Consider the following 57,235-nt stretch of genomic DNA (forward strand, 5'->3'; position numbering starts at 1 on the left):
CTGGCCGCCAGGGCGCCACCGCCAGTGCCTACGCCGTTCGCGCCACGACCCGCGGTGCCATTGGCATTACCGCCATAGCCGCCGCGGCCCGCCGTTGCGCTGCCGTTGTTGGCGTCGCCCGCGGTCGCATCGCCAATCGTCGCCAGGCCGCCGGCACCGCCGTTACCGCCGGCGCCACCATTGCCGCTGTTGCCGCCATTGCCGCCGGTTCCGCCCATGGCATTGCCGCCCGTGCCGGCGCCACCCGCGCCGCCGGCGCCGCCGCTCGCATTACCCAGCTGGCGGGCGACGTTGCCGATGTGGCTGACGGTCAGGCCGCTGACCGTGCCGTTCAGCCGCGTCATGGCGACCGCACGGCTCGTGTTGAAGGCATTGGAGAAGTTGGCGGTCGAGGTGGAGCCGTTGTTTGCCGCAGTCGTGCCAAGGCCCTCCGCCCATGCGCGCCCGCGGTTCTCCGAATTGGTCTTGGTCGTGGTGGTGGTGTCGTTGTCGGTGACATTGACATTCACCGCCACGGCATCGTCGGTTGCGGTCTGCGCCAAGGCGTGCCCTGTCACCCCGAGAGTCAGGGCGACGGCGGACGCGAGTAAGGTCTTTTTCATACATAGCTCCCAGGAGGATGTTCTCTGCGACTCAGCCCGGCGCCGCGCTCGTCAGACGGAAACGAAGCGGTAGCCGGGTCATGGTCCGGCATTGGCCAAACCGAAGCGCCCTGCGCATATTCAGTGCCAGCACCCCACCGAAGTACGGCATTCCCTTGTAAAACAAGGCCAAAATGGCCCTGTTGCGGTGCAAGATCCCACTTTCGGTGCGACACTGCGAGGGCGAATCCTGTGAACCGGAACAGACATGTCACATCGGTGTGACAGGGCGCAAAAAGCCTCGTCGGCCGGCAATTCCAGCGGCCCGAAAAAAATATGTTTATTGCCGGATAGTTAAGTCCGAATGCCGAAAAAACCGGCTCGCCCCGCTCGCGTTACGAAAATGAAACGAGGAATCGGACAGGGCGTGGGTGGTGTTTTTTTAAGCACGTCCTGCATTGGGGGGATGTTTCTGATGAACCGCATCGCGGATCATGGGCGGCCGCGTCAAATGGGGCGCTGCATTCGTCGCTTCCCGCAGCGGAAAATCAGACGGAAAAACGCTCGCGAGATTGCAACGAAAATGTATCGACATTGCGCCGACGTTGCTCCGACAAGGCCGGTCCGCCACGTGGCCCGCAAAAGCGCGATTTCACACGACGGCGCCTATTGCGTTGTCACTATGTTCATGTCTGATTTAAAGTACATTAAACTAATTGCCGACCCGTCGTCGACTCGCAAGGGAAGCCATGAGTGAAGCCGTCGTTCCCCTGTATCACCAGATTTACGTGGTGCTGCGCCAACAGATTGTGGAAGGCCGTTTTGGCCAGGGGCCTCTGCCGGGCGAGATCGACCTGGCCAAGCAATTCCATGCCTCGCGCGTGACCATGCGCCGGGTATTCGATCGCCTGGTGCAGGAAGGACTGGTGCGCCGCCATCGCGGGCTCGGCACCTTCGTCAATCCGCATCCAATCGCGCCGGCGGCCAGCGCGCCGCAGGCGGTCAGCCTGCTGGACAACCTGCTCGACATGGGGCAGAAGACCTCGGTCAAGGTGATCTCGATCGAGGAGGTGCATGCCACGCCGGACGTCGCCGAGTCGCTGTGCCTGCAGCCCGGCGACCCCGTGACCAAGGTGGTGCGGGTACGCCATTACCACGGCGAGCCGCTGTCCCATATCACCGTCTACGTGCCGGCCGACCTCGGCCGCCATCTGACCCGCAAGGATCTGGAGACCACGCCGATCCTGCGGCTGCTCGAGAACCGCGGCGGCCTGAAGCTGGGCCGCGCCACCCAGGTCCTGTCGGCCCGGCTGGCCGACGTGGTGGTGGCCCCGCTGCTCGAGGTGCCGGTCGGCGCCGCGTTGCTCGCCACCCGCCGGGTGGTGCAGGACAAGTCCGGCCGTCCGATCCAGCTGCTGCTGGGCCAGTACCGGCCCGACCGCTACGAATACCGGATGGAACTGTCGCCGGCCGGCGGCGACAGCGCCAACGTCTGGGTAGACAACGGGACCCGCACCAGCTTGCGCGACTGACGCAGGCGCGCCATGCTGCGCGCTTCGACGATCAGACAAGGAGACACGCGTCATGCCGCTGCAACGAGCCAGCCGTTCCCTTTCGCCATCGGCCCTCGCCGCTGGCGTCGTCAAGACCCGCCGCACCGCGCTCGGCCTGGGCGCGGCGACGCTGCTGGCACTGCTCGCGCCCGGCTTGGCCATCGGCGCGACCAACGGTAACAGCGGACCGTCGGGCACGTCGGGGACAGCGGCCCCGTCCGCCGCCCCCCTCGGCCAGATCGCCGGCGGCAAGCCGATCCGCATCCTGGTCGGCGCGCCCGCCGGCGGCACCACCGATACGCTGGCCCGCACCATCGCCACCGAGATGGGCAGGCTGCTGGACCAGTCCGTCGTGGTCGAGAACCGCCCGGGTGCCGGCGGCAATATCGCCGCCGAACTGGTGGCGCAGAGCGCGCCGGACGGCAGCACGCTGTTGATGAGTTTCACCAGCCATACCATCAACGCGACGCTGTACAAGAACCTGCCGTTCGATCCGGTCGCCGATTTCACGCCGATCACGCTGGTCGCCAGCGTGCCGAGCGTGCTGGTCGCCCATCCGTCGGTGCCGGCCAACAATGTCGCCGAGTTGATCCAGCTCGCCAAGTCCCGTCCCGGCAAGCTGAACTTCGGCATCGGCGCGGTCGGCTCGTCGGTGCATCTGGCCGGCGACATGTTCAAGATGATGACCGGCACGTACATCGTCAACATTCCGTACAAGGGGACGACGCCCGCCGTCACCGACCTGCTGTCGGGCCGCGTCGAGCTGATGTTCGCCAGCACGCTGAACGTGCTGCCGCATATCAAGGCCGGCAAGCTGAAGGCGCTCGGCGTCACCAGTCCGGCGCCGCTGCCGCAGCTGCCTGGCGTGCCGCCGATCTCGCAGACCGTCAAGGGCTTCGAGTCCAACGCCTGGTTCGGGCTGTTCGGGCCGGCGGGCCTGCCGCCGGAAGTCACGCGCACCCTGTATCAAGCCGCGCGACGAGGTCTGGAGACGCCCGCGGTGGCCAGGCGCCTGGAAAACGATGGCGCGCAGCCCGTCGCCAACACGCCGGAGGCCTTCAGCGCCTTCGTCAAGCAGGACATCAAGCGCTGGGCCACCGTGGTCCGCTATTCGGGAGCCAAGGTGGAATGAGCCGTGCCGGCGCCGGGTCCATCCCGGCGCAAACCCTCGCGCAGAAGCTGGTCGCCCGCGCAGCGGGCATGGACCACGTGACGCCAGGCACCGTGGTCACCTGCAAGGTCGATCTGGCGATGTCGCACGATTCCAGCGGACCGCGCCGCGTCGCGCCGCTGCTGCGCGAACTGGGCGCCAAGGTCTGGGACCCCGAACGTTTCGTCGTCGTGACCGACCACTTCGTGCCCGCCGCCGATGCCGAAGCCGAGGCGATCGTCCGCTTCACGCGCGACTGGGTCCGCGAACAGCGCCTGCCGCATTTGATCGACAACGAAGGCATCTGCCACGTGGTGCTGCCCGAGCGCGGCTACGTGCTGCCGGGCCAGTTCATCGTCGGCGGCGACAGCCACAGCCCGACCGGTGGCGCGTTCGGCGCCTATATGTTCGGCATCGGCGCCACAGAGATGGCGGGCGTGCTGGCCACCGGCGAGATCTGGCTGCGCGTGCCGCAGACCATCCGCATCGAATGGGACGGCACGCTGGCCGACGGCGTCTGCGCCAAGGACATCATGCTGTTCCTGTGCGCGAGTCTCGGGCTGGGCGGCGGCCGCTACGAGGCCATCGAATATGCCGGCACGGCCGTGACCGCACTGTCGATGCACGAACGGATGACGCTGACCAATATGAGCGCGGAGCTGGGCGCGCAGACCGGCCTCGTCGCACCCGACGCCACCACGCTGCAATGGCTCGAACAGGCCGGCGTGCCCGCGGCCACGCTGGGGCAGATCGACGTGCGGCATTGGCGCAGCGATGCCGATGCGCCGGTGCTGCAGGCCCTTCGCTTCGATGCGACCACGCTGGCCCCGCAGGTCGCCGCGCCCCACTCGCCGGCCAACGGCGCGCCGGTGACCGAGGTCCAGGGCGAAACGATCGACGTCGCCTATCTCGGCGCCTGCACCGGCGCCAAGCTCGACGACCTGCGCATGGCTGCGCGCATCCTGCGCGGACGCAAGGTCGCGCCGGGGGTGTCGCTGCAACTGGCGCCGGCCTCGCTGCGCGATCAGCAGCAGGCCGAGCGCGAAGGCACGCTGGCTGCGCTGCTCGATGCCGGCGCCCAATTGCTGCCCAATGCCTGCAACGCCTGCGCCGGCTACGGTCCCACGCGTTTTGCCGCCGGCACGCGTGCGATTGCTTCGACCGCGCGCAATTTCGCGGGTCGCATGGGCGATGCCGGCAGCGCGGTGTGGCTTGCCTCGCCGATGACCGTGGCGGCATCGGCGGTCACGGGCCGCATCACCGATCCGCGCACGCTGCTGTCATGACCTCGCTCCGCACGAACACACCCGGCAATACCGCCGCCGACCATCGCACCGCCGGCCGTATCTGGCGCTTCGGCGATAACGTCGATACCGATGCGATGGCGCCCGCCACGCAGATGAAAGGCGGCATCGAGCAGATCGCGCGCCATTGCCTGGCCGGATTGCGCCCCGAATTCCCTGCGACCGTGCGGCCGGGCGACCTCGTCGTCGGCGGACGGCACTTCGGCGTCGGCTCGTCGCGCGAACAGGCGCCGCAGGCGTTGCGCCATCTGGGTGTTGCCGCGGTGATCGCGCCCTCGTTCGCTGGCCTGTTCTATCGCAATGCGCTGAATCTCGGCCTGCCGGCGCTGGTCTGCACGCATACCGACGGACTGGTCGATGGAGCACGCGCAACGCTGGATCTGGACGGCGCCGCCATCGTGCTGGCCGATGGCAGCCGTGTGCCATGCGAGCCGATCCCGCCGTTCCTGCTCGACATGCTGCGCGCCGGCGGGCTGATTCCGCATCTGAAGCGGCGGCTGGCGCAGCAGCGCGCCTGACGATGCCTCGCCCTCACCCCCTTTCGGCGTTGCGAGCCTCGCGCAGCAACGCCATCACCTCATCGTCGGTGGTCTGCTCGAAATCTGCGTAATACGCGCCCACCGCGCCGAAATCTTCCGGCACCGACAGCGATACGCATTCGTCGGCCGCGTCCCGCAGCGACGCCAACCCTTCGACCGACGCGACCGGCACCGCGGCAATCACGCGAGCCGCCCCGGCGTGGCGCGCGCTCTCCAGCGCGGCGCGCATCGTCGCGCCCGTCGCCACGCCATCGTCGACCATGATCACGACCCGGTCGCGCATCGCCGCCACCGGCGCGCCGCCGCGATAACGCTGCTGGCGCCGGGCGATCTCCCCTAACTGCCGGCCGCGCTCCAGTTCGAATGCGCCGCTGTCGACTGCGCGGCGCGTCCATGCATCGTCGTTGGCGACGGTATGCGGCGGCGAGCCGGTGGCATCGCCCTCGACCACCGCGCCCAGCGCCAGCTCGGGATAGCCGGGCGCGCCGATCTTGCGCACCAGCAGGATGTCGAGCGTGGCGCCCAACGCGCGGGCCACCTCGAAGGCGACCGGCACGCCGCCGCGTGGCAGCGCCAGCACCAGCGGCGGCTCTCCGTCCCGCTTCGCATGGCCAAGTTCGCTCAGGCGGCGCGCCAGATGGACGCCGGCGTCGCGGCGATCGGCGAAATACGGCGGCAGCGGCATCGCGGCCCTCCTGTCCTGTTGGTGCTCCCCGGGCGGTTCCGGCGTGCGCACGGGTGCATTAACCCTGTGGCGCGGTCACCCTTTTATGTCCGGCTCGACACATGCCGTTACAATGCGAAGGTTAACAAGAACGATTCGCATTTATCGTTCGTCCACTGGGCCTTCGACCCGCAGGACCGACGTCACGGTCCGCGCTGCCGCACCGCGGCGGCATTGCGCGGGCGTTCTGAAAAAATATAGACGGATCCGACCATGCCACAGCGCGCAACCCAACGCCGTGGCCGCCACCGCGGCCATGCCCTTCGCCTGACGACTCTCGCCCTGGGCCTGCAAGCCGCCGGCATGGTATGGGCCCAGCAGTCCGCGCCTGTCGACGCTTCGGCGCCGGCTGCCGCGCCTGCCGCTCCTGCCTCCGCCACCGCTGGTGCCACCGCCGGTGCCACGGCCGCCGCCGAATTGCCGGCGGTCACCGTGCGCGCCACCAGCGACAACGAAACCGCCACGGGCCCGGTCTTCGGCTTCGTCGCCAAACGCAGCGCCACCGCGACCAAGACCGACACCCCGGTCATGGAAACGCCGCAGTCGATCACCGTGATCACGCGCGACCGCATCGAGGCGCAGGGCGCGCAATCGGTGCAGCAGGCGATCGGCTATACCGCGGGCGTCCACGCCGGCCTGTACGGCAACGACAATCGCGGCGACTGGGGACGCTTCCGCGGCACCGATTTCACGCAATACCAGGACGGGCTGCTCAATGCGGTCGGCTTCTACAACAATGTCCGCCCCGACGTGTACGCGCTGGAGCGGATCGACGTCCTGCGCGGCCCATCGTCGATGCTGTTCGGCCAGGGCGCGGTTGGCGGCATCCTGAACCTCGTCAGCAAGCGCCCGCAAGCGGAAGCCGCCCGCGAGATCGGCGTGCAGTTCGGCAACAACAACCGCAAGCAGGTCCAGGCCGACCTGACCGGGCCGCTCGATGCGGACGGCAAATGGCTGTATCGGCTGGTTGCGCTGGCGCGCGACAGCGACACGCATGTCGACTTCGCCCAGGACAATCGCTATCTGATCGCGCCGTCGCTGACGTATCGGCCGAACAGCGATACCTCGTTCACGCTGCTGGCGAATTTCCAGCGCGATGACAGCAATACGACCGCGGGGTTCTTCCCCTGGCAGGGAATGCTGTATCCGAATCCCGGCGGCCTGAAGATCCGCGACAGCTTCTTCGTCAGCGAGCCCGGCTTCGATCGCTTCAAGGCCGAACAGGCGGCCATTGGTTATCAGTTCGAGCACAAGGCGAACGAGGTCTTCACGTTCCGCCAGAACCTGCGGTATTCGTACAGCACGGTGGATTACCGCAGCATCTACGCGCGTTTCAACGATCGCGAGAGCCCGTGGGTGGCAGGCAGTGACCGGCTGTTGAAACGCACTGTCTATTGGGACAACCCGCGGCTCCGATCCTTCCTGGTCGACACCCAGGCCCAGGCAAACTTCCGCACCGGCAGCGTGGGCCATACCCTGCTGAGCGGCATCGATTATCAGCACGCCGATGTCGATGGCCGACGCGGCGCCACCGGAACCGGCAGCGCGGCGCCGATCGACATCGTCAATCCGGTCTACGGCAATTACGTCGCACCGACGCTGGGCCACGTCAATCCCACCAAGCAGATCCAGACTGGCATCTATATGCAGGACCAGATGTCGTGGAATCAGTGGCTGCTGATGGTCGGCCTGCGCTATGACTGGTCGCGCGCCTCGCAAGTGAACACGCCGGCCGGTTCGCGCGACGACAATGAGCTGACCAAGCGCTTCGGCCTGATGTACCAGACCGACTTCGGCCTGAATCCGTACATCAGCTATTCGGAGTCCTTCGTGGGTGTGCCGGGCAATAACCGCGCAGGTCCGCTGAAGCCGCTGCGCGGCAAGCAATGGGAAGCGGGCATCAAATACCAGCCGCCCGGCAAGAACGCGATGGTCACGATGGCCGTGTTCGACATGCGCGAGAAGAACCGCCGCGCATCCGGCATCGTCAACGGCATGCCCGACACCGTGCAGATCGGCGAGGCACGCACGCGCGGCTTCGAGATCGAAGCCCTCGCGTCGCTGCGCAATCGGGTCGACCTGATCGCCAACTACACCTACCTCGACACCCGCATCCTCGCCGGCAATCCCGTCGAAGTCGGCAAGCGCATCGCCAGCATTCCGAAGCATATGGCTTCGCTGTGGGGCACCTACAAGTTCAACCTGTTCGACAAGCCCGGCTTCTCGGCCGGCGCCGGCGTGCGGTACTTCAGCGCCAGCTATGACGGCACCGACCGCAACAAGGTGGGCAGCGCCACGCTCGTCGATGCCGTGCTGGCCTACGACCACGGCCCGGTCCGCGTCGCGCTGAACGTCAACAACCTGTTCGACAAGGAATACCTGACGACCTGCCTCGCCCGCGGCGACTGCTACTTCGGCGCACGGCGGACGGTGGTGGGGAGCGTTACCTACCGCTTCTGATCAGAGCTGGGAAAGATGATCGACACTTGGGCTAATGGACGAAGCCTGATTGCGCCGCCTTTGGGCGGCGTTTTTTTTGGTCCCTCGCGGTGGCATGAAGCTCGGCCACCCCCTTGATGAGCCTAAAGCGTCACGTTATTGAATTCGCATGTCCTACTCACTAATATCTTGACTTCTTGCGTTTGTAGCGCAAAATTCGGCTTTATTTTTATGCCGATTTGGTGGGCGATATGCTTGTCGAATTCCGCGTCAAGAACTTCCGGAGCCTGCGGGACGAACAGGTCCTCACCCTCGTCGCTTCGAAGGACAGCTCCCTTGCCGACACCAATACGGTCGAAACGGGCCTGAAGGCTGCCCCCCGCCTGTTGAGCAGCGCCGTAGTCTATGGCGCCAACGCGAGCGGCAAATCCAATCTGATCAAGGCGTTGCAATACATGCGCGGCGTGGTCGTCGAATCCGCCACGGTCGTACAACCGGGGCAGACATACGCCGTCCAACCGTTCCGCCTCGACGCCGTTTCGGCGGAAGAGCCGACCGAGTTCGAGGTGACCGTCATCCTGGCCGGCGTGCGGCACCAGTACGGCTTCGCCATGACGCAGCAACGCATCGTCAGCGAATATCTTCTCGTCTACAAAGCGTTCAAGCCGCAGCGCTGGTTCGAACGGCACTACGATGCGCATTCGGGCAAGGACGTCTACGAGTTCGGCACCGGGCTCAAGGGCTCGAAGGCGCTGTGGGAAAACGCCACGCGACCCAATGCGCTTTTCCTGTCGATGGCCGCTCAGCTCAACAGCGAGGCACTGCGTCCGCTGTTCGACTGGTTTGCCAGCAGTCTCGTCGTCTTCAACGAGCAGGCGCGGCTCAACCCGCAGGTATCGATCGAGATGCTGAAGCAGCCCGGAGGACGCAAGCGGATCTGCGATTTCCTGACTTCCGCTGACATCAGCATTGCGGACATCGAAGTCGTGACGCGCAAAGTGCCAGGGCAGACTCTGCATTTCGATGTCGCCGCCGGAAAATCCGAGCTGCGCTCCGAGGAAGTTGAAGAGCATCAGTTGCGGTTTTCCCATAGCACCGATCACGGCACAGCCGTGTTCGATCTGATGGACGAATCGAACGGAACACGCAACCTGTTGTTCCTCGCTGGGCCTGTGCTGGATATCCTCGAGAAGGGCCAGACACTGGTGATCGATGAACTCGACACCAGTCTTCATACGCTTCTGGTGCGCGAACTGGTCAGGCTGTTCCATCGCCCCGACGTCAATACCGGTCACGCGCAGTTGATATTTACGACCCACGATACGTCGCTGCTCGATGCGCCGGATCTCCTCCGGCGCGACCAGATTTGGCTCGTCGAGAAAGACAACGAACAAGCGACGAACCTGATCGCGCTCGCGGAATTCAGCCCTCGCAAGAATGAAGCGCTGGAGCGGGGATATCTGATGGGCCGATATGGCGGCATCCCGTTCGTACGCAGCGATCTCGGAAGACGTCACTGATGGCTCGCGATGATTGTCCCAAGGTCCGTCAGCGGGACCAGTTGGCGCGCAGGATTAGCCAGCGCGCCAGTTACGACCGCATCCTGATTGTGTCCGAAGGCGCGAAAACCGAGCCGAACTACTTCTGCGAAATCCGGGCCGCCTATCGTTTGCACACCACCAATGTGGAAGTCCGCCACTGTGAGACCGGGACATCGCCAATCCAGGTGGTGCAGTACGCCGAATCGCTATTCCGAAACGGCGACCGCCACAAGCGCATCCAGCCCCGTGCATTCGAACAGGTCTACGCGGTGTTCGACCGGGACGATCACGACAGCTACTTCGATGCCTTGCGATACGCTGCCGAATTGGATGGCCAGCTGAAAAACGATACCAGACAAAGCGTCGCCTTCCACGCGGTCGCTTCTGTACCAAATTTCGAGCTCTGGCTACTGCTGCACTACGCGCAGGTCCACGCGCCCGTGCATCGCGACGAGGTGATTCAGCGATTGAAGCAACATGTCCCGCAGTACAGGAAAGGCATGCGGAACGCATTTGCAATCACCAGACCGAATCTCGACGCCGCGAGACAGCGAGCAATGGAACTGAGCCGGCGGTTCACTGCGGAGATGGCGCCGGAACCGTACACGGGAGTGGGAAAATTGGTGACACGGCTGACGACCTTGCGAGCCCAACATTAATTCCATTGACCTGGTCAGCAGGCATCCAGCGACAGCGAGGTGCCGGCCACGTCAGGCAAGAATCTGCCGACCTCCGTCACAAATTCCTCACGGAGCTCCACATTTGACATATGCACCGCCGGCAGCAACACCAGCTTCGCGCCCGGAATCGCGGCCGCGATCTCTTCGCTGTGCTCGGCCCGGGTCACCGTATCGAACTTGCCGCCGAGCACCAGCGTCGGTCGTGAAATCAGCGTGATGGTGCGTCGCAGGTCCATGTCACGCACCGCGGCGAGCGCGCCGGCGATGCCATGGGGTTTGGTCTCGAGCAGGGCCTTGCGAAACGGCTCGAGCGCGGGGTCGTTCTTCTCGCGCATCTCGGCGGGAAACCAGTTCGCTAGAAACGCGTCGGCCGTCTCGTTCGGCGTCGCGGTCAGGATCGTTTGAATGCGCGGCTCCCAATCCGCGGCCGGGCCGAGGTAGGCGGCGGTATGCGCGAGCACGAGGCGGTCGATTCGCTCGGGGGCGTGGATGGCAAGCCATTGCGCGACCATGCCGCCCAGCGATAGGCCGAGGAAATGGACGCGCTCGAGCTCCAGCGCATCCATCAGTTCGAGCGCGTCGCGCCCGAGCCGGTCCAGCGAATAGGCGCCGGCCGGTACGTCGGAGGCGCCGTGGCCGCGCATGTCGTAGCGCAGCACGCGGAAACGCTGCAGCAATTGCGGCATCACGCCGTCCCACATCGACATATCGGTCGCGATCGAATTGGACAGCATCAGCACAGGGCGGCCCGCCTCGCCTTCGAGCCGGTAGGCAATCCGCTGGGCATCGCTGGTGGTAAAGGTCGATATCGCGGACATCTGGGTTCTCCTGAAAGTTTTGAGGAAGGCCCGTCGCCGATCGGCGTCCCCAGGCCAGCACGGAAGCCATCGTAGTCGCGCAGCGAATTTGAGAAAATTACAAAGTTCTCACACTCTCTGTCAGGAAACCGAACAATGTCCCGCTTCACGTTGCAAGACCTGCAGTGCTTCGACGCCGTCGTCCGCGAAGGAGGCTTCCAGGCAGCCGCGGCAGTCTTGCATCGAACCCATCCTGCGGTATTCGCGGCCGTGGCAAGGCTGGAGCGGCAGCTCGGATTGGCGTTGCTCGATCGCAGCGGGTACCGGGTCACCCCGACCGAGGCGGGGCGTGCCTTTCATCGGCACGCGCAGTCACTGTTGCGCGAGATGCATGCGCTGCAGCTTCATGCCGAGCAATTGGCGATGGGAGCGGAAAGCGAACTGCGCGTGGTGATCGGCGACCTGTGTCCGCCGTCACAGACGCTGGGGCTGCTGAGCCCGTTCTTCGCGGAACATCCAGCGACGCGGCTGGACCTGCATGTCGAAGCGGTGACCGGGCCGTGGGAGCGCCTGTTCGACGGCGAGGCCGATCTGATCGTGCATCGGATCGACAAGAGCGACACGCGGGTCGAATGGCTGGACCTGTGCAGGATCGAGTTGATTCCCGTTGTGGCGCCCGGTTTCCTGCCATTCCCGATCTCGCGCGCGATCCGCCCGGAGCAATTGCGCGCGCTGACGCAATGCGTGATCCGCGACAGCGCCCGCCGTCCGCTGGCTCAGGAGCATTTCGTCGTCGCAGGCGCGCCGCAGTGTACGGTGCCCGATCCGATGATGAAGAAGGAGATCATCGTGCAGGGCATGGCGTGGGGCCATCTGCCCCGCTTCCTGATCGAACGGGAATTGGCCGAAGGAAGGCTGCTGTCGATCGCGGGCCGCTATCTACCGGGGCGCATCGAGGAGCTGGTTGCCGCCCGCCGGCGCGACCGGCCGCATGGGCCTGTCGCGAACCGGCTGTGGGAGCATCTGGGCAAGGCGGCGCCGCGATTTCGCGCGGCGCTGCGCCGCAGCCGTTGAATGGCCGCCAGGCGCGTAACGCGCAAGCCGACTACTGGGCCGCCGGCGCAGACACCGTCGTGGCCGCGCTCTTCGCGGGCTCGACGGGCATCGGCTCGTACTTGGCGAAGTTCGGATCCTGCTCGGTCGCCTCGGCAATCGACACGATCTTGCGGTCGAAGATATTGACGCCGGTGAATACAATCACGTCACCGAGCCGAGGGGTGAACGCAATGTAGTCCGGCTCGTCGACAACGACGGTGCCCTTGACCTTCAGCGGTTCCTTGACGAAGGCATATTGCCCACTGACGTAGGTCCACTTCGTCGCGTCGCGCAGCGTCTTGCCGGCGATATCGCGCAGCATCACGTCGATGCTTCGCTTCAGCGACTGGTCGAGCGCCGCGCGGAGCGACTTCGCATTATCGGCAAACCAGCCGCTCTCACCCGCGAATGGCTTGGCTTCCGCGCTGGCGGAGATATAGCGCGTGCTCCAGAGCTGCTTGCCCGACGCGTCCTTCAGCGCGGTTCGGACCACGACATACGGCCGAACGTCCTTGTCGTTGATGTAACTGAGCACGCCGAACGGGGTCAGCGTCAGTTGCGAGGCGCCAGCGGCGGCCGGGCCGTAAGTCAGCGTGGCGGCGCCGTCGGCTGCAAGTCCTTCCTTGAGCAGCTTCTCGGTGACCGCGACCATATCGTGGTCGGCGATCGCCTTGTCATCGCCGAGCAGCGACTTCGCGCGCTCCGCATTGATCGCGCTGCCGACCAGCACGCCGAGCGGGCCAAACAGCATGGCGGCGCCGGAACCGGTCTGATGGCCGCTGACCAGCAGGCGGGTATTCGGCACGGCATAGACACCGGTCGGCATTTCCGACCACGTCGACGGCATCTCCTTGCTGATATCCACCGCCACTTGCTTCTGTTCCTTGGGAAAGGGCTCGGAATTGTTGAACGTGGCACAGCCGGCCAGCGTGGCGATACATAGCGCGACCGGAATGACCCTGTAGATGGCTGCCTTGAGCATGTTGTTTGTTTCGGTATAGGCGTTCGATAGCGTCGGGACCGCCGACGATCCACACACCGGTGCGGATCATTCGGATATCGGCACGAGGGCGAAGTTGTTGAGCCTCGCGTTCGTCGCCGTGTGACGGCAGCACTGCGTCCCACAACCGGCCGCCCTCCTCGTTTTCCCTAGCCGGGGGACCGTACTCGGCGGCTCCCCCGCCTGCGCACCGCGCCGCGGCCATGCTGCGCTCCTTCCCGCAAACCCTTGCCGCCGTTGGCCGGCAAGCCCGTGCCGAGGCACGGAATCGGTGCACCGCACCAATATCCGGCATGCATACGCACCACTTTCGACAAACAATTTTCGTCTTGATTGTATGGCGGTTATTGGACTACTGTACGGGGCAGTGAGACGCCATGCGAGGGCCGTGCCGACGGCACGGATGCGGCAGTCCCACCCACTACGCCAACATGCCGACCGCCGACAGGCGGCCCCTCCGGAGGAGAACGCATCATGCAAGCAGTCAGTGTCGACGCAGCCGCGCGTACCGCGCAGGACCGTCCCCAATCGGTCGCGCGGGTCGCCGGTGCCAGCGTGGCGGGGACCACGCTGGAGTTCTACGACCACTTCATTTACGGATCGGCCGCCGCGCTGGTCTTTCCGAAGCTGTTCTTCCCGCAGAGCGATCCGCTGACGGCGACGTTGCTGTCCTTCGCCAGCTACGGCGTCGCGTTTGTCGCGCGGCCGCTGGGCGCGGCGATCTTCGGCCACTTCGGCGACAAGTTCGGCCGCAAGTCCGTGTTGATCGTCACGCTGCTGATGATGGGCCTGGCGACCTTCGGCATCGGGCTGCTGCCGACCTACGGCAGCGTCGGCATGCTGGCGCCGTTGCTGCTCGTGCTGCTGCGCGTGATCCAGGGTCTTGCACTGGGCGGGGAGTGGGGCGGTGCCGCGATCATGGTCAACGAACTCGACCCCGAAGGCCGGCGGCGCGGACTGCTGGGCAGCCTGGTGCAGCTGGCGGCGCCGATCGGGCTGCTGCTCGCCAACGGTGTCTTCGCGCTGGTGACGTGGATGGTGTCGGAGGAAGCGTTCCTGAGCTGGGGATGGCGTGTGCCGTTCCTGCTGAGCGCCCTGCTGGTCGCGGTAGGCATGTACATCCGCGCCAATGTGCGCGAGTCCGCCGTGTTCGAGAAGGCCGAGGCCCAGCACGCCGAAGCCCGCGCGCCGATCGCCGAAGTGCTGCGCCACTACAAGAAGCAGCTGCTGATCGCCTTCGGCGCGCGCCTGGGCGGCGATATCGCCTTCTACGTCTTCACGCTGTTCCTGCTGTACTACGTGCCGACCAAGCTGGGCCTGCCCAAGAGCATCGCGCTCAATGCCGTATTGCTCGGGGCCGTCGCGCAGATTCTGTTCATCCCCGTGGCCGGCGTGCTGGCCGACCGCATCGGCCGGCGCCCCGTGCTGATGATCGGCGGCATCGGTGGCGCGCTGTGGGCCTTCGGCTTCTTCGCGCTGGTGCATACGCTGAGCCCGGCGCTGATCATGCTGGCCTCGTTCATCGGCATGGTGCTGGTGTCCTTCATGTTCTCGCCGCTCGCTTCCTTCCTGCCGGAGCTGTTCGCCACGCAGGTGCGCGTCACCGGCGCCTCGCTGGGCTTCCAGTTCGCCGGCGTGTTCGGCGGCGCGCTGGCCCCGTTGATCGCGGTGGGCCTGCTGGACCGCTTCGGCAGCAGCACGCCGGTCGCCATCTACCTGGCCGTGGTCTGCGTGCTGATTGCCGTCGCCGCCGGCGTCGCACGCGAAACGGCACGGGCGCGCCTGTCCGACCTCGGCAATGAGGCCGCGCGCTGAACGCGCGGGGCGACCCGCGCCAGAACAACAACCGTCATGAGATTCCTGTGAAACAGTTCGACCTTCTGATCCGCAACGGCACGGTGGTGACCGCCAGCGACACCGTCCAATGCGACATCGCGATCGCCGGCGGCCGCATCGTGCAACTCGGCCACGACCTGGGCAGTGCCCGCGACGAGATCGATGCAAGCGGCAAGCTGGTACTGCCCGGCGGTGTCGATGCGCATTGCCATCTCGACCAGCCGATGCCCGATGGCCTGAAGATGGCGGACGACTTCGAGTCGGGCACGATCTCGGCCGCATGCGGCGGCACCACCACCGTCATTCCGTTCGCCGCCCAGGAAAAAGGCCAGTCGCTGCGCGCGGCCGTGACCGACTACCATCGCCGTGCCGAAGGACGCGCCGTGGTGGACTACGCCTTCCACCTGATCGTGTCCGACCCGACCGAGACGGTTCTGCGCGAGGAGCTGCCCGGCCTGATCCGCAAGGGCTACACGTCGTTCAAGGTCTACATGACCTACGACGACCTGAAGCTGGGCGACCGCGAGATCCTCGAGGTATTGACGGTGGCACGCCAGGAAGGCGCACTCGTGATGATCCACGCCGAGAACTCCGACTGCATCGCCTGGCTGACCGACCGGCTGGAGGCCGAGCAGAAGACCGCGCCACGCTTTCATGCGATCGCGCGGCCGATGGCGATCGAGCGCGAGGCCACGCACCGCGCCATCACCTTCTCGGAGCTGGTCGACGTGCCGATCCTGATCGTCCATGTATCCGGGCGCGAAGCGGTCGAGCAGATCCGCTGGAGCCGAGCGCGCGGCATGAAGATCTTCGCCGAGACGTGTCCGCAGTACCTGTTCCTGACCGCCTCGGATCTCGATCAGCCCGGCTACCACGGCGCCAAATGCGTCTGCAGCCCGCCCCCGCGCGACCGCGCCAACCAGGAGGTGATCTGGGACGGCCTGGCCGATGGCCTGTTCACGATCTTCTCGTCGGATCATGCGCCGTTCCGCTACGACGATCCGCAGGGCAAGCACCCGGGCGGCGAGCAGGTGCCGTTCCGCTATATTCCGAATGGCATCCCCGGGCTCGAGACGCGGCTGCCGCTGCTGTTCTCCGAGGGTGTCGGAGGCGGACGCATTTCGCTGAACCAGTTCGTCGCGTTGACCTCGACCAACCCGGCCAAGCTCTACGGCCTGCATCCACGCAAGGGCACGATCGCAATCGGCGCGGACGCCGATCTGGCGATCTGGGATCCGGCGCGCGAGGTCGTCATCCGCAACGCGGACCTGCACCATGCGGTCGACTACACGCCGTACGAGGGCACGCGCGTCAAGGGTTGGCCCGTCACGACGCTGGTGCGCGGCAAGGTGGTCGCGCACGAAGGCAGGCTGATGGCGACGGCGGGGCACGGCGAGTTCCTGGCCTGCGCGCTGCCGGAGATGGCAAAGCCGCGCTATCGTACTTCGGGAGGAAGCCTTTGATGCCCCATCCGAATCGCACCGAGCACGAAACGCGCTGCGACAACGCACCGCCCTATCCGAACGCTGCCGGCATCGCCGCCCAGGTCAACGCCGGCGAACTCGATCCCGGCGCCGTGGTGTCGGCATTTCAAGCACGGATCGACGCGCGCAATGGTGAGCTCAATGCGGTGTTCGAGGAGCGCCGCGACCTGGTCGACGCCGACGTCGCGCAACTGCGCGAGCGCCTGGCCGCGGGCGAACGGCCGCCGCTTGCCGGCGTGCCGGTGATCGTCAAGGACGTCGTGTGGGTGCGCGGGCGCCGCGTGACGCAGGGTTCCTTGCTGTACCGCGACTTCGTCGCGCCGGCTGATGCCATTGCGGTAGAACGGCTGCGCGCGGCGGGCGCCATCGTCCTTGGCATGGGCAACACCTCGGAGTTCGCCTGCAAGGGCCTGACCACCAACAAGGTCTATGGCCTGACGCGGCATCCGCAAGACACCGCGCTGACGGCCGGCGGCTCGTCGGGCGGCTGCGCGGTGGCGGTGGCCGCCGGCATGGCGCCGCTGGCGCTGGGCACGGACGGCGGTGGCTCCAGCCGACGGCCACCGGCCCATGCCGGAGTGGTCGGCTTCAAGCCGTCCTTTGGCGCCATTCCCGATGCGGCCGGCTTCCCGCACGCGTTTCCCGGCATCCAGGTGATGGCGCCGATCGCGCGCACCGTCGACGATGCCGCGCTGATGTTCCGCGTGCTGTGCGGGCCCGATCCGCGCGACCCCGATTCGGCCGGCTTTCGGTGTGCCCCTGCCGGACCGCTGGATGGGCTTCGCATCGCCGTCAGTCCCCGCCTGGGTCTCGACACGCCGGTGGACGACGACGTGGCCGAGGCGTTCGAGGCGGCGGTGGCAAGACTGCGTGCGGCGGGCGTGCCGGGCCTTCGCGTGGCGCGGCAGGATCCGGTCTGGCCCGACGGGGCCGGCGAAGCGGCATTGATGCCGCTGCAGCATGTCGGCCTGGCCAATCTCCATGGCGACGCGTGGCGACGCGATCCGGATCGCTTCGATCCCGACATCGCGCGGCAGATCGAGCGCGGCTTCACCTGGAGCGGCGCCGAGGTTGCGCGCGCACGCGAAGCCAGCCGCCGCATCGGCCTGGCGCTGGCGGCATTCTTCACCGAACACGACTTGCTGCTGTGTCCGACCACGCCTTGCGTGGCATGGCCCAACGACCGCCTTGGTCCCGAGCGGATCGGCGGCGTCGCGGTCGAGCCGCGGGCGCATGCCGTCTTCACGCCGTTCTTCAATCACGCCCAGGCACCCGCGATTTCGGTGCCGTGCGGCACGGGACGCGACGGCCTGCCGGTCGGACTGCAGATTGCCGGTCCGCGCGGCGCCGACTGGCGCGTGCTGGCAGCGGCGCGGCTGATCGAACAATTGTTGGCGGCCGGCTGACACGGCCGCCGGGACCGAGCTGACGAACCCACGATTCCATCCCAAGACACCATGCGCATCCTTGTCCTGAACCCCAATACCAGCGAAGGCATCACGGCACGACTGATGGCCGCGGGCAGCGACGCCGCCGCCCCCGGTACCGAACTGGTGCCGTTGACCGCCCCGCGCGGCGTGCCCTATATCGCCACCCGTGCCGAGGCGCAGATCGGCGGCGCCATCGCGCTGGAGATGCTCGCCGAACACCATGTGAACGTCGATGCCGCGATCATCGCGGCGTTTGGCGACCCGGGCCTGCTTGGCGCGCGCGAACTGTTCGACCTGCCGGTCGTCGGCATGGCGGAGGCCGCGATGCTGAGCGCCTGCATGCTCGGGCGGCGCTTTGCCATCGTCACCTTCGCCCGCGCGCTGGGCCCGTGGTACGAGGAGTGCGTCGACATGCATGGGCTGCGCGGCCGGCTGGCCGGCATCCGCATGCTCGACGACGCCTTCGCGTCGGTATCGGATGTGCAGGACGAGAAGGAAGCGTTGCTCGTGGCGCTGGCCAATCGCGCGGTCACCGAGGACGAGGCCGATGTGGTGATCCTCGCCGGCGCGCCGCTGGCCGGGCTGGCGGCGCGGGTGCGCGACCGCATCCCGGTGCCCGTGGTCGATCAGATGGCGGCCGCCGTCAAGCAGGCCGAGGGACTGGTTGCATTGAACACGCGCAAGGCGACCGCCGGTACGTTCCGCCGTCCCGATGCCAAGCCCACGTTGAGGCTCCCCGATGCGCTGGCGGCCCGCATCGAGCATCGCTAGACGTTAGCCGTCGGGGCGTTCGGTCGTAGGGCCGTTGGTCCGCGGAACGCGGCCGCGGCCGCGTCAGACGGAGGCGAAGACCGCCTCCAGATCGACCTCCTCGTCGGCCGGCGCGTCCAGATGCAGCGTGCTTTCGACATGCGCCAGATGCTCGGTCATCAGCGTCGCCGCACGTTCGCCGTCTCCCGCTTCCAGCGCATCGAGAATGTCGTCGTGCTCGTGATGCGGGCACGACGGGACGCCCGGCGCATCGTACAGCGCGATGATCAGGCAGGTCAGCGAGCACAGCTCGCGCAGATATTTCGCCAGGTACTGGTTCTCGGACAGGTCGGCGAGCCGCGCATGGAATTCGCCGGACAGGCGGATGATGGTGCGGCGGTCATTCTTGCGCCGCGCCTGCGCCTCCTCGCGCGTGATCGCGCGCAGCGGCCGCAGGCGCTCCCGCGTCATGCCGGCCGCGAGGTCGCGCGCCAGTTCCGGCTCGATCAGCCGCCGCGCATGCAGGACCTGGCGGGCCTCCTGCACGCTGGGGCTGGAGACGAAGGTGCCGCGATTCGGATACACCGTCACCACGCCCTCGTGGGCGAGCTTGGTGAAGGCGAGCCTCACCTTGGTCCGGCTGACGCCGAACACGCTGGCCAGTTTCTCCTCGACCAGCTTGGTCCCCGGCGGCAGGCGGTGCTCCCAGATCGCGACCAGGACGCGCTCGGCGATCTCGTCCACCTGGATGCCAGACACGGTCTTGCCGTCGTCCAGCGGTTCGGCAGGGCTGTCGGTGTCGAGGCGCGCGGCTTTCGCTCGAGGCATGGTCAATCCGGATGCGGGCTGTGGAGCGACTATTGTACGGCGGCGGCGCGAGGAGTGTATATCGGCAGCGCAAACAATCCGCCCGCCCTCTCACCACTGCACGCCGCGCATTCCCTGTTCGATCGCCGCCGCCAGCGACATCAGCGGCCCCGCCAGGGCTGACTGCGCAGCCGCCGTGTCCTGCTGCCCGGAAACGCTGACGTTCAGCACATGGACCGCGTAGCCGTCGAACCGCATCGGCGTGGCCAGGGCCACCACCTGGGGCTGCCACGAGGCCGCGCAGTAGCCGTGCCGATGCACCCAGTCCACCGCCGCCTCGATTTCCTTGCGCAGCTCGCGCCAGCCGCGGCCGCCGCCTTTGCTCGCGAACGACGCCATCATCCGGGCGAAATCGTCGGGGCTCAGCGTCGACAGATGGGCGCGGCCCAGCGATGTCAGCGCCATCGGAATGCGCTGGCCCGTCACGACGGTACGCAGCGATTGCCTGCGGTTGTAGCGGAACGATTCGAGGTAGACCATCTCGTCGCCATCGGCGACGGCCAGGCCGACATTGATGCGGTGGCGCATCGCGACGTCCACCATCATCGGCGTGGCCACCTTGAGAACCTGGGAGCTGTCCCGCATCGCATGCGCCATGCTGAGCACCGGCACGCCAAGGCGATACGCACGGGCCTGCGGGATGTAGTCGAGCATGCCGGTCTCGACCAGCGTCTGGGTCAGCCGGCTGACGGTCGAGCGCGACAGCCCGGTGCGCTCGGCGATCTCGCTGTTGCCGAGCATCGACGAACCGGCGCGGAACGCGCGCAGGATCGCCACGCCCCGCTCCAGGGACCGGTTCGGCGTCGCCTTGCCCTGACCGGGCAGGGTGCGCGCGAGCTGGGGGCGGCTGTTCGGCATGATCAACGTCGGGGCATCGCAGAGGCTGCCAATGATAGCGGCCGCCGCGTCATCCATGCCGATGCCGCTCAGCGGTTGTCGCCGTCGGCCAGTACCGCCACGCCGTCCGCCGCGACCACGCCCCGCCCTTGCGGCAGCACGAACAGTGGATTGATCTCGGCCTCCACCAGCCTGTCGCCCAGCGTGGCCACCATGCGCGAGAACGCCACGATGGCATCGGCCAGCGCATCGAGGTCGGCGGTCGGCCGGCCACGAAAGCCCTGCAGCAACGGGGCGGTTTTGAGGCGCTGCACCATCTGCAACGCAGCGGCGCGCGTCAGTCCACCGTTGCCCGGCAGCAACCGCAACGTGGTGTCGCTGAACAGCTCCGCCGTCACGCCGCCCATGCCGAGCAGGATGGCCGTGCCCAGCGCATCGCGGTGCATGCCGACAATGACTTCGACCCCATCCCTGACCAATTCCTGCACCAGAAAGCGCTTCGGCGCGCTGCCGGTCGCGCCGCGGACATCGGCGGCCATGCGTTCGAGCCGGGCGGCGATGTCCTCGGGCGGAACATTGACCGCGACCCCGCCGATATCGCTCTTGTGCGTGACCTCGGCGGACAGCATCTTCAGCACGACGTTGCCGCCGAAGGACTGCGCCGCGGCGGCCGCCTCGTCGCCATTGCGGACCACGACCTCGCGAGCGACCGGCACGCCAAAGGCGGCGAACAGCCCCTTTGCGGCCGCTTCGTCGAGCGAACCCGTGCCGAAGCGATCCAGTTGCGGTACCGGCGGCGCCGGGGTACCGGCGTCCTCGTCGGCTGGGAGCCGTGCCGCGCGCAGCATCGCATCGAACGCAACGGTACAGCCCTCCGGGTCGGCAAAGGCCGGCACGCCGTTGCGGTTCAGCAGCGCAAGCGCCTGCGGCGCATGCGGACTGACGTAGGCGACCACCGGCTTGTCGGTCTCGGCCAGGCAATCGCCGATCGCATTGGCCATCAGGTCCGGCATGGCCACGCCCGACGAACCGACGATGACGGTCACCGCGTCGTAACCCTTGCTGTCGAGCAGCGTGCGAATCGCCGCGCGCAGCAGATCGGGCTGCAGCCCCGCCAGCGTGACATCGATCGGATTGCGGTCGAGCGCGGCATGGTCGCCCTTCTGCAACGCGCGCAGCTTCGGCGCGGTGTCCTCGTCCGGCGGCGGCGTGTCGAATCCGGCCAGGCCGAGGCTGTCGGATACCAGCGTTCCCGCGCCGCCGGTCGAAGTCAGGATCGCGATGCGCTTGCCCTCGAGCTTGCGGCCTGTGGCCAGTGCCGCGGGGATGTCCAGCAGGTCGGAGAACGACTGCGCGCGAATCACGCCCAGCTGCTCGAACAGTGCGTCGTACATGCGGTCCGCGCCGGCGAGCGCACCGGTATGCGACACCGCGGCGCGCGCGCCGCTCTCCGATCGGCCGATCTTGAAGGCGACCACTGGCTTGCCGGCACGGGCGCACTTCAGCGCGGCGCGGCGAAACGCCTCGGGATTGCGCACGCTTTCGATGTAGAGCGCCACCACACGCGTCGCATCGTCGTCAGCCAGGTAGTCCATGAAGTCGGCCAGGTCCAGGTCCACCTCGTTGCTGGTGGAGATCAGCTTGGAAAGACCGATGCCCCGTGCCGCCGCGCGCGACAGCAACGCGCCAAGGATGCCGCCGCTTTGCGATACCACGCCGATATTGCCGGCGGGAAACGCGTCCATTTCCAGCGCGCCGCTGGCCGACAGCGGGATGTTGTCGGTCAGATTGACCAGGCCGATCGTGTTGGGGCCAAGCAGGCGCATGCTGCCGGCCGCCTCGATCAGTTGCGCCTGGCGCCGCGCGCCTTCGGCACCGGTCTCGGTATAGCCGCTCGCCAGCACGATGGCGGCGCCCGCTCCCTTGTCGGCCAGTTCGCGCACCGCCAGATGCGCGCGCTCGGCGCCGAGCAGCACGATGCCGACGTCCGGCACCTCCGGCAGCGACGCGATATCGGGATAGCAGCGCAAGCCGTCGATCGATTCGACCTTCGGGTTGACCGGATAGATCGCGCCGCCGAAGCCGTGCTTGCGCAGGTAGGACACCGGACGGCCGGCCGTCTTGGCGGGATCGGCCGATGCACCGATCACCGCGACGCTGCGCGGACTGACGAGTCGTTGGATGGCATTCATGAATCAGCCCTTGCTGGCAGTCTTGTTCAGGAAGGCCAGCACGGCTTCGCGATGCTCGGTGCTGGTGTAGCAGATGCCCTGCGCCTGGCTGCCCTGCGCAAAGACCTGGTCGGCCGGCAGTTCGAACGACTGGTTGATGATGCTCTTGCCCAGTGCGATCGCGGTGGCCGAGCCCTGGCTGAGTTCCTTCGCCCAGGCCAGCGCGTCGGCGATCAGCGTCTCCGGTTGGCTCAGGCGGTCGGCGATACCCAGCGCCTTCGCCTCCTGCGCATCGACCTTGCGGCCGTTGAACACCAGTTCCTTCGCCTTCGACAATCCCACGCGGCGCGGCAGGAAGTACATGCCGCCGCCGTCCGGAATCAGTCCGCGGTTGATATAGGACCAGGAGAACGACGCGGCCTCGGAGGCCAGCACGAAGTCGCAGCACAGCGCGGTATCGGCGCCGAGGCCGGCCGCGGCGCCGTTGACCGCGGCAATCGTCGGCTTCGGCATCGTGTGCAGCAGCTTGACGGTGTGGTGCACGCGCTGCTGGCGGCTCCAGCCGTTGAAGGCCACTTCGCCTTGCGGCGCTTCCATGCGGCGCTGCATGCCGGCGACGTCTCCACCGGCGCAGAAGCCCTTGCCATTGCCGGTGAGCACCAGCGCCCGGATCGTCTTGTCGGCCGCCACGCGTTCGAGGGCGTCGATGAACTCGGCGCGCATGTCGTCGCTCATCGCGTTGCGCTTGTCCGGGCGGTTGAAGGTGATCAGCGCGATGCCTGATTCCACCCGCAGCTCGATAAGGGAATATGGGTCCATGATCCTGTTCTGGTTGTCTGGTTGTCTCGTTGTCTCGTTATCTGGTTGTCCGGCCGCGCTCAGTCGACCGTGATGTTGGCTTGCTTGACGACCTTGCTCCAGCGCTGGCTTTCGCCCTTGACGTAGCGGCCGAACTCTTCCGGCGTGCCGCCGCCGATGTTCAGGCCTTCCTGCTCGGCCCGCTTGCGGAACGACTCCGTCTGCACCGCCTTCTTCGCCGCCTCGTTCAACCGTGCAATCACCGCCGGCGGCGTACCGGCGGGGGCGAACAGCCCATACCAGCTGTCGGCGGCGTAGTTCGGCACCCCGCTCTCGGCAATTGTCGGCACCTTGCTCAGGCCCGGGGCCTGCGAACGCTGCGCCGTCGTCACCGCGACCGCGCGCAGCTTGCCGCTCTCCAGGTGCGGCGCCACCGCGGCCGCCGTGGCAAACATCATGTCGACCTGGCCGCCGAGCAGATCGGTGATCGCCGGGCCGGCACCGCGATAGGGGATATGGATCAGGTCGACCTTCGCCATGCTCTTGAACAGCTCGCCGGCCAGGTGGGCAGAGGTTCCCGCGCCCTGCGACGCATAGTTGAGCTTGCCGGGCTTCGCTCGCGCGGCGGCGATCAGGTCCTGCACCGTCTTGATCGGGCTGTCCGGCTTGACCACCAGCACATTGGGCGAGCGGCCCACCAGCATCACCGGCGTGAATGCCTTGTCGGTGTCGAACGGCAGCTTGCGGTGCAGGCTCGGATTGACGGCATGGGCAATGGTGGCCATCACCAGCGTGTAGCCATCGGGCGCGCTCTTGGCGACCGCCTCGGTGCCGATGATGGTGCCGCCGCCGGGCTTGTTGTCGATGATCACCGGCTGGCCAAGGTCCTCGCTCATCGTGACGCCCATGGCACGCGCGATCAGGTCGGTGCCGCCGCCGGGCGCAAACGGCACGACCATGCGGATCGGCTTGTCGGGGTAAGCCGCCAACGACGGCGCGGCGGCGGCCATCGTCAACGAGATGGCGGCGGCCGCCATGGCAACACGTCGGAAGAATCCGGTGCGGGTGCAATGCATGTCTGTCTCCTGAAGATGGGAGCGCCTTGGCAGCCGGAACGACCGCAGCGGCGCGCTTTCTTGTTGGTGACAGCTTAGGGCCTGCGACGCTGGCTCACACCCCCGCAATTCCACTGCATGGAATGATCCGCCGGCCCACGACGGACATCGGCGGACGTAAAAAAGCCCGGCGAAGGCGAGGACCTTCACCGGGCCGCGGCCGGGCAATGGGGCCGAGCACGCCGCAGCGCCCCGGCCAACATTGCCGCGCGCCTATCGATTGACCGTCTTCGCCGGCATCGCCAGCACCAGCAGGCAGCTCCCCAGCAGGCACACCGCGAACAGGATCAGGCCGGCGCTCGGACTGTGGAACGTGTCTTTCATCCACCCCAGCAGATAGGTCGCCGCAAACCCGCCGAGGTTGGCGATCGAGCAGGCCAGCGCAATGCCGGCGGCCGCCGCGGTACCGCTGAGGAAGGTCGAAGGCAGGCACCAGAACACCGGGAACGTTGCCACGATGCCGACGTTGGCCAGCGTCAGCAGCGCCAGCGTCGCGCCGGTATGGCCGGTGACGAAGGTACTGGCGACGAGCCCGACGGCGCCGAACAGCACCGGCACCACGATATGCCAGCGGCGTTCGCGGGTCCGGTCCGAGTGTGCGCCGTTGATCAGCATGGCGACCACCGCCACGGCATGCGGAATCGCGGTCAGCAGGCCGATATGCAGCGGGCTGGCAACGCCGGAATCGCGGATGATGGTCGGCATCCAGAAGCCGATCGAGTACGTCCCCATCAGCAGGCACATGTCGATCACGCCGAGCATCCAGACGCGGCGATCGGTGAAGGCTGCCTTCAGCGAATGCTGGTTCTCGACCAGCACGTCGGCTTCGAGATTGCGTTGCAGCGTGCGTTTCTCGCCGGCATCGAGCCATTTCGCCGAGTCGATATTGTTCGGCAGATAGAAGAACACCATCACGCCGAGCAGCACCGAGGGCAGCGCCTCGAGGAAGAACAGCCATTGCCAGCCGGCATAGCCGTAGACGCCGGCAAACGCCGTCATGATCCAGCCCGAGATCGGGCTGCCGATCATGCTGGCCAGCGGCAGCCCGATCATGAACAGCGCGATGATCTTGCTGCGGCGATGCGTGGGATACCAGTAGGTCAGATACAGCAGCACGCCGGGCAGGAAGCCTGCTTCCGCCGCACCCAACAGGAATCGCACGATATAGAACTGCGTCGGCGTGGTGACGAACATGGTCGCGCCCGACAGCAGGCCCCAGGTCACCATGATGCGGGCGATCCAGATGCGTGCCCCGACCTTCTGCAGCACCAGGTTGCTCGGCACCTCGAACAGGATATAGCCGACGAAAAACAGGCCGGCGCCCAGGCCGTAGACGGTCTCGCTGAACTTCAGGTCGTCGAGCATCTGCAGCTTGGCCAGGCCGACGTTGATCCGATCCAGATAGGCGGCCAGATAGCACAGACAGAAGAACGGAATCAGACGCCATGTCACCTTGCGGTAGACATCCGGTTCCGTCGTTGGGGCCAGCACGCCGGCCGTTCCTTGAGGGTACTGATACGACATCTTCGCTCCTTGCTTGGTCTACCTTCGGGTGCTGGCGTCAACACCGTCCCCGCCTCGGCGTCGATGACGCAAGGTGCGGAGTCGGCGTGACTGGGGTCCGATGCAGTGCGTGCCGCATCGTGATCGGGAATGTCTTCGGAAGCGCTGGCGGGTGGCGGCGACCTCGTCGAACTTATTGCGCGCCGTGGCCGGCGGCGGACGCGCTGCCGCGTATTCGCGCCACCGCCTGGTCGACGCCCTGCCAGGCCGGCTTGTCCGGCGCAAAGCGGGCGCGCAGGTAGTGCACCAGTTCGGCGACCTGCTTGTCATCGAAGCTGTCGGCAAAGCCGGGCATTTCGCCCAGCGCATTCGATGGCGGCGCCGGAATGCCCTTCAGCACGGCCTGGATCACGTTGTCCGGCTTGTCGCCATGCAGATTGGTATTCAGTGCCAGCGACGGCTTGACGCCGAACATCGGCACGCCCTGGTCGGACTGGTGGCAGACCGCGCAGGCGCTCTGGTAGAGCCGGTCGGCGGGTCCGGTCATCGTGCGGGCCAGTGTCGCGCTGCGCTGCTCCAGCGCGCGCGCCTGCCGGTCCAGCGCGGCGGCATCCGGCGGCGGCGCGTTGAACGATGCGACGTAGTGCGCGATCGCGCGGACGTCGCTCTCGGGCAATTGCGCGAGTTCTTCGACGACCGGCGCCATCGGCCCGGCCGCCGCGCCATGGCGCGCGGAGTAGCCCGTGCGCAAATACTGGAACAGGTCTTCCTCGGTCCAGGGAATCGGCGAGCGCGACAGCGCGGTCAATGCCGGTGCTTCCCATCCTTCGGCCTCGCCGCCGGTCAGGTAGGCGCGGCCGCCCTTTTCCGCGCCAAACGCATTGCGCGGCGAATGGCATGCGCTGCAGTGTCCCAACCCTTCGGCCAGATACGCGCCGCGATTCCATTGCAACGAGCGCGACGGGTCGGGCTGGAACGGCTCGTTGCGATGGAACAGCAGGTTCCAGCCCGCCATCAGCGGCCGCAGGTTGAAGGGGAACGCGAGCGCGGTCTCCGGCGCCTGCGACAGCACCGGTTCGGCCGACATCAGATAGGCGTACAGCGCACGCATGTCGCCGTCGCTGATCTTCGCGAACGCGGTGTAGGGGAAGGCCGGATACAGCCGGCGTCCATCGCGATGGATGCCTTCGCGCATCGCGCGCTCGAACGCGGCATACGACCAGTTGCCGATGCCGGTGTCGACATCGGGCGTGATATTGGTGCTGTAGATCGTGCCAAACGGCGTCTCCAGCGGCAGGCCGCCGGCATTCCTGGCGCCGTTGGGCGCGGTGTGGCAGACCGCGCAGTCGCCGGCCGCGGCCACCAGGCGGCCGCGTTCGATGGTCGCGGCGGAATAGAAGCCCGGCTCGGGGGGCGCAACGGGCGCGATCGCAGATCGCCATGGCATCACGGTGGCGCACAGCCCGGCGATGGCCGCGCCGGCCGCAAGCAGCCAATTGCGTTTGCGCCTTGCCGGCCGGTCCTCCGCGCATTCGCCGGCGAGGGCCAGGCGCACGCGTTCGCCGCTGAACGGCGGCTCGCGCAGGCGCACGCCGGTGGCGTCGAAGATGGCGTTGGCGATCGCGGCGGCGGCGGGCAGCGTCGCGGCGGCACTGCCGCGCAGACCCGCGGTCGTCGTCAGGCCGCCGACGACGCGGACCTCGGGAGGCAGCGTGCCAACCGTCGCGGGCAGCGCGGTGGCGGCATCGGGCGCAACGTGCCAGCTGTCGAACGACGGCGCCGGCGCGGTCAATCGGCGCGTCGCCTCCGCAATATCGTGTTCCAGCGCCGGCGCAGGGGCCCGCCCGCCACGGGACGGAGGCGATGGTGTGGATTCGCCGCTGTCATGGCCCAGCGTGACTCGTGTCACGCTGACTTCGCCGCTGAACGCATCCACCTCGACGTCGGCGACCCACGCCGCCCAACTCTGCATCGGCTGCTCGCCATCGGCGTCGAGCACGCTGGCGTAGGCGAAGCCGCGCCCGCGGCGAACGCCTGCCGACGCGTCGCGAGTAGCGGCGCGCAGCGCAGGGGTCTGCCATGCGGCCTGCAGCGCGACCTGCCGAACCAGTGCCGCGCCTCGCTCGTCCTGCAGATGGTTCAGACGCAGCGCGACCGGATCGACGCCGGCCAGCGCGGCCGCTTCGTCCAGATGCGACTCGCGCGCGAAGACCTGCGCAACGGCGCCTGCCAATGGATTGACGGCGAGGGCAGCGGTCGGGTGCGCCGTGTCCGTTGACACGGCTTCCAGATGGTCGATCCAATACGGCGGCACCAGCGCGGCGTCATCGTCCACGCGGATATCCGACAGCGCGGACGGCGTACCGGTCTGGAGCGAGGCCAGCGGCCGGGACTCCACGGGCATTGGCGTGGCCGTGACCTGATAGGCGGAGATGGCGACCACATTGCCGGCCGGGTCGCCACCGTTCGTGGCACTCGCGATGCGGGTCTCGATCCATCCGGCAGCATCGTCGAACGCGGCGGCATCGAAGCGAACCAGCACCGGCCCACCGACGGCCTGCGCCAGCAGCGCGGCATCGGCGGCCGCATGGTGGGACACGCTCGCCCCCGCCGCGCCGCCGGCCATATCGACCATATCGGCGCCCTCGTGCCAGCAGACCAGCGTGACGGCGGTTTCGGCAATATCGAGCAGCTTCGCCAGTTCGGCGCGCAGCGCACCGGGCCGGCTGTCCGGCAGCCAGACCCGCAGCTCGCCTTCGCGCCAGTCGGCGATCGCGGTGGCCGCGGGCGGCGCGATGCCGGCCAGCGGCCAGCGATAGGTTTGTTCGAGCCGCGAGGGCGCGGCGGCAAGCGCCGAGGCTGCGTCGCCATGCGAAGCCACGATGCGACGCCGGCGCGGAACGCGCTGGTCGGCACGTCCGCCGGCATCCGACCATACCGGCCGCAACGCGGCGGCACCGGCGGCAGCCTGCTCCGGGGAGCGCGCCACCACGGCGAGGAAGTTGCCGCGCGCGACCACCGCGACCACATCGGGCACCGCGCGTGCCGCCTCGGCATCGAAAGCGCGCAGCCTCACACCGAGCGGACCGCGGGGCCGGACGACTTCGCCGAACAGCCATTGTTCGCGCGCGGGCGGCGGACGGACCGGCATCGTCACGGCCGCGCCTTCAGAAAGTTCGCCGCTACCCGGCACCTTGGCCAGATCGTTCATCGGCGCTCCGCCTGTGCGCGGGCCTGCCGCAGCAAGTCCGCGGCGCGCCTGACCGCGCGGACGATCTCGACGTGCGTGCCGCAGCGGCACAGATTGAAGCGCAGCGCCTCGCGAATCTGTTCGTCGGTGGGGTCGGGATGCGTCGACAGGAAGGCCTTGGCGGTCATGATCATGCCGTTCAGGCAGTAACCGCACTGGGCCGCCTGTTCATCGATGAAGGCTTGCTGCACCGGATCCAGCCGCTCGCCCTGCGCAAGGCCTTCCAGCGTGGTGACCGCGTGCCCCACCGCGGCCCTGACCGGCACCACGCAGGAACGCGCCGCCACGCCGTCGATCAGCACCGTGCAGGCCCCGCACTGGCCCAGCCCGCAGCCATACTTGGGCCCGTTGCATTCCAGGTCGTTGCGCAGGATATAGAGCAGCGGCGTCGCGGGGTCGGCGCAGACCGATCGCTCGGTGCAATTGACGTTCAGCGCGAGCTGGCTGGGGGGGCGGGACACGCTCATGGGGCTGGCTTGGCTTGGGGGCGGCAATGCGAAGTTGCCGCGCCTCCGGGATTCACGGTTCATCTGCGGCCGAACCGCGCCGGCCGCATCGCACCGGCGGGCCCGAGGACCCGCGCAAGGCCTGCGCTCAGGCCGCTGCGGCTGCGGTTGCCGTGCTGGCTGCCGCCGGGACGGCGGGCTCGACCAACGGCACCTCGAACACATCGTAGCCGAAGCACCAGTCGGGATTCTCGTTGGTGCGCAGCCAGGTGTTCTCGTGCGAGACCCGTTGCACCCTGCCGGCGCGCTCGGCGCGGTTCGCCTCGTACAACGCAAAGGTCGTGCCGAAGTCATCGAGCCCGGCTTCGACGAAGCAGCGCGTCAGCATCGCGGCGTCCTCGATCGCCATCGCCGCGCCCTGCGCCATGTGCGGCTTCATCGGATGGCAGGCGTCTCCGAGCAATACCAGACGGCCGCGGCTCCACAGCGGCAGCGGATCGCGCTCCAGCAAAGGCCACTTGGTGACCTCGACCGTGCCTTCGATCAGCGACTGCACGCCCTGGTGCCAGCCATCGAACGCGGCGCGCATCTCCTCGATGCTGCTCGGCAGCCAGCTCTTGCTCATGTCCCAGGTGGGCTCGGGCACGCCGGTCACGTAGTAGATCTCGTCGAGCTTGCTCGTATCGAAGTAGACCATCATGTGGCGATCGTCGGACCACCACTTGGTGCAGCGGTCGTGCGTGAAGCCCTTGACGCGCGAAATCGGGAACACCGCGCGGTGCGCGATGTAGCCGGTGTACTTGGGCGGCTCGGCGCCCAGCAGCGTTTCGCGGATCTTCGAATTGACGCCGTCGGCGCCGATCACGATATCGGCCTCTTCGACGGTGCCATCGGCGAAGCTCAGGCGCACCACGTCGCCCAGATCCTCGACCTGCGTCAGCTTCTTGTCGAACAGCAGCGTGCCGGGCGCGACCGCATCGGTCAGCAGCGCATGGAAGTCGCCGCGGTGCACGGTCAGATAGGTGGCGCCATAGTGCGACACCGCGTAGTCGCCCAGCGGGATCTGCGCGATCACCTCGCCGGTCTCCCAGTCGCGGCTGTACCAGTAATCCGGATGGCAGCCCATCGCATTGAGTCCGTCCTCGATGCCGATCCTGCGCATGATCTTCATCACGTTGGGCCCGACATGGATGCCGGCGCCAAGCCGCGAGAACGCCGGGGCCTGCTCATAGAGCCTGACGTTGAAACCCTGACGCTGCAGCAGCGCCGCCGCGGCCGTTCCTCCCAGTCCTGCACCGATCACGGCGATACGAGGTTTGCCTTGCACGTTTTTCTCCTGGCCATCACTTCCAATCAAACACGGTCCGCGCCGGCCGCGGCCAGCGATTTGAATTGAGTGTACACACCATATTTTTGTGCGTAAAGGCGGATTGCCCGGACTCAGTGTAATCCCTAGGTATCGACGTGCCTGTAACGTTGCAATGCGCAGAAAGCGTGAAATCAAGCACCATTCTCGTCCTTCGTTCGTTGAGTGCTTACTAAAATGGTGCATTCGGCACGGCGTCGGATCTGGTTGTAGTAATACAGTGTGTACACTACAATGGTCCGACACACGCGCAAGACGGCTCGCCGTAGCGCCCCTCTATACCGACAAAACGGAGTCGACAGTGCAGAAAGTCTTCCGGATCGGCCAGATCGTGCCGAGCTCCAACACCACCATGGAAACCGAGATCCCTGCGATGCTGGCGGCGCGCCAGCTGGTGCGGCCGGAACGCTTCACGTTCCATTCGAGCCGGATGCGGATGAAGACGGTCAGGAAGGAGGAACTCGCCGCGATGGACGCCGAATCGGACCGCTGCGCGATCGAGCTCAGCGATGCGCGCGTCGACGTGCTCGGCTACGCCTGCCTGGTCGCGATCATGTCGATGGGGCGTGGCTATCACCGCGTGTCCGAGGAGCGGCTGCAGTCGCGCACCGCCGAGAACGACGGCACCGCGCCGGTGGTGACCAGCGCCGGCGCGCTGGTCAACGCGCTGAAGGTGATCGGCGCCAAACGCATTGCGCTGGTCGCGCCGTATATGAAACCGCTGACCGAGCTGGTGGTCGACTACATCCGGAACGAAGGCTACGAGGTCGTCGACTGGCGCGCGCTGGAGATCCCCGACAACCTGGAAGTGGGCCGCCACGATCCGAACCGCCTGCCGGCCATCGTCGCGCAGATGAATACGGGCGATGTCGATGCCGTGGTGCTGTCGGCCTGCGTGCAGATGCCGTCGCTGCCGGTGGTCGAGAAGGTCGAGGCGATGACCGGCAAGCCGGTGATCACCGCGGCGATCGCGACGACCTATGCGATGCTGAAGGCGCTGGACCTGGAGGCGGTGGTGCCGGGCGGCGGCACGCTGCTGTCGGGCGCGTACTGAGCCGCGCGGAGACAGCCATGACGACCTCCTTTCTCTACGGCGCCAACGTCTTCGCCAACGGCATCCGCCAGCACTACCTGCGCTACGGCGGCCCTGGCGAGGGCCGCGAGGCGCGCGACCCGGTCATCGTCGTGCCGGGCATCACCAGCCCGGCCGTGACCTGGGGCTTCGTCGGCGAACACTTCGGCCGCCAGTTCGACACCTATGTGCTCGATGTGCGCGGCCGCGGCCTGTCCGAAGCGGGCGAGGCGCTGGACTACAGCCTCGATGCACAGGCGGCGGACGTGATCGCCTTCGCCGAGGCGCTGGGCCTGAAGCGCTACAGCGTGGTCGGCCATTCGATGGGTGCGCGCATCGGGCTGCGTGCGGCGCGCGCGAAGCCGGCCGGCCTGGTTCGCCTGGCCATGATCGACCCGCCGGTGTCTGGCCCTGGCCGCCGGCCCTACCCCTCGCAACTGCCCTGGTATGTCGATTCGATCCGGCTGGCGCGCCGGGGCATCGATGTCGACGGCATGCGCGCGTTCTGTCCGACCTGGACGGAGGCGCAGTTGCGGCTGCGCGCCGAATGGCTGCATACCTGCGACGAGCGCGCGGTGGTGGCGAGCTTCGACGGCTTCCACCAGGACGACGTGCATGCCGACATGCCGCATGTCGCCGTGCCGGCGCTGCTGATGGTCGCGGGCCGCGGCGACGTGATCCGCCCGGAAGACGTCGAGGAAATCCGCGGCCTGATGCCACAGCTGCAGGTCGCGCGCGTGCCCGACGCCGGCCACATGATTCCGTGGGACGACGAGGCTGGCTTCTATCGCGCCTTCGGCGATTTCCTCGGCGCGCCGCTGCAGGCATGAGCGCGCCGCGACTCATCACCGACTCACCGATTCACCGAGCAAGGAGAACGCATGCCGGTAAGCGATCATGATCTGACGCAGGCCTGGAAGCAGGTGCTGACGCTGTCGAAGCTGCAGCCGGGCCAGAGCGTCACGGTGCTGACCAGCGCCGCCACGCATCCACAGACAATGCGCACCGCGCTGCTGGCGGCCTCGTCGATGGGCGCCATCGTCAACCGGCTGGACCTGCCGCCGGTCAATGCCGAGAAGGCGCTGAGCCGGGATTCGCTGGCGTATCTGGGCACCACGCCGCTGACCGGCAATCCGGCCGCGATCGCGGCGCTGAAGGCCAGCGACCTGGTGCTCGACCTGATGACGCTGCTGTTCTCGCCCGAGCAGCACGAGATCCTCGCCACCGGCACGAAGATCCTGCTGGCCGTCGAGCCGCCCGAGGTCTTGGTGCGGCTCGTGCCGACGGAAGCGGACCGCGCCCGCGTGCGCGCGGCCACGGCGCGGCTGTCGCGGGCGCGGGAGATGCATATCGTCTCCGACGCCGGCACCGACCTGCGCTGCGCGCTCGGCGAATTCCCGGCGATCAGCGAGTACGGCTTCGTCGACGAACCCGGCCGCTGGGACCACTGGCCCAGCGGCTTCGTGCTGACCTGGCCCAACGAGGGCGGTACCAACGGCCGCATCGTGCTCGATCGCGGCGACATCCTGCTGCCGATGAAGTCCTATCTGCAGGCGCCGATCGATATCACCGTCGAGAACGGCTATGTCACGTCGATCGACGGCGAGCTCGACGCCGAGCTGCTGGCCGACTACATGGCCTCGTTCAACGACCCGGAGGCCTATGCGATGTCGCATATCGGCTGGGGCCTGCAGCCACGGGCGCGCTGGTCCACGCTGGCGATGTACGACCGCGAGGCCACCATCGGCATGGACGCGCGCGCCTACGAGGGCAACTTCCTGTGCTCGTTCGGCCCGAACAACGAGGCCGGCGGCAGCCGCACCACCGCCTGCCACATCGACATTCCGGTGCGTCATTGCACCGTCAGCCTCGATGGCGAGACGGTGGTGGAACGTGGCCGCGTGATGGATGGCGGCGGGCCGATGCAGCAAGCCTTCGATTATCGAACCGATGGAGCCAGACATGCAGGATGAAGTGTCGACGTACCAGCGCCAGGGCTTTGGCGCGACCATGGAGATCGCCGCGCCGTTCGGCCTGCTGATCATCGACTTCGTCAATGGCTTCGCCGATCCGGCGGTGTTCGGCGGCGGCAATATCCCGCAGGCAATCGCCAACACCGGGCCGCTGCTGGCGGCCGCGCGCGAGCAGCGCTGGCCGATCGCGCATACGCGCATCGTCTTTGCCGACGACGACGCCGACCGCAATGTCTTCACGCAAAAGGTGCCGGGCATGCTGACGCTGAAGGAGGCCAGCCACGACAGCGCGATCGTGCCCGAGTTGGCGCCGCGCGACGGCGAGCTGGTGGTGCGCAAGACGGTACCGTCGGCGTTCTTCGGCACGTCGCTGGCGGCCTGGCTGGCGCACCGCGGCGTGCGCACGCTGCTGGTGGCGGGCTGCGTGACCAGCGGCTGCGTGCGTGCCAGCGTCGTCGACGCGATGTCGTACGGCTTCCGCCCGCTGGTGCTGTCCGATTGCGTCGGCGATCGCGCGCTGGGGCCGCATCAGGCCAATCTGTTCGATATGGAGCAGAAGTACGCGACCGTGATGCCGTGCGACGAGGCGCTGGCCGCGATCGCCGCGGCGCAGGCCCGTTAAGGCTTCGACGAGAAGCGCGAGACCGCCGATGCGCCCCGCTTCAACCGGCCGCCGCCACGCGGGCGCTCTGCCCGCTCTTGATCGCGGTCTTGTTCGCGGTCTTGCGCGCCGGCTTGCGCGCGGCCTTGACCGGTTGCGAAGCCGCCAGCGGTTCCTCCACAGCGGCCTGCTCCGCGGCAATGGCCGGCCGGCAGACCGCGTTCAGCACGGTGTGCTGCATCACGTCGCGCCAGTGCTCGAGCGCGGGCTTGCTCATCATCGGCTCGCCGAGGAAGGCGCTGAGCGTATGGTGGTTCGAGTTGTAGAAGTAGCCGAGCGAGGCAATCACCAGATAGATGTCGCGGGCGCCTACCTCCGGCCGGAAATGGCCGCTGGCCTTGCCCCTCTCGAGCACGCCGTCGAGAACCGACAGCGCGTAGCTCGAGATTTCCTTGAGCCGGCCGGACTTCTTCGCATGGCGGCCCTGGCTGATATTCTCGCTGGTCAGGATCGCGACGAACTCGGGGTGGTCCAGGTAGTAGTGCCAGACGAAATCGGTCAGCTGCATCAGCGCGCGCACCGGATTGTCCGGATCGAGCTCCAGCGCCTGCTCGGCCTCGTTCAACTGCGTGTAGATGGTCTCGAGCACTTCGACGAACAGCTTTTCCTTGCTGCCGAAGTAGTAGTAGATCATCCGGTCGTAGGTCTTGGCGAGCGACGAGATCCGCTCGACCCGCCCACCGTCGTAGCCGCGCTCGGCGAACACCTTGATGGCCGCCTTCAGGATCTTGGCGCGCGTATCCTGGGCTTGCCGGGCCCGCGTGCCGGCCGCTGCCCTGGTTTTTGCCGTCGCGGTGGTCATGTCGTCGGTTGCGAGGATCTGGCGTTGCGAAGCTGCCAGTATAACTGTCGAAGGTGCGGGCGGCCGCGGGCCCTGCCGGCCGCACAAGGCCATGTCGAGGTCATGGCGGCGCGTCCGCCATCGAAGGGAAACCAAGCCAATGCCGATGCACGACGATGACTCTCCGCGGGCTCTGAGAAGGGCGCTGGCGCAGGCCAGCGGCGTGCTGCTGATCACGCGCGCCGCGCAGGCCGCGCCCAAACCGGCGCCCGGCCAGCCCGGCGCTGCGTCCGACTATGTACCGGCGCTGCCCGATGTCTTCGTCGCGGTGCGCGCGGACGGCGAGGTGCTGGCCTTCAATGGCCACGTCGATCTGGGCACGGGTATCCGCACCGCGCTCGCGCAGATCGTCGCCGAGGAGCTGGACGTGCCGCTCGCTTCGGTCCGCATGGTGCTCGGGCATACCGATGCCACGCCGAACCAGGGCCCGACCATCGCCAGCGCAACGATCCAGATTTCCGCGCAGCCGCTGCGCCGCGCCGCGGCGCAGGCGCGCGCGTTCCTGCTGGCGCGTGCCGCCGAGCGCCTCGGTGTGTCGGCCAACAGCCTGTTCGTCGACGACGGCCGCATTCGGGCCCGTCAGCCGGCCCGACCTGGCAACGATACCCCGGCCGAAACGGGCCTGGACTACGGTGCGCTGCTCGGCGACGATCACGTCGAACTGCCGCTTGCCGACGAGGTCGCGACCAAGCCGGCCAGCGCCTATCGCGTGGTCGGCAGGGCCGCGCCGCGCGTCGATATTCCGGCCAAGGCCACCGGCGCGCTGACCTTCGTCCATGACGTGCGCGTGCCCGGCATGCTGCATGGGCGAGTGATCCGTCCCCCGTATGCGGGGCGCGATGCCGGCGACTTCGTCGGCCGCAGCCTGGTCTCGGTGGATCGGGACTCGATCCGCGACGTGCCGGGCGTGGTCGACGTCGTGACGATCGGCGATTTCGTCGGCGTGGTCGCGCAGCGCGAGGAGCAAGCCATCGAAGCAGCGCGCCGGCTGCGCGTGCATTGGCGCGCCGTGCCGCCGTTGCCGCCGCTGGAGGACCCCGAGCCGGCGCTGCGCGCCAATCCGGCCAAACGGCGCGCGCTGCGCGCGGAGGACCAAGCCGCTGGGGCGCGGAGGCAAGCCGCCGCCACGCTGAAGCGCAGCTATGTGTGGCCTTACCAGATGCATGCATCGATCGGGCCGTCCTGCGGCGTGGCTGAGTGGCGCGACGGCGAGGGCAACGACGGGCGCGGCAGCACGCTGACGGTCTGGTCCGGCACGCAGAATCCGCATGTGCTGCGCATTGACCTGTCGCGCCTGACCGGCCTCGACGAAGGCCGGATCGAGATCGTGCGGATGGAGGCGGCCGGCTGCTATGGCCGCAACTGCGCCGACGATGTCTGCGCCGACGCGGTGCTTCTGTCCCGCGCGGTAGGCCGGCCAGTGCGCGTGCAGCTGTCGCGCGAGCAGGAACATCTGTGGGAGCCGAAGGGCGCCGCACAGCTGATGGACGTGCAGGGCACGCTGGGCGCCGACGGCGCGCTGCTGGGCTACGACTTCGTCAGCCGCTATCCGTCGAATGACGCGCCGACGCTGGCGCTGCTGCTGACCGGCACCGTCGATCCGGCGCCGCGCATGCTGGAAATGGGCGACCGCACCGCGGTACCGCCCTACGACTACGCGCGAACCCGCATCGCCTGCGACGATACGCCGGCCATCGTCCGCGCGGCCTGGCTGCGCGGCGTGTCGGCGCTGCCCAATACCTTCGCGCACGAGTCCTTCATCGACGAACTCGCGCACGAGGCCGGCGCTGACCCGCTGGCCTTCCGGCTGCGCCACCTTCGCGACGAGCGCGCGGCCGAGCTGCTGAGTGCTGTCGCCAACGAAGCGCTGTGGCGCGAGGGGCAGCGCGGTACGCGCGGCACGCCCGATGCCGATGGCAAGCTGCGCGGCCGCGGCATCGCCTATGCCCGCTATATCCACAGCAAGTTTCCCGGCTTTGGCGCGGCCTGGTCGGCGTGGGTCGTCGATCTGGAGGTCGAGCCCGACAGCGGCAGCATCCGCGTGCTGCGCGTGGTGGTCGGCCAGGACACCGGCATGATGGTCAACCCCGACGGCGTCCGCCATCAGGTGCATGGCAATGTGGTGCAGACCCTCAGCCGCGCGCTGAAGGAGCAGGTGCGCTTCAACGCGGACGGCGTGGCAAGCCGCGAATGGGGCAGCTATCCGCTGCTGACGTTCCCGGAGCTGCCGCCGATTTCGGTGGTATTGATGCCGCGCCAGCACGAGGCGCCGCTGGGCGCCGGCGAATCGGCTTCGCTGCCGGGTGCGCCGGCACTGGCCAATGCGCTGTTCGATGCCACCGGCCTGCGGCTGCGCCGGCCGCCCTTCACGCCGGAATCGTTGCGGGCGGCGTTGGCGGAAGCGGCAGCGAACGGAGCATCGTCGTCCCCGCGAATGCGGGGACCCAGTGTCTCTGCTCTTGCCGGTTGAAAGCCGCTGGGTCCTGCCTGCGCGGGAACGACAACCACCGCGTTCGAACCTTACGCCCCCGGCTCCCGCTCGTCGAACTCGCTCATCTTCTTGAGCAGATAGGTGATCGCAACGCGTTCGGCAGGATTCAGGTCGCCGAAGGTCTGCTCGGTGATCTGGTGCGCGAACGGGATGGTCTCGTCGATCAGCGCCAGCCCCGCCGGCGTGACAGTGACCACTACCTTGCGCCGGTCGCTCGGATCGTGCGACACCGCGATCAGCTCGCGCGCCTTCAGCCGCTCGATGATGCCGCGCACCGTGGCCTGGTCGATTGCCGTGGCGCGCACGATCTCGCTGAGCGAGCACGATTGCCGCTCCTTGACCGCGCACAGCACGACGAACTGCGCCGCGGTCAGCTGCGAATCGGGAATGGTCTGCTGGAAAATCGCGACATGCCGCTGATAGGCCCGCCGCAGCAGGTGGCCGACCTGATCGGTGAAATCGTAGGAAGGTACCGGCGTCTTGTTCTTGTTGGATGACGAGGTGGACACTTTGCGTGGCGGCATCGGTGGGAGTGTTGCGCAGAGTATATCGGGCACGGCCTCGCTACGGGGCCTTCGCCGCCGCTTTCCGCCCGGCATCCACAGGCATTTCGTCCCCGTCGCCGAGCAATTTGACCGTGCCCGCACGCGCGCGCAGTATCATGGGGCCTTCTCCACGACGCAGCGCGCCCACACCGTTCCCATGTCAGCCGTCATCCCGGGGCATCTGGCCAAGCCCGATCCCTCGCACATGGTCCGCTTTTACGACGAGGACTCGATCCTTCTCGCGGACGTGCGCGAGTTCGCCGACGAGGCCTTGCGCTGTGGCGGCAGCGCGATCCTGATCGCCACCGAGGAACATCTGGACGCCCTGCTGCCGCTGCTGAGCGGCCTCGGTCCGGGACGGGACGATCGGCCCTGGTACACCGGCAATCTGATCACGCTGCCAGCGCAGGCGACGCTGGACCGCTTCATGGTCGACGGATGGCCGGACGAACAGCGCTTTCTGGCGAGCGTCGGCGAGCTGGTGGCCGCGGAAGCGCGGCGTGCCCCACCGCTGCACGCGTTCGGCGAGATGGTCGCGCTGCTGTGCGAGCAAGGCATGCACGACGCCGCGCTGCGGCTCGAGGAACTGTGGAACGATCTGATCCGGCGCCACGGCTTCAGGCTGCTGTGCGCGTATCCGCATCGGGTGTTCGCCAGCGACGAGCAGGCGCGGCACTTCCGCTGCGTCTGCGACGTCCACACCCACTTCTACGCCACCGCCGCTGGCAAGGCACCGGATATCGCCGACAGCACGCTGCGCGCCGCGGTATGGCAGCAGAAGGCGCTGGCGCTGGAGAACGAGGTCAAGCGGCTGCGCGAGGCCGAATCGACGTTGCGTCGGCGCGAGATCGAGCTGACCGACTTCCTCGACAATGCCGCCGAGGGCGTGCATCGCGTCGCGGCGGACGGCACCATCCTGTGGGCCAACCGGGCCGAACTGGAGATGCTGGGCTATCGCTACGACGAGTATGTGGGACGCCCGATCACCGACTTCCACGTCGATGCGGCGGTGATCGAGGACATTCTGGACAGCCTGAAGGCCGGCGAGACGCTGTACGACCAGCCCGCCCGGCTGCGCTGCAAGGACGGCAGCATCAAACCCGTGCTGATCCATTCGAACGGCTGCTTCGAGGACGGCAAGCTGCGCTATACGCGCTGCTTCACGCGCGACGCCAGCGACCGCGTCGCGCGCGAGCTCGCCGAGCAGCAGCGCGAACGCCTGCTGCGCGAACTGGAGCGCGCCAGCCAGGCCAAGGACGAATTCCTGGCGATGCTGGGGCACGAGCTGCGCAATCCGCTGTCGCCGATCGTGACCGCGCTGCAGCTGATGCGCATGCGCGGTTCCACCGAGACCCAGCGCGAACGGGCCATCATCGAGCGCCAGGTCGATCATCTGGTGCGGCTGATCGACGATCTGCTCGACGTCTCGCGCATCACGCGCGGCAACATCGAACTGAAGATCGAGACGGTTCAACTTGCCGACGTGCTGACCAAGGCCGTCGAGATGGCGAGCCGGCTGCTGGAGCAGCGCAGCCATCGGCTGTCGTTCGAAGTGGACCGCTCGCTGGTCTGGCAAGGCGACCCGGTGCGGCTGGCGCAGGCGGTCGCCAATCTGCTGACCAACGCCGCGCGCTATACCGATATCGGCGGCGAGATCCAGCTGTCGGCACGGCACGATGACGAAGGAAACGAGGTCGGCGCGGGCCGCACGGACGGCACGAATGGCACCAATGGCACCAATAGCACCAGTGGCACCATCGTGATCCAGGTACGCGACAACGGCATCGGCATCGCCGCGGAAATGCTGCCGCATCTGTTCGAGCTGTTCTATCAGGGCCCGCGCAAGATCGACCGCCAGGAGGGCGGGCTCGGCATCGGCCTGGCGCTGGTCAAGAATCTGGTCGAGTTGCACGGCGGCAGCGTGTCGGCCACCAGCGCAGGGCCGGGCCACGGCAGCGAATTCACGATCCGGCTGCCCGCGGCCGCCAGCGCCGAACTGGTCGCCGCGGCGCACCGCGAGGAGCCGGCCGCCGCGGTGGCGCAAGCCGATGCGCGCCGCGTGCTGCTGGTCGACGACAACGTCGATTCGGTGCAGGCGCTGGCGCAGTTGCTGACGGCCTACGGCCATCACGTCGAAGTGGTCTACGACCCAGTCTCGGCGCTGCGCATCGTCGAACGTTTTGCGCCCGACGTCGCGGTGCTCGACATCGGCCTGCCGGTGATGGACGGCTACGAGCTGGTGCGGCGGCTGCGCGAGGCGCTGGGCGACCATCCGTGCCGCTTCGTCGCCCTGACCGGCTACGGGCAGGAAACCGACCGCGATCGCAGCAAGGCTGCCGGCTTCGGCCAGCATCTGGTCAAGCCGGTCAGCCCCGATGGGCTGCTGCGGCTGATCGAGGACGGTGGGCGCTGAGTCCAGCCTGGTCCAGCTGCCGCTATACCGCCAGGTACTCGCGCCGCACCGCGTCGTTGGCGGCCAGCTCCGGCATGGTGCCGTGATAGCGGATGTGGCCGTTCTCCAGCACATAGGCGCGATCGCTGACCAGTTCGGCGAAATGCAGGTTTTGCTCGGACAGCAGAATCGCCATGCCCTCGCGCTTGAGCGCCAGGATCATGTTGGCCATCTGCTCCACGATTACCGGTGCCACGCCTTCGGACGGCTCGTCGAGCAGCACCAGATACGGATTGCCCATCAGCGTGCGCGACACCGTCAGCATCTGCTGCTCGCCGCCGCTCATCTGCCCGCCCGGACGGTTCGGCATCTCGCCGAGATTGGGAAACAGCGAGAACAGCTTCTGCGGCGTCCATTCGACCGCATCGGCACGCGGCGGCTGCCTGCCGATCTCCAGGTTCTCCATCACCGTCAGGTCGGTGAAGATGCGGCGGTCCTCGGGCACGAAGCCCATGCCCATGCGGCTGATCTGGTACGGCTTGGCGCGCGCGAGATCCCGGCCGCGAAAGCGGATGCTGCCGTGCGCGCGATCGAGCAGCCCCATCAGCGCCTTCATCGTGGTCGACTTGCCGGCGCCGTTGCGGCCCATCAGCGCGACCACCTCGCCGCGCCGCACTTCCAGCCCGACGTCGAACAGGATATGCGCGCGGCCATAGAAGGCATTGAGGCCGCTCACTTCCAACAGCGTGTCGGCGCTCATGCCGAGCCCTCCTGCGTCTGTGCCGATCGGTGGTGTCCGGCCCGGCTTTCGAAGGTCTTGCCGGTGCCAAAATACACCTCGCGCACCTTCGCATCGTTGCGGATCGTCTCGCCATCGCCCTCGGCGATCAGCTGGCCGCGCGCCAGCACGATCATCCGGTCCGCATAGGCAAACACGACGTCCATGCTGTGCTCTGTGAACAGCACCGACAGCTGGTGGCGCTCGACCAGCCGCCTCGTCAGCGCCATCAGCGCACGGCGCTCCTCGGGCGCCATGCCGGCGGTCGGCTCGTCCATCAGCAGCAGCCGCGGCCGGTTGGCCAGCGCGATCGCCAGCTCGACGCGCTTGACGTCGCCATAGGCCAGCACGCCGCAGGCGCGCTCGGCCTGGCTGGCCATGCCGACCTGTTCGAGCAGCGCCATCGCCTCGTCGCGATAGTGTCCGCGCACCGGCCGCCACAGCTGGAACAGCTTGCGCTCGCGCGACAGGATCGCCATCTGCACGTTCTCGACCACCGTCATCGAGCCGAAGGTCGCGGCAATCTGGAAGGTCCGTCCAACGCCGAGCCGCCAGATATCGCGCGGCCGCATGCCGGCGATCTCGTGCCCGTCGAAACGGATCGAGCCCTGGTCCGGCTTCAGCTGGCCATTCAGCATGTTGAAGCAGGTCGATTTGCCGGCCCCGTTGGGGCCGAGTAGCGCCAGCAGCTGGCCGGCCGGCAGGTCGAACGACACGTCGCTGACCGCCTTGACGCCGCCGAACGCCTTGCCCAGATGTCTGACTTGCAGCAGCGTCATGCCGGCTCCTTCAGCGAGGGGGATTGCCACGGCGAGGGGGCAGCACCTGGCGCACCAGCGGCCGGCTCGGCCTCGGCAGGCTCCGTCTCGCGCACGAAGCGCTTGCGCAGCGAGCCGACGATGCCGGCCGGGAACAGGATCACCAGCAGCAGCATGGTGGCGCCCAGCAGCGCCCGCCAGTATTCGGTTTCGCGCGCGATGGTGTCGTGCAGCCAGGTAAATACCGAGGCGCCGACCAGCGGCCCGGCCAGCGTCTGCACGCCGCCGAGCAGCACCATCACCAAGCCGTCGACCGAGCGGCCGACGCTGATCGCCTCGGGCGAGATGCTGCCCTTCGAATAGGCGAACAGCACGCCGGCCATGCCGCAGAACAGGCCGGCGATGGCAAACGCCACCCACTGCACGCGCTTGACGTCGATGCCGATCGCCTCCGCGCGCAGCGCCGAATCGCGGCCGGCGCGCATCGCGTAGCCGAACGGTGCAAAGAGGATGCGACGCAGCGCCAGCACGCACAGGCAGCACAGCCCCATGGTGAGGTAGTAGAAGGCGGTCGGCGAGGACAGCCAGCCGGCCGGCCACACGCCGAGCAGACCGTTGCTGCCGCCGGTGAAGCCGTCCCACTGGTAGATCACCGACCAGACGATCTGCGCGAAGGCCAGCGTCAGCATCGCCAGATAGGTGCCGGACAGCCGCACGCAGAACCAGCCGAACACGATCGCGCCGGCGCAGGCCACCAGCGGCGCCAGCAGCAGCGTGCTCTCCATCGGCAGCTGCCACTTGGTCAGCAGCAGCGCGGCCGCATAGGCCCCCAGGCCGAAGTAGGCGGCATGGCCGAACGAATGCAGTCCGCCCGGGCCCATGATGAAGTGCAGGCTGGCGGCGAACAGCACCGCGATCAGGATTTCGACCAGCAGCACCGTCAGGTACGGATAGGTTTGCGCCAGCAGCGGCACCGCCAGCAGCGCCGCGATCGTCAGCGCGCCGGCGAGCTTGACGGCTCTGCCGGGCGCGCGCAGCGGCGCCTCCAGCTCGGCGCCGTTGCGCGAGGGCGCCTGCGGCTTGCCCAGCAGCCCCCATGGGCGCACCACCAGGATCACCGCCATCACCAGGAACTCGACCACCAGCGTCATCCTGGTCAGCGCGATCTCGACGCCGCCGAACGACACCGTGCCGAGCGCGATGCACAGCGCCTTGATTTCGGCGATCAGCAGTGCAGCCAGGAAGGCGCCGGGAATCGAGCCCATGCCGCCGACCACGACGACGACGAAGGCGCTGCCGATGGTCTCCAGATCGAGCGCGAGGTTGGCCGGCACGCGCGGACCCTGCAGTGCGCCCGCCAGGCCCGCGAGAAAGCAGCCGAGTGCGAACACGCCGGTGAACAGCCAGGCCTGATTGATGCCGAGCGCGCCGACCATCTCGCGGTCCTGCGTCGCCGCGCGCAGCCGCGTGCCCCAGCGCGTGCGTGTCAGCAGCAGCCACAGCAGGCCGAGCACCAGCGGGCCGATCGCAATCAGCACCAGATCGTATTGCGGGAAGCGCTGGCCCAGTATTTCCACCGCGCCGCTCAGGCCCGGCGCGCGCGGACCGAACAGATCCTCGGGCCCCCAGACGAACAGCGCCGCATCCTTGATCACCAGCACCAGCGCAAAGGTCGCCAGCAGCTGGAACAGCTCCGGCGCCTGATAGATGCGCCGCAGGATCACGCACTCGACCAGCGCGCCGATCGCGGCGACCAGCAGCGCGGACACCAGCACGCCGCCCCAGAAGCCCGCGGCGGTCTCGCCAATGCGGCTGACCACCGTATAGGACAGGTAGATGCCCAGCATGAAGAACGAGCCGTGCGCGAAATTGACGATGCGCGTGACGCCGAATATCAGCGACAGCCCGGCGGCCACCAGGAACATCGTCGAGGCTTCGGCCAGGCCGTTCAGCAACTGGGCCAGCAAGCTTGTCAGTGTCATGTGTCGACTCCAGCCGGGACGCGCCGGCCTTGTTGCATCCGCCTAGTGCATCGGCCTAGTGCATCCGCCTGATTGCATCTTGCTTATTTCGCCGGCCGCATCGCCTTCACTTCGGCGTCGGTGGGCTGGACCTTGGCGCCGTCGACGTAGACGAACGAGGTCATCACGCCCTTGCCGTCGCGCACGCCGGTGCGCCCGACATAGGCGCCCATCGTCGATTGATGGTCCTGCGGGCGGTAGACGATCTGCCCCATCGGCGTGTCGACGCGCAGGCCCGAGAACGCGGCCGCGAGCTTGTCGCTGTCGGCGGTGCCGGCCTTCTGCAGCCCGGCCGCGATCGACTTGACCGCGGCGTAGCCGACCACCGAGCCGACGCGCGGCGTGTCGTTGAATTTCTTGCGATAGGCCTCGACGAACTTCTTGTTCTCGGGCGTATCGATCGCGTACCACGGATAGCCGGTCACGATCCAGTTCTTCGGCGCCTCGCTGCGCAACGGATCGAGGTATTCCGGCTCGCCGGTCAGCAGCGACACCACCTCGCGGCCCTCGAACAGGCCGCGCGTATTGCCTTCGCGCACGAACTTGCCGAGGTCGGCGGCGAACAGCACGTTGAAGATCGCATCGGGCTTGGCGTCCGCCAGCGCCTGCACCACCGAGCCGGCGTCGACCTTGCCCAGCGGCGGCGCCTGCTCGGCGACGAACTCGACATCGGGCTGGGCCTGCTTCAGCAGCTTCTTGAAAGTGGCGACCGCCGACTGGCCGTACTCGTAGTTGGGATAGACGATGGCCCAGCGCTTCTTCTTCAGCTTGGCCGCCTCGGGCACCAGCATCGCGACCTGCATATAGGTCGACGGACGCAGCCGGTAGGTGTACTGGTTGCCGTTCTGCCAGACGATCTTGTCCGTCAGCGGCTCGGCGGCCAGGAAGAACACGCGCCGCTGCTTGGCATAGTCGGTCAAGGCGAGGCCGGTATTCGACAGGAAGCCGCCGAACAGCAGCGCGACGCGCTCGCGCGCCACCAGTTCTTCCGCGACCCGCACCGAGTCTCCCGGGTTACCGTTATCGTCGCGCGAGACCACTTCCAGCTTCTTGCCGAGCACGCCTCCCGCCGCATTGACCTCCTCGACCGCCATCTCCCAGCCGCGCTTGTACGGCTCGAGGAACGCCGGCTGTGCCTTGTAGCTGTTGATCTCGCCGATCTTGATGGTGTTCTGCGCCAGCGCCGCGGCGCTGCCGAGCAGCGCCGACACGGTGACTGCCACGGCGGCGGTGGCGCGGCGCAGTCGTCGTTGGGGGCGGATTCGGTTGGGCATCGTTCTTCCTTTGCTGAAGCGGGTCGCCGGTAGGCGGGATGGACGTTGGATCGACGGTGAAACGGACGTTGCAACAGCGTGGCACGCCGGCTCCCGGCCGGCACAGCGCTGGTGCGGCACGCCCGCCCGGGCGGTGCGCCGCGCACTGTTTTCATTCAGGATTCACTACATCAACTGCGGCGGACCGGTTGACGCAAGGAACGGGCCAGCCGCAGACTCCGCCAATTCGTACAAGCATGCCACGTCAATCGGCTTCGCGCCCGCCGGCCGGCAGTGCGCTGGCAGACGGATCCACCCGGCGGCGCCGTTGATGTAGTGTTTACCGAATGGACGTTCAGTATGTACTACATCAAGGCAAGTGGAAATCAGGGTGTTCACGGGAATGGCACCGGCTGGAGCGAGGCTGGCCCGCCGGAAAACAGCGCGGTGAATTAAGTCCTCCGCGAAAAGCCGGAGGGCATCAGCCGCGCGCTCGCAGCAGATCGACATAGGCCGTCGGCACCAGCTGGCCGGCATCGACGCCCAGCTTGCCAAGCAGCGCATGCGCCTCGGCCACGCCCTGCTCGGCCGCTTCGCCGTCGCGCAGCACCACCTCCAGTTCGAGGAAGTCGCCCAGTCCCTCGACCCGGTCCAGATGCACACGGGTGCGGCCGACCAGGTACAGGATGCGGGCCTTGCGCACGCGTCCGGCCTCACCGTAGGCGGCCGCCAGCGCGGCGCGCAGCCGGTCCGGCTCGGCGGTCGGCACGATCTGGTAGTGGCTTGGCTTGGGACCGCTGTCGTCGGCGCGACGGTAGAAGATCAGCTCGCCGCGGCCCGAGGGGAACGCGCGCAGCTTGAGACGGCCGTTGCCGCAATGGAAGAAGGTGTCGTCCTGCTGCAGCAGTTCGGGACCGTGGTCGGCCAGTTCGGCCGCGAGGGGCGCCAGGGCGTCGCGGTCGTCGACGCGGGCCTTGATTTCGATATTGGTCGGCATGGGGCGACGATGGTAGCACGCGTGCCCGCGCGCCCCCGCCGCATGCCGTCAGGCCCTTATCCTCCTTATCCTGTTACCACCTGCTGTTCGATGGCGAACGCCAGCGCGTCCTCCAGCCGGTCGTTGCCCCAGAACATCTGCTCGCCGACGAAGAAGGTCGGCGCGCCGAAGACGCCGCGGTGCAGGGCCCGGTCGGTCTGCGCGCGCAGCGCCTCCTTGTTCTGCCGCAGCACCGCGGCGGACAGCAGCGCGTCGGCCGGCAGGCCGAGTTCGGCCAGCGCCTCGCCGACCGCCTCCGCGTTGTCGATATCGCGGTCCTCGGCGAAGTTCATCCGCATGATGCGGCGGCAATAGGCCCCGATCCACGGTTCGCCGGCACCCAGCAGCGCCACGCGCATCGGCAGCAGCGCGCGGCGCGGGAACTGGCTCGGCTGCCGCCATGGCAGGCCGTATTTGGCGCACTGGCGGGCGATATCGATCATCGCGTAGGCGCCCTTGGCGCGCTGCACCACGAACGGCGAGCCCTGCCAGCCCAGGGCGGAGAACACCGGGCCGAGCAGAAACGGCTTCCACGCCAGCGTGACGCCGTGCCGGGCCGCCAGCGGCTCGATCCGCATCGCGCTCAGGTAGCTGTAGTTGCTGCCGAACTCGAACCAGAACTCCAGCGTGGGCGGGGGTGCGGCGGACATCGTCTCTCCTCGTTGGCTGCAACGACGCCACGATGATCGCCCACGGATCCGGCGGCGCTCAAGCGCGGCCTCGGCATGGCAAGCATGCCCAGTTGGCATGCGGCACCGCACAGGGAGCACCCAGACTGTGACACGCTCGCCGCACCAGGTGTCGTCCCTTTCCTACAGGCAATTCAGTCCCGGGCCGAATCGACGGCGCCTCGAGCGGACCTAAGCTGGACGCATCAGGCGGCAACCACGCCGCTCAGGAGATCATCATGTGGAAGCTGATAGCAACGCTCGTTGCGGCGGGCGCGATGACCATCTCGATGCAGGGCTGTACGCTGGGCGGCGCGGTTGCCGGCGGCGCGGTCGGCCACGAAGTCACTGACGGCAGCCCGTGGGGCACGATCGGCGGGGCGGCGGTTGGCGGCTATATCGGTCACGAGCTCGGCAAGGACTGACGGCGGTTCGTTATTTCCCCGCATGCGGGAATCCAGCGTCTTTCGGAACCACTGGGTCCCCGCGTTCGCGGGGACGACGGCATCTGCCAGTCAGGTCGGAATTCCCTCAATAGCGCGGCCGTTCCGCGCTGCGCGCCACCACGGCATTGCCGGCGATCAGCTCGCCGAGCAGTGCCAGCGAGGCGCGGCCGCTGGTGCGGTACGGATCGAACTCCGCCCGCGGGAAGTATTTCAGCAGCGTGGCGGTATTGATGCGGCAGGTGTCGACCAGCCCCATCGCCCAGCCGGCAAATTGCCGCTCCCCGATTTCTTCGTAGTGCAGCAGCACGACGTCCTCGTGCCGCGGGTCCTTTGCGATCCGGTGATAGAGGGCCGATACCTCGGCGCGCGCGCCTTCCAGCGCCTGCAGGAACACGCCGTTGCCGTAGCACAGCACGCCGGTGATGCCTTGCGGCGGATTGCGCTCGATGCTGGTGGCGACGATGGTGTCGACCAGATCCTCGCCGGCGGGCTGGCGGGCGCGGCTCGCGTAAAGCAGACGAACTAGCATGGTGGCCTCCTTCAGCCGCGGTTCAGATTGAGCAGGGTCAGGAATTCGCGGCGCAGGCTGTCGTTCTTCAGGAAGGAGCCGCGCATCACGCTGTTGGTCATCTTGGCGTCGGTATCGCGCACGCCGCGCCAGTGCATGCAGAAGTGCTCGGCCTCCATCACGATGGCCAGGCCGTCCGGATTCATCTTCTGCTGCAGCAGGTCCGCCATCTGGCTGACCGCCTCTTCCTGGATCTGCGGACGGCACATGATCCATTCGGCCAGCCGCGCATACTTGGACAGGCCGATCAGGTTCGAATGCTGGTTGGGCATGACGCCGACCCACAGCTTGCCGATGATCGGGCACAGATGGTGCGAACACGCGCTGCGCACGCGGATCGGGCCGACGATCATCAGTTCGCTGAGCTGCTCGACATTCGGGAATTCCGTCACGCTCGGCGCATGCACATAGCGGCCGGCGAAGATTTCCTTCAGGTACATCTTGGCGACGCGGCGCGCGGTTTCCTGCGTGTTGTGATCGTTGTCGATATCGATCACGAGGCTGCGCAGCACGTCGGCCAGCCGGTTTTCGACCTCCTTCGACAATTGGTCGAGTTCGCCGGGCTCGATGAAGCGCGAGATATTGTCGTTGGCGTGAAAGCGCTGGCGCGCGGCGATCAGCCGCGCGCGGATGCGCTCCGACACCGGCTGCTCGACGACGTGGCCGCGCGAGTCGGCCGTGCTGGGCGTCGAGAGGTCGGCCCCTTGCCGTTTCGGAGCGGAATCGCTGTTGGTCATGCCGTTTCCCGAGTTGAAGGACATTGGCCCGACTATAGGGGGACGGCACAGCGTCGGCAAGCGAGTCGCCTCAGCGACACTCGCTGCAAGAAAATGTGACGAGTGCTACATTAGCGGGACGATTCTTGCTGCATTGTTCCGCCTTTCCCGTTCACCCGTCCTCACGGTGACCGTACGCCCATGGAGCGCCGCATGAGCCCGTCCCGTATTGCCCTCCCGCGCCGTGTTCTTCCCATCGCGCTCGCCGCCGCGCTGGCGTGCGCCGCGCTGGCCGGCGCGCCAGCCCACGCGCAAGGCGTGCCCGCGCAGCAGCAGAGCCAGGTGCCCGGCTATTACCGGATGATGCTCGGGGAGTTCGAGATCACCGCGCTGTACGACGGCTATATCGATCTGGACCCCAAGCTGCTGCGCAACACCAGCGCCCGCGAGGTGCAAACCCTGCTGGCGCGCATGTTCGTGGAGTCGACCCCTGGCGTGCAGACCGCGGTCAACGGATTCCTGATCCACACCGGCAAGAACCTGGTGCTGATCGACACCGGCGCCGGCACGTGCTTCGGCCCCGCGCTCGGCAAGATCGCTGACAACGTTCGCGCGGCCGGCTACGACCCGATGCAGGTCGACACGGTGCTGCTGACCCATCTGCACGGCGACCACGCCTGCGGCCTGGCGGTCGACGGCAAGCCGGTGTTCCCGACGGCCACCGTCTACGCGTCGCAGATCGACGCCGACTACTGGCTGTCGCAGGAGATCGCCGACAAGGCGCCGGCCGATGCCCAGCCCTTCTTCAAGCTGGCGCGCGATTCGGTCGCCCCCTATCAGGCGGGTGGGCGCTTCCGTACCTTCAAGGCCGGCGACGAACTGTTGCCGGGCATCGCCGCGGTGGCCGCGTATGGCCACACTCCCGGCCATACCGGTTATCTGGTGCGCTCGGAGAAGAACGGCAAGGCGCAGAACCTGCTGGTCTGGGGCGACATCGTGCACAGCCATGCGGTCCAGTTCCGCCGGCCGGACGTGGCGATCGAGTTCGACGTGGACAGCCGCGCGGCGGTGCGCACGCGCAAACGCCTGTTCAACGACGCCGCGCGCAACAAGCTGTGGGTCGCGGGCATGCACCTGCCCTTCCCCGGCATCGGCCATGTGCGGGCCGACGGCAACGGCTATACCTGGGTGCCGGTCGAGTTCGGTCCGATCCGCCCGGACCGCTGAGCGCCGCGAGTCCGCGCCACTACTGGGCCGCTGCTGGGGCCGCTGCTGGGCCGCGATTGGCCCACTACCCCCGCCGCTGGTCGCGCCGCATCACGGCATCGCACATCGCCTGCAGGCGCGCCGCCATGTCCCGCGAGGGCGCCGACGGTTCCGGCCTGACATGCAGGCTCAGCTCGACCGGCGGCACCGCGCCGATCAGCGCCGGTTCGTCGAGCACCCGATGCGCGCGCGTGACCACGCGACGCGGCAACAGGCTGATGCCCAGGCCGTCCGCCACCGCCGAGCTCAGGCTCGCGAGACTGGCGCTGACGAAGCCGATGCGCCAGCGCCGGCCGCTCGCCTCCAGCGCATGCGTCATCTCGCCGCGATACAGCGCGCCGCCGGGAAAGACGGCCAGCGGCACCGGATCGCGCTCGAACGCAGGGCGCCGCCGGCTGTCGATCCAGCACAGCGGCTCGGGCCAGTTCGCCAGCCCTGCCGCGCTGCCCTCGCGCTGCTTGATCAGCGCCAGGTCGAAATCGCCCTCCTGGAAGCCCTGCCACAGTTCGTGGCTCAGGCCGCTGGTGACCTCGAGCCGCACGCCGGACCACGCGTCGGCGAAAGCGGCCAGCACCGGCGTCAGCGTCTGCGCCGCGAAGTCTTCCGGCACGCCGAGCCGGATTTCGCCCTGCACCGCGCTGTCGCGGATTACCGCGACAGCCTCGCCCGACAGCTGCAGGATCCGCCGCGCATAGCCGAGCAGGCGTTCGCCTTCCGGGGTCGGCGTGACATAGCGGCCGCCCCTGTCCAGCAGCACGCAGCCGCATTGCTCCTCGAGCCGGCGCAATTGCTGGCTCACGGTCGACTGGGTCAGGTGGACGCGCTCGGCCGCGCGGGTAAAGCTGCCGCTGTCGGCCACGGCAACGAAGCTGCGCAGCAGTTGCGGATCGAGGATGTCGTTCAAAGGTGTCGTGGACGCGGGCAACAGCGCGTTATTTGATTTCTCACTGCAGCGCATTCCATCATTTAATTTCCCAATTGCCAAGCGCGCGCGTACAGTCTGCTCCTCTACCCGCAGGCTCTTTTTCGCGAGGCAATCCCATGTCCACCCACGAATCCCTGTTGCGCGAGGCCGTGCATCTGGCGCAGGCCAACCGCGCGCGCGGCGGCCGGCCCTTCGGCGCCGTGCTGGCGCGCGACGGCCAGCTGATCGCCACCGGCGTCAACGGCATCGTCCACAGCCACGATCCGACCAGCCATGCCGAGATGGAGGCGATCCGCGCCGCCAGTCGGCGCTTGCAAAGCCCTGACCTGCGCGGCTGCGCCGTCTATGCCAGCGGCCATCCGTGCCCGATGTGCCTGGCGGCGCTGGTGATCAGCGGCGTGCAGGAGGTCTACTACGCCTTCGACAACAACGACGCGGCGCCGTATGGCCTGTCCAGCGAGGCCACCTACCAGGCGCTGCGGCTGACGCTCGATCCGGCGCCGCTGCCGCTGATCCGGCTCGATGTGGGAATCAGCGCCGATGCCGTCTATGGCCGTTGATCTCCATGGCAGTTGAAGTCTCTGCCGGCCGGCCGCGCATCGGCGCACCCGGCTGGGCGCTGGCCGCGATCGTGCTGGCCGGCCTGAACCTGCGTCCCTTCCTGACCGGCGTTGGCCCTCTGGCGCCCGTGATCCGCGCCAGCACCGGCATGGACTACCGCGGCATGGCGTGGCTGACGCTGCTGCCGATGGTGCTGATCGGCGTCGGCGCCTGCCTCGCCCCGGCGATGCGCCGATGGCTGGGCGAACGGCGCGCGGTGCTGCTCGCGCTGGCGCTGGTCGGTATCGGCTCGCTGTTGCGGCTCGCGTGGCCCGGCGGCACGGCGCTGATCGCGACCGCGGCACTGTGCGGCCTTGGGACGGCCGCCGCGCAGGCGGCGCTGCCCGCCATCGTCAAGCGGCAGTTTCCTGCGCGGATGGCGATGGTGATGGGTCTCTATTCGGCCGCGTTGATGGCGGGCGGCGCGCTCGGCGCGCAGCTGACCCCATGGATCGCCGGCCTGAGCGGCAGCTGGCATGCGGGGCTGGCGGTGTGGGCGCTGCCGGCATGGGCGGGGTGGCTGCTGGCGTGGCGCGCGCTGCCGCGGGATGCGGCCGTCGCATCAGCGGCTCTTGCCGGCGACGTCGCCGACGCAAACGCCAGAGCCGAAGCGAAAGCCAACGCGAATGCCAGCCGCCCCACCACGATTCCGGTGCTGCGCCTGCTCGGACGCCCACGCACCTGGCTGCTGATGGCTTCGTTCGGCGTGATGAACGGCGGCTATGCCTCGCTGATCGCGTGGCTCGCCGCCTATTACCAGGAGCGCGGCTGGAGCGGCCCCGCCTCCGGCGGCCTGATCGCGGTGATGTCGGTCGCGCAAGCCGTTGCGGCGTTGCTGCTTCCGACGCTGGCGGCCCGCAGCCCGGACCGCCGCGCATGGCTGGCGCTGGCGCTCGCCCTGCAGGCAATCGGCTTCGCCGGCCTGGCCGGTTGGCCGGACCTCGCGCCGCTTGCATGGGCGGTGATCGGCGGCGCCGGTCTCGGCGGCTGCTTCTCGCTCTATCTGGTGGTCGCGCTGGACCACCTGCCCCGCCCCGAGGACGCCGCCGCGCTCGGCGCATTGATGCAGGGCGGCGGCTTCCTGCTGGCCGGCTGCGCCCCGTGGCTGGCGGCGGTGCTGCACGACGCCACCGGCAGCTTCGCCGCGGCCTGGTGGTACCACCTCGCCGCGGTGGTGCTGGTGATGCTCGCCACCACGCGCTTCGATCCGCGCCGGTATCTGGCCGCGATGCCGAGCCGGGCCTGATGGTCTTGCTCGGCGAAGGGGAAGGCCTCGGTCTTCGCCTCGCCATGCACTTTTCCTCCCGTCGACTTTGCGCGTCACGGTCTCGATCGGCCTCGATTTACGGATCTCACATCCCGACCATCCAGACATGCATGCGTCATCCCCAACCTCTAGTGGCGTACCAATTTCTGCGTACTGTGGCCGCGATGCTGACGCCGTCCGTACCCGTTTCTGCGTAGGCCAACGGTCTCTGCCGATCGTCTGTTGATCCACAGCTCTCGCTGATCAGCACGCGCTCTCCCTGGCGCAATCGCTGTTCGCTGCCCGCATTCATTTCCGATGTAACGCCGCATTACGTGCGGAATGCGGCGCGCCATGCGCCGCGCCGTTTCCGCACGTCCTCATCCCGCCAAAAAAGCCTTGCCGCGCAAGGAGATACGCCGATCGGCACGTTTGACCGGTGAGGTCATGGCCGTCCGATTGCGCTGTGAGAGGGCCTTACAAGTGCAACGGCCGCCGCGGCGTGCGCGCCGCTACATTGCAGCCATGTTCAACGCGCCCCGACAAGGAGCCAAAGATGAAACGAACCAAACGAACGCTGTCGATTCTCGTGCTGCTGTCCGCCACCGCCGCCATGCTGTCCGCCTGCATCGTCGTGCCGCATGGACACGGACACGGGCATCACCATCGCCATCACCGTTATTGATTGAAATGCGGTCGCGCCGACCGGCCGGACCGCATCAGAGCAAACCCAAGCTTGTTCCCCGAAGCAGGAGTACCCGATGACCCGCCCCTTGATTCTCGCGCTCGCCACCCTCGCCGCCGGCTCGGCCTTCGGCTTCGTCACGCCGGCCCAGGCGCACGACGGCCCTCGCTACGATCGCGACCACGGCTACCGCCGCGTTGCGCCGCCACCTCCGCGCTACGAAGCGCCACGAGCCGCACGCCGCGGACAGGTGTGGGTGCCGGGCTACTGGCGCGCGGCCGGTCCGCGCTATGTGTGGCAACCGGGCCATTGGGAACGCGCCCGCCCCGGCTACCGCTATGTGCCCGAGCGCTGGGTGCGCGGGCCGCATGGGTGGGTGATGCGGCCGGGGCACTGGGTGCGGTGAATCCCGCCACCGTCCCTGCGAAGGCGGGGGTCCAGCCACGTTGAGCCACTGGCCGCTCGCTTTCGCCCCGGCGCCAGAACCGCCTGCATCCGCTCACGTCACCTCACCGAGGGCCGGCCATTGCGCCGGCCCTTTTGTCATCGCTGCGCCACCTGCGGCGCCAATCGGTGACCGTCGACCTCTGTTGCCTAGCAAACATTGCTGCAGCACAGCGGTCGATACACTTGCCCTGACGGTTTCACCCAATCGCATCGGCACGCGCGCAGCGGCCGATTGGAGGTGTCATGGCAAGCGAGAATCGAATCGTACCGGTGGTGCTGTGCGGCGGCACCGGTTCGAGGTTATGGCCGCTGTCGCGCGACGGCCATCCGAAGCAGTTCCTGCGTCTGCTTGGCGAACATACCCTGCTGCAGGACACGCTGCTGCGCGTGCGCGGCATCGACGGCGTCGGCGCGCCGATCCTGGTCAGCAATGAAGCGCATCGCTTCGTCGTCGCCGAACAGGCGCGCGAGATCGGCTGCGAACCGGCGGCGATCCTGCTCGAGCCGCATGCGCGCAACACCGCGCCGGCCGCCGCGGTCGCCGCGCTCAAGGCTCAGGCCGGCGGCGACGATCCGATCCTGCTGGTGCTGCCGTCGGACCATCTGGTGCGCGACCACGCCGCCTTCGCGCGTTCCGTGACGGCGGCCAGCGCAGGCGCGGCCGCCGGTGCGATCGCCACGCTGGGCGTGGTGCCGACCTTTCCCGCGACCGGCTATGGCTATATCAAGGCGGTACCGACCAATGACACCGGCCTGTTGACGGTCAAGCGCTTCGTCGAGAAGCCTTCGCTGGAGCAGGCGACCGACTTTCTCGGCGAGGGCAACTGCTATTGGAACAGCGGCATGTTCCTGTTCCGCGCGTCGGTCTATCTCGACGCGCTGCGGCAGTTCGCGCCCGAGATCCTGCGCGCCGCCGAACAGGCCGTGGCGCGCGGCAAATCCGATCTGGACTTCTGCCGGCTCGATGCCGATGCGTTCGGCGCGTGCCCGTCCGATTCGATCGACTACGCGGTGATGGAGCATCTGCGCGACGGGCGCATGGCGCCGCTGGCGGCCGACTGGAGCGATATCGGCTCGTGGGACGCGGTCTGGAAGGCGGCCGACAAGTCCGAAGGCAACAACGCGGCGGTCGGCAATGTGGTCACGCACGGCGCGCGCGATTGCCTGGTCCATGCCTCGCACCGGATGGTGGCGGTGGCGGGACTGGAGAACGTGATCGTGGTGGAAACGCCCGACGTCGTGCTGGTCGTCCACAAGGACCATGCGCAGGACGTCAAGCAACTGGTCGAAGCGCTGCGCGCACAGGGGCGTCCCGAGGCCACGCAGCATCGGCAGGTTTACCGGCCCTGGGGGTCGTACGACAGCGTCGACCACGGCCAGCGCTATCAGGTCAAACGCATCAGCGTCAAACCCGGCGCCAAGCTGTCGCTGCAGAAGCATCACCACCGCGCCGAGCACTGGGTGGTGGTGTCCGGCACCGCGCGGGTGCGCCGCGGCGACGTCGAATTCCTGCTGACCGAGGATCAGTCCACCTATATCCCGATCGGCGAAACCCACAGTCTCGAAAATCCCGGACGGATCCCGCTCGAACTGATCGAGATCCAGTCCGGCTCGTACCTTGGCGAAGACGACATCATCAGGATGGCAGATATTTATGGGCGCACTTGACCTGCAACCGCTCGGCCCGCTGGCGGCCGGCGATCTCGAACTCCAGCCGCGGCAGCACGACGAGGCGACGGCCGGCGGCGGCTCGCGCCGCAAGCGGGCGCTGATCACCGGCATTACCGGACAGGACGGCGCCTATCTGTGCGAACTGCTGCTGGCCAAGGGCTACGAGGTCCATGGCATCAAGCGGCGCAGCTCGCTGTTCAATACGGAGCGGATCGACCATCTGTACCAGGACCCGCAGGCCCCGGACCGCCGCCTGATCCTGCATCACGGCGACATGACCGATACCGCCAGCATGGTGCGCGTGGTGCAGCAATCGCAGCCGGACGAGATCTACAACCTGGCCGCGCAGAGCCATGTGCAGGTGTCGTTCGAAGAGCCCGAATACACCGCGAATACCGATGCGCTGGGCACGCTGCGGTTGCTGGAGGCGATCCGCATCCTCGGCCTGGAAAAGACCACCCGCTTCTACCAGGCCTCGACGTCCGAGCTGTACGGCCTGGTGCAGGAGATTCCGCAAAAGGAAACGACGCCGTTCTATCCGCGCAGCCCATATGCGGCCGCCAAGCTCTACGCGTACTGGATCACGGTCAACTACCGCGAGGCGTATGGGATGTACGCCTGCAACGGCATCCTGTTCAACCACGAGAGCCCGCTGCGCGGCGAGACCTTCGTGACGCGCAAGATCACGCGCGCCATCGCGCGGATCGCGCTTGGGCTGCAGGACACGCTGCATCTGGGCAACCTGTCGTCGCTGCGGGACTGGGGCCATGCGCGCGACTACGTGCAGATGCAATGGATGATGCTGCAGCAGGAGCAGGCCGAGGACTTCGTCATCGCCACCGGCGAGCAGCACAGCGTGCGCGAGTTCGTGCAGCGCGCCGCCGCCGAGCTAGGCATCACGGTGCGCTTCGAGGGCAGCG

General features: G+C 67.7%; 49 protein-coding genes and 1 pseudogene (1 of these 50 cut by a window edge). 26 read left to right on the forward strand and 24 right to left on the reverse strand.

Going from position 1 to position 57,235, the window contains the following annotated elements; genetic code table 11:
• Positions 1–602, reverse strand: a pseudogene (locus B551_RS27300) (hypothetical protein); the annotation flags it as partial.
• A gap of 728 nt (positions 603–1,330) precedes the next feature.
• Between B551_RS27300 and B551_RS01650 the strand changes: the two are divergent.
• Genes B551_RS01650 through B551_RS01665 form a run of 4 tightly spaced genes read left to right on the forward strand, consistent with a single transcriptional unit; the run spans position 1,331 to position 5,106 of the window.
• Complete coding sequence (locus B551_RS01650) at positions 1,331–2,113, forward strand: GntR family transcriptional regulator (RefSeq protein WP_006575818.1); 783 nt, start codon at positions 1,331–1,333, stop codon at positions 2,111–2,113.
• Between the two features lie 52 nt (positions 2,114–2,165).
• Positions 2,166–3,266 (forward strand): tripartite tricarboxylate transporter substrate binding protein, encoded by a 1,101-nt coding sequence (locus tag B551_RS01655; protein ID WP_006575819.1) that lies wholly within the window; start codon positions 2,166–2,168, stop codon positions 3,264–3,266.
• Positions 3,263–4,570, forward strand: coding sequence for a 3-isopropylmalate dehydratase large subunit (locus tag B551_RS01660; RefSeq protein ID WP_006575820.1), 1,308 nt, complete (start codon positions 3,263–3,265; stop codon positions 4,568–4,570). The genes B551_RS01655 and B551_RS01660 overlap by 4 nt, the downstream gene beginning before the upstream one ends.
• Positions 4,567–5,106: a 3-isopropylmalate dehydratase small subunit gene (locus tag B551_RS01665; protein ID WP_006575821.1), complete on the forward strand. Its 540-nt coding sequence runs from the start codon at positions 4,567–4,569 to the stop codon at positions 5,104–5,106. Before B551_RS01660 ends, B551_RS01665 begins: the two co-directional genes overlap by 4 nt.
• A 13-nt stretch (positions 5,107–5,119) precedes the next feature.
• On the opposite strand, the gene B551_RS01670 is transcribed toward B551_RS01665, so the two are convergent.
• Positions 5,120–5,812: a phosphoribosyltransferase gene (locus tag B551_RS01670; protein WP_006575822.1), complete on the reverse strand. Its 693-nt coding sequence runs from the start codon at positions 5,810–5,812 to the stop codon at positions 5,120–5,122.
• 342 nt (positions 5,813–6,154) lie between these two features.
• Between B551_RS01670 and B551_RS01675 the strand changes: the two genes are divergently transcribed.
• The 3 genes from B551_RS01675 to B551_RS01685 all read left to right on the forward strand — a co-directional run bounded on the left by B551_RS01675 (position 6,155) and on the right by B551_RS01685 (position 10,490).
• Positions 6,155–8,311 (forward strand): TonB-dependent siderophore receptor, encoded by a 2,157-nt coding sequence (locus B551_RS01675; protein WP_006575823.1) that lies wholly within the window; start codon positions 6,155–6,157, stop codon positions 8,309–8,311.
• Between the two features lie 230 nt (positions 8,312–8,541).
• Positions 8,542–9,810 (forward strand): ATP/GTP-binding protein, encoded by a 1,269-nt coding sequence (locus B551_RS01680; protein WP_043436808.1) that lies wholly within the window; start codon positions 8,542–8,544, stop codon positions 9,808–9,810.
• The gene (locus tag B551_RS01685; protein WP_006575825.1) at positions 9,810–10,490 is read left to right on the forward strand and encodes an RloB family protein; all 681 of its coding nucleotides are present in this window, start codon (positions 9,810–9,812) and stop codon (positions 10,488–10,490) included. Before B551_RS01680 ends, B551_RS01685 begins: the two co-directional genes overlap by 1 nt.
• Before the next feature lie 14 nt (positions 10,491–10,504).
• Here B551_RS01685 and B551_RS01690 read toward each other — a convergent pair whose 3' ends face one another.
• Positions 10,505–11,329 (reverse strand): alpha/beta fold hydrolase, encoded by an 825-nt coding sequence (locus B551_RS01690; RefSeq protein ID WP_006575826.1) that lies wholly within the window; start codon positions 11,327–11,329, stop codon positions 10,505–10,507.
• Positions 11,330–11,464: 135 nt separating this feature from the next.
• Here B551_RS01690 and B551_RS01695 point away from each other — a divergent pair, with 135 nt between their 5' ends.
• Positions 11,465–12,382 carry a LysR family transcriptional regulator gene (locus B551_RS01695; RefSeq protein ID WP_006575827.1) on the forward strand — a complete coding sequence of 306 codons (918 nt, stop codon included), beginning with the start codon at positions 11,465–11,467 and terminating at the stop codon, positions 12,380–12,382.
• Between the two features lie 31 nt (positions 12,383–12,413).
• Here the strand turns inward: B551_RS01695 and B551_RS01700 are convergent, their stop codons facing one another.
• Positions 12,414–13,385, reverse strand: coding sequence for a hypothetical protein (locus B551_RS01700; protein WP_023263355.1), 972 nt, complete (start codon positions 13,383–13,385; stop codon positions 12,414–12,416).
• Positions 13,386–13,877: 492 nt separating this feature from the next.
• On the opposite strand from B551_RS01700, the gene B551_RS01705 reads away from it, so the two are divergent.
• Genes B551_RS01705 through B551_RS01720 form a run of 4 tightly spaced genes read left to right on the forward strand, consistent with a single transcriptional unit; the run spans position 13,878 to position 18,924 of the window.
• Positions 13,878–15,218 carry an MFS transporter gene (locus B551_RS01705; RefSeq protein WP_006575829.1) on the forward strand — a complete coding sequence of 447 codons (1,341 nt, stop codon included), beginning with the start codon at positions 13,878–13,880 and terminating at the stop codon, positions 15,216–15,218.
• A gap of 47 nt (positions 15,219–15,265) precedes the next feature.
• Positions 15,266–16,702 carry a dihydropyrimidinase gene (hydA, locus tag B551_RS01710; RefSeq protein ID WP_006575830.1) on the forward strand — a complete coding sequence of 479 codons (1,437 nt, stop codon included), beginning with the start codon at positions 15,266–15,268 and terminating at the stop codon, positions 16,700–16,702.
• Positions 16,702–18,129 (forward strand): amidase, encoded by a 1,428-nt coding sequence (locus tag B551_RS01715; protein ID WP_023263356.1) that lies wholly within the window; start codon positions 16,702–16,704, stop codon positions 18,127–18,129. The genes hydA and B551_RS01715 overlap by 1 nt, the downstream gene beginning before the upstream one ends.
• A 51-nt stretch (positions 18,130–18,180) precedes the next feature.
• Positions 18,181–18,924, forward strand: a complete 744-nt coding sequence (locus B551_RS01720; protein WP_023263357.1) for an aspartate/glutamate racemase family protein — start codon at positions 18,181–18,183, stop codon at positions 18,922–18,924.
• A 63-nt stretch (positions 18,925–18,987) separates the two neighbouring features.
• Here B551_RS01720 and B551_RS01725 read toward each other — a convergent pair whose 3' ends face one another.
• The 9 genes from B551_RS01725 to B551_RS01765 form a co-directional block, all read right to left on the reverse strand.
• On the reverse strand, positions 18,988–19,731 hold the full coding sequence (locus tag B551_RS01725) for a GntR family transcriptional regulator (RefSeq protein ID WP_023263358.1): 744 nt from the start codon (positions 19,729–19,731) through the stop codon (positions 18,988–18,990).
• Between the two features lie 90 nt (positions 19,732–19,821).
• Positions 19,822–20,628: an IclR family transcriptional regulator gene (locus B551_RS01730; RefSeq protein ID WP_043436830.1), complete on the reverse strand. Its 807-nt coding sequence runs from the start codon at positions 20,626–20,628 to the stop codon at positions 19,822–19,824.
• A 68-nt stretch (positions 20,629–20,696) separates the two neighbouring features.
• Complete coding sequence (locus tag B551_RS01735) at positions 20,697–22,799, reverse strand: acetate--CoA ligase family protein (protein ID WP_006577215.1); 2,103 nt, start codon at positions 22,797–22,799, stop codon at positions 20,697–20,699.
• Between the two features lie 3 nt (positions 22,800–22,802).
• Entirely contained in the window at positions 22,803–23,597 is a 795-nt protein-coding gene (locus B551_RS01740) for an enoyl-CoA hydratase/isomerase family protein (RefSeq protein ID WP_023263360.1), read from the reverse strand.
• 59 nt (positions 23,598–23,656) lie between these two features.
• Positions 23,657–24,613, reverse strand: coding sequence for a tripartite tricarboxylate transporter substrate binding protein (locus tag B551_RS01745; protein ID WP_023263361.1), 957 nt, complete (start codon positions 24,611–24,613; stop codon positions 23,657–23,659).
• Positions 24,614–24,904: 291 nt separating this feature from the next.
• Positions 24,905–26,215 carry an MFS transporter gene (locus B551_RS01750; RefSeq protein WP_052511234.1) on the reverse strand — a complete coding sequence of 437 codons (1,311 nt, stop codon included), beginning with the start codon at positions 26,213–26,215 and terminating at the stop codon, positions 24,905–24,907.
• Positions 26,216–26,387: 172 nt separating this feature from the next.
• Positions 26,388–29,345, reverse strand: a complete 2,958-nt coding sequence (locus B551_RS01755; RefSeq protein WP_043436832.1) for a c-type cytochrome — start codon at positions 29,343–29,345, stop codon at positions 26,388–26,390.
• Between the two features lie 56 nt (positions 29,346–29,401).
• Positions 29,402–29,911, reverse strand: coding sequence for a (2Fe-2S)-binding protein (locus B551_RS01760; RefSeq protein ID WP_006577604.1), 510 nt, complete (start codon positions 29,909–29,911; stop codon positions 29,402–29,404).
• 127 nt (positions 29,912–30,038) lie between these two features.
• A complete protein-coding gene (locus B551_RS01765) occupies positions 30,039–31,217 on the reverse strand; it encodes an FAD-dependent monooxygenase (protein ID WP_006577603.1) in 1,179 nt (392 codons plus the stop codon).
• A gap of 340 nt (positions 31,218–31,557) precedes the next feature.
• On the opposite strand from B551_RS01765, the gene B551_RS01770 reads away from it, so the two are divergent.
• From B551_RS01770 to B551_RS01785, 4 genes are read left to right on the forward strand one after another with little or no spacing between them, the layout of a single operon-like run.
• Complete coding sequence (locus B551_RS01770; RefSeq protein ID WP_006577602.1) at positions 31,558–32,310, forward strand: hypothetical protein; 753 nt, start codon at positions 31,558–31,560, stop codon at positions 32,308–32,310.
• 17 nt (positions 32,311–32,327) lie between these two features.
• Positions 32,328–33,158 (forward strand): alpha/beta fold hydrolase, encoded by an 831-nt coding sequence (locus tag B551_RS01775; protein WP_006577601.1) that lies wholly within the window; start codon positions 32,328–32,330, stop codon positions 33,156–33,158.
• Positions 33,159–33,209: 51 nt separating this feature from the next.
• Positions 33,210–34,301 carry a hypothetical protein gene (locus tag B551_RS01780; protein ID WP_006577600.1) on the forward strand — a complete coding sequence of 364 codons (1,092 nt, stop codon included), beginning with the start codon at positions 33,210–33,212 and terminating at the stop codon, positions 34,299–34,301.
• The gene (locus B551_RS01785) at positions 34,291–34,923 is read left to right on the forward strand and encodes an N-carbamoylsarcosine amidohydrolase (RefSeq protein WP_006577599.1); all 633 of its coding nucleotides are present in this window, start codon (positions 34,291–34,293) and stop codon (positions 34,921–34,923) included. Before B551_RS01780 ends, B551_RS01785 begins: the two co-directional genes overlap by 11 nt.
• A gap of 40 nt (positions 34,924–34,963) precedes the next feature.
• On the opposite strand, the gene B551_RS01790 is transcribed toward B551_RS01785, so the two are convergent.
• On the reverse strand, positions 34,964–35,764 hold the full coding sequence (locus B551_RS01790; RefSeq protein WP_006577598.1) for a TetR/AcrR family transcriptional regulator: 801 nt from the start codon (positions 35,762–35,764) through the stop codon (positions 34,964–34,966).
• Between the two features lie 139 nt (positions 35,765–35,903).
• Here B551_RS01790 and B551_RS01795 point away from each other — a divergent pair, with 139 nt between their 5' ends.
• Positions 35,904–38,273, forward strand: coding sequence for a molybdopterin cofactor-binding domain-containing protein (locus B551_RS01795; protein ID WP_006577597.1), 2,370 nt, complete (start codon positions 35,904–35,906; stop codon positions 38,271–38,273).
• Positions 38,274–38,323: 50 nt separating this feature from the next.
• Here B551_RS01795 and B551_RS01800 read toward each other — a convergent pair whose 3' ends face one another.
• A complete protein-coding gene (locus B551_RS01800; RefSeq protein WP_006577596.1) occupies positions 38,324–38,818 on the reverse strand; it encodes a MarR family winged helix-turn-helix transcriptional regulator in 495 nt (164 codons plus the stop codon).
• Positions 38,819–38,996: 178 nt separating this feature from the next.
• Here B551_RS01800 and B551_RS01805 point away from each other — a divergent pair, with 178 nt between their 5' ends.
• Complete coding sequence (locus B551_RS01805) at positions 38,997–41,252, forward strand: ATP-binding protein (protein ID WP_023263364.1); 2,256 nt, start codon at positions 38,997–38,999, stop codon at positions 41,250–41,252.
• 22 nt (positions 41,253–41,274) lie between these two features.
• Here the strand turns inward: B551_RS01805 and B551_RS01810 are convergent, their stop codons facing one another.
• The 6 genes from B551_RS01810 to B551_RS01835 form a co-directional block, all read right to left on the reverse strand.
• Entirely contained in the window at positions 41,275–41,991 is a 717-nt protein-coding gene (locus tag B551_RS01810; protein WP_006577593.1) for an ABC transporter ATP-binding protein, read from the reverse strand.
• Positions 41,988–42,788, reverse strand: coding sequence for an ABC transporter ATP-binding protein (locus B551_RS01815; RefSeq protein WP_006577592.1), 801 nt, complete (start codon positions 42,786–42,788; stop codon positions 41,988–41,990). The genes B551_RS01810 and B551_RS01815 overlap by 4 nt, the downstream gene beginning before the upstream one ends.
• Positions 42,785–44,749, reverse strand: a complete 1,965-nt coding sequence (locus B551_RS01820; RefSeq protein WP_006577591.1) for an ABC transporter permease — start codon at positions 44,747–44,749, stop codon at positions 42,785–42,787. The genes B551_RS01815 and B551_RS01820 overlap by 4 nt, the downstream gene beginning before the upstream one ends.
• A gap of 83 nt (positions 44,750–44,832) precedes the next feature.
• Positions 44,833–46,062, reverse strand: coding sequence for an ABC transporter substrate-binding protein (locus B551_RS01825; RefSeq protein ID WP_006577590.1), 1,230 nt, complete (start codon positions 46,060–46,062; stop codon positions 44,833–44,835).
• Positions 46,063–46,522: 460 nt separating this feature from the next.
• Positions 46,523–47,038, reverse strand: a complete 516-nt coding sequence (locus B551_RS01830; RefSeq protein WP_006577589.1) for a class IV adenylate cyclase — start codon at positions 47,036–47,038, stop codon at positions 46,523–46,525.
• A 65-nt stretch (positions 47,039–47,103) separates the two neighbouring features.
• The gene (locus B551_RS01835; protein WP_006577588.1) at positions 47,104–47,727 is read right to left on the reverse strand and encodes a 2-hydroxychromene-2-carboxylate isomerase; all 624 of its coding nucleotides are present in this window, start codon (positions 47,725–47,727) and stop codon (positions 47,104–47,106) included.
• 296 nt (positions 47,728–48,023) lie between these two features.
• Here B551_RS01835 and B551_RS01840 point away from each other — a divergent pair, with 296 nt between their 5' ends.
• Positions 48,024–48,170, forward strand: a complete 147-nt coding sequence (locus B551_RS01840; protein ID WP_370646799.1) for a glycine zipper 2TM domain-containing protein — start codon at positions 48,024–48,026, stop codon at positions 48,168–48,170.
• Between the two features lie 106 nt (positions 48,171–48,276).
• On the opposite strand, the gene B551_RS01845 is transcribed toward B551_RS01840, so the two are convergent.
• Positions 48,277–48,720 (reverse strand): BLUF domain-containing protein, encoded by a 444-nt coding sequence (locus tag B551_RS01845; RefSeq protein ID WP_006577586.1) that lies wholly within the window; start codon positions 48,718–48,720, stop codon positions 48,277–48,279.
• A gap of 11 nt (positions 48,721–48,731) precedes the next feature.
• Positions 48,732–49,496, reverse strand: a complete 765-nt coding sequence (gene folE, locus B551_RS01850; RefSeq protein ID WP_043436845.1) for a GTP cyclohydrolase I — start codon at positions 49,494–49,496, stop codon at positions 48,732–48,734.
• A gap of 192 nt (positions 49,497–49,688) precedes the next feature.
• Between folE and B551_RS01855 the strand changes: the two genes are divergently transcribed.
• On the forward strand, positions 49,689–50,702 hold the full coding sequence (locus tag B551_RS01855; protein WP_156526573.1) for an MBL fold metallo-hydrolase: 1,014 nt from the start codon (positions 49,689–49,691) through the stop codon (positions 50,700–50,702).
• Between the two features lie 64 nt (positions 50,703–50,766).
• On the opposite strand, the gene B551_RS01860 is transcribed toward B551_RS01855, so the two are convergent.
• On the reverse strand, positions 50,767–51,636 hold the full coding sequence (locus B551_RS01860; RefSeq protein ID WP_064576835.1) for a LysR family transcriptional regulator: 870 nt from the start codon (positions 51,634–51,636) through the stop codon (positions 50,767–50,769).
• Positions 51,637–51,782: 146 nt separating this feature from the next.
• Between B551_RS01860 and B551_RS01865 the strand changes: the two genes are divergently transcribed.
• From B551_RS01865 to gmd, 6 genes are all read left to right on the forward strand, one after another.
• Positions 51,783–52,226, forward strand: a complete 444-nt coding sequence (locus B551_RS01865) for a nucleoside deaminase (protein ID WP_006577961.1) — start codon at positions 51,783–51,785, stop codon at positions 52,224–52,226.
• 5 nt (positions 52,227–52,231) lie between these two features.
• On the forward strand, positions 52,232–53,512 hold the full coding sequence (locus tag B551_RS01870) for an MFS transporter (RefSeq protein WP_023263368.1): 1,281 nt from the start codon (positions 52,232–52,234) through the stop codon (positions 53,510–53,512).
• 556 nt (positions 53,513–54,068) lie between these two features.
• Positions 54,069–54,197, forward strand: a complete 129-nt coding sequence (locus B551_RS27230; protein ID WP_023263369.1) for a hypothetical protein — start codon at positions 54,069–54,071, stop codon at positions 54,195–54,197.
• Positions 54,198–54,273: 76 nt separating this feature from the next.
• Complete coding sequence (locus tag B551_RS01875; protein WP_006577963.1) at positions 54,274–54,603, forward strand: YXWGXW repeat-containing protein; 330 nt, start codon at positions 54,274–54,276, stop codon at positions 54,601–54,603.
• A 284-nt stretch (positions 54,604–54,887) separates the two neighbouring features.
• Positions 54,888–56,312 (forward strand): mannose-1-phosphate guanylyltransferase/mannose-6-phosphate isomerase, encoded by a 1,425-nt coding sequence (locus B551_RS01880; RefSeq protein ID WP_006577964.1) that lies wholly within the window; start codon positions 54,888–54,890, stop codon positions 56,310–56,312.
• A protein-coding gene (gene gmd / locus B551_RS01885) for a GDP-mannose 4,6-dehydratase (RefSeq protein ID WP_006577965.1) crosses the window boundary here: on the forward strand, positions 56,299–57,235 show its 5' portion. The gene runs 290 nt beyond the window's last position; only the first 937 of its 1,227 coding nucleotides appear in the window; the start codon lies at positions 56,299–56,301; its stop codon lies beyond the right edge, outside the window. The genes B551_RS01880 and gmd overlap by 14 nt, the downstream gene beginning before the upstream one ends.

Source organism: Cupriavidus sp. HPC(L) (assembly GCF_000307735.3).
Classification (GTDB): domain Bacteria; phylum Pseudomonadota; class Gammaproteobacteria; order Burkholderiales; family Burkholderiaceae; genus Cupriavidus.

Bases quoted from the DNA above. Each gene is read 5' to 3' on its own strand.
- B551_RS01650 (WP_006575818.1), top strand. From the start codon at position 1,331: ATGAGTGAAGCCGTCGTTCCCCTGTATCACCAGATTTACGTGGTGCTG.
- B551_RS01655 (WP_006575819.1), top strand. From the start codon at position 2,166: ATGCCGCTGCAACGAGCCAGCCGTTCCCTTTCGCCATCGGCCCTCGCC.
- B551_RS01660 (WP_006575820.1), top strand. From the start codon at position 3,263: ATGAGCCGTGCCGGCGCCGGGTCCATCCCGGCGCAAACCCTCGCGCAG.
- B551_RS01665 (WP_006575821.1), top strand. From the start codon at position 4,567: ATGACCTCGCTCCGCACGAACACACCCGGCAATACCGCCGCCGACCAT.
- B551_RS01670 (WP_006575822.1), bottom strand. From the start codon at position 5,812: ATGCCGCTGCCGCCGTATTTCGCCGATCGCCGCGACGCCGGCGTCCAT.
- B551_RS01675 (WP_006575823.1), top strand. From the start codon at position 6,155: ATGGTATGGGCCCAGCAGTCCGCGCCTGTCGACGCTTCGGCGCCGGCT.
- B551_RS01680 (WP_043436808.1), top strand. From the start codon at position 8,542: ATGCTTGTCGAATTCCGCGTCAAGAACTTCCGGAGCCTGCGGGACGAA.
- B551_RS01685 (WP_006575825.1), top strand. From the start codon at position 9,810: ATGGCTCGCGATGATTGTCCCAAGGTCCGTCAGCGGGACCAGTTGGCG.
- B551_RS01690 (WP_006575826.1), bottom strand. From the start codon at position 11,329: ATGTCCGCGATATCGACCTTTACCACCAGCGATGCCCAGCGGATTGCC.
- B551_RS01695 (WP_006575827.1), top strand. From the start codon at position 11,465: ATGTCCCGCTTCACGTTGCAAGACCTGCAGTGCTTCGACGCCGTCGTC.
- B551_RS01700 (WP_023263355.1), bottom strand. From the start codon at position 13,385: ATGCTCAAGGCAGCCATCTACAGGGTCATTCCGGTCGCGCTATGTATC.
- B551_RS01705 (WP_006575829.1), top strand. From the start codon at position 13,878: ATGCAAGCAGTCAGTGTCGACGCAGCCGCGCGTACCGCGCAGGACCGT.
- B551_RS01715 (WP_023263356.1), top strand. From the start codon at position 16,702: ATGCCCCATCCGAATCGCACCGAGCACGAAACGCGCTGCGACAACGCA.
- B551_RS01720 (WP_023263357.1), top strand. From the start codon at position 18,181: ATGCGCATCCTTGTCCTGAACCCCAATACCAGCGAAGGCATCACGGCA.
- B551_RS01725 (WP_023263358.1), bottom strand. From the start codon at position 19,731: ATGCCTCGAGCGAAAGCCGCGCGCCTCGACACCGACAGCCCTGCCGAA.
- B551_RS01730 (WP_043436830.1), bottom strand. From the start codon at position 20,628: ATGCCGAACAGCCGCCCCCAGCTCGCGCGCACCCTGCCCGGTCAGGGC.
- B551_RS01735 (WP_006577215.1), bottom strand. From the start codon at position 22,799: ATGAATGCCATCCAACGACTCGTCAGTCCGCGCAGCGTCGCGGTGATC.
- B551_RS01740 (WP_023263360.1), bottom strand. From the start codon at position 23,597: ATGGACCCATATTCCCTTATCGAGCTGCGGGTGGAATCAGGCATCGCG.
- B551_RS01745 (WP_023263361.1), bottom strand. From the start codon at position 24,613: ATGGCGGCCGCCGCCATCTCGTTGACGATGGCCGCCGCCGCGCCGTCG.
- B551_RS01750 (WP_052511234.1), bottom strand. From the start codon at position 26,215: ATGTCGTATCAGTACCCTCAAGGAACGGCCGGCGTGCTGGCCCCAACG.
- B551_RS01755 (WP_043436832.1), bottom strand. From the start codon at position 29,345: ATGCCGGTCCGTCCGCCGCCCGCGCGCGAACAATGGCTGTTCGGCGAA.
- B551_RS01760 (WP_006577604.1), bottom strand. From the start codon at position 29,911: ATGAGCGTGTCCCGCCCCCCCAGCCAGCTCGCGCTGAACGTCAATTGC.
- B551_RS01775 (WP_006577601.1), top strand. From the start codon at position 32,328: ATGACGACCTCCTTTCTCTACGGCGCCAACGTCTTCGCCAACGGCATC.
- B551_RS01780 (WP_006577600.1), top strand. From the start codon at position 33,210: ATGCCGGTAAGCGATCATGATCTGACGCAGGCCTGGAAGCAGGTGCTG.
- B551_RS01785 (WP_006577599.1), top strand. From the start codon at position 34,291: ATGCAGGATGAAGTGTCGACGTACCAGCGCCAGGGCTTTGGCGCGACC.
- B551_RS01790 (WP_006577598.1), bottom strand. From the start codon at position 35,764: ATGACCACCGCGACGGCAAAAACCAGGGCAGCGGCCGGCACGCGGGCC.
- B551_RS01795 (WP_006577597.1), top strand. From the start codon at position 35,904: ATGCCGATGCACGACGATGACTCTCCGCGGGCTCTGAGAAGGGCGCTG.
- B551_RS01800 (WP_006577596.1), bottom strand. From the start codon at position 38,818: ATGCCGCCACGCAAAGTGTCCACCTCGTCATCCAACAAGAACAAGACG.
- B551_RS01805 (WP_023263364.1), top strand. From the start codon at position 38,997: ATGTCAGCCGTCATCCCGGGGCATCTGGCCAAGCCCGATCCCTCGCAC.
- B551_RS01810 (WP_006577593.1), bottom strand. From the start codon at position 41,991: ATGAGCGCCGACACGCTGTTGGAAGTGAGCGGCCTCAATGCCTTCTAT.
- B551_RS01815 (WP_006577592.1), bottom strand. From the start codon at position 42,788: ATGACGCTGCTGCAAGTCAGACATCTGGGCAAGGCGTTCGGCGGCGTC.
- B551_RS01820 (WP_006577591.1), bottom strand. From the start codon at position 44,749: ATGACACTGACAAGCTTGCTGGCCCAGTTGCTGAACGGCCTGGCCGAA.
- B551_RS01825 (WP_006577590.1), bottom strand. From the start codon at position 46,062: ATGCCCAACCGAATCCGCCCCCAACGACGACTGCGCCGCGCCACCGCC.
- B551_RS01830 (WP_006577589.1), bottom strand. From the start codon at position 47,038: ATGCCGACCAATATCGAAATCAAGGCCCGCGTCGACGACCGCGACGCC.
- B551_RS01835 (WP_006577588.1), bottom strand. From the start codon at position 47,727: ATGTCCGCCGCACCCCCGCCCACGCTGGAGTTCTGGTTCGAGTTCGGC.
- B551_RS01840 (WP_370646799.1), top strand. From the start codon at position 48,024: ATGACCATCTCGATGCAGGGCTGTACGCTGGGCGGCGCGGTTGCCGGC.
- B551_RS01845 (WP_006577586.1), bottom strand. From the start codon at position 48,720: ATGCTAGTTCGTCTGCTTTACGCGAGCCGCGCCCGCCAGCCCGCCGGC.
- folE (WP_043436845.1), bottom strand. From the start codon at position 49,496: ATGACCAACAGCGATTCCGCTCCGAAACGGCAAGGGGCCGACCTCTCG.
- B551_RS01855 (WP_156526573.1), top strand. From the start codon at position 49,689: ATGAGCCCGTCCCGTATTGCCCTCCCGCGCCGTGTTCTTCCCATCGCG.
- B551_RS01865 (WP_006577961.1), top strand. From the start codon at position 51,783: ATGTCCACCCACGAATCCCTGTTGCGCGAGGCCGTGCATCTGGCGCAG.
- B551_RS01870 (WP_023263368.1), top strand. From the start codon at position 52,232: ATGGCAGTTGAAGTCTCTGCCGGCCGGCCGCGCATCGGCGCACCCGGC.
- B551_RS27230 (WP_023263369.1), top strand. From the start codon at position 54,069: ATGAAACGAACCAAACGAACGCTGTCGATTCTCGTGCTGCTGTCCGCC.
- B551_RS01875 (WP_006577963.1), top strand. From the start codon at position 54,274: ATGACCCGCCCCTTGATTCTCGCGCTCGCCACCCTCGCCGCCGGCTCG.
- B551_RS01880 (WP_006577964.1), top strand. From the start codon at position 54,888: ATGGCAAGCGAGAATCGAATCGTACCGGTGGTGCTGTGCGGCGGCACC.